We start from the raw sequence: 50,687 nt of genomic DNA on the forward strand, positions 1-50,687 counted from the left end.
AATATATTTATTACTTTTGGCCTTTAATTTTTTTAAGCATGCAAAAGATAATTTCTTATCCAATATCCGTAATCTACTATTTATGCTTCGGATTTTGTTTGGCAATTTTTCATCCTATTCAATGGATTTGCCTAAATATTTTTGGTTATCAGGCTCATAAAAAAAGCGTCGATTTTTTAAATTTTTTCCTTTTAAGATGTACGAATCTGGTGGGAACAACTTATAAAATACAAAACAGAGAGACAATTCCTACTGGAGTTCCGTTAATTTTTGTGTCTAATCACCAAAGTATGTATGATATCATAGCTATGATTTGGTACTTTAGACGTTTTCATTGTAAATTTGTAAGCAAGAAGGAGTTAGGTAGCGGAATTCCGAGTGTGTCATTTAATTTACGACATGGAGGTTCTGTATTAATTGACCGTAAAGATCCTAAACAAGCGATTCCGGCGATTAAAGGCTTGTCTGAATATATCGAAAAATATAATAGAGCTGCTGTTATTTTTCCTGAAGGAACACGAAGTAAAACAGGAAAACCCAAAGAATTTGCACAAAATGGGGTAAAAATTTTATGTAAATATGCGCCTTCAGCTTTTGTAGTACCAGTGAGTATAAACAATTCATGGAAAATGGTAAGATATGGTTTTTTCCCTGTTGGTTTAGGAAATCACCTTACCTTTACTGTACATAAGGCAATGGCTGTAAAAGAACATGATTTTGCCGAATTGATGGCATTGACGGAAAAGGCGGTTGTAGAAGGAGTAAATGAGTATAATAATAAATAGATTTTTGTAATTAGAGTTAATCTATACAGAAATCCCAAATCTAAAATAAGTAATGTCTATAAAAAACATTAGATTAGAAGTGATGCAGTTTTTGGAAAAAAACGTAGATAGCTTCGTTGAACAATATTTAATACCGGTGGAAAAAATTTGGCAGCCAACCGATTTTTTACCCAATTCACAAGGAGAAAACTTCTTTGAGGAGGTTAAGGAATTACGTGAAATTGCCAAAGAATTGCCATACGATTTCTGGGTAACCTTGGTTGGTGATACCATTACTGAAGAAGCTTTGCCAACTTATGAGTCATGGCTGATGGATGTAGAAGGTATCAATCAGATAGAAAATGGAGGAAATGGATGGTCGAAATGGATACGTCAATGGACAGGGGAGGAAAACCGTCACGGAGATTTACTAAATAAATACTTGTATTTGTCCGGTCGTGTGAACATGCGTGAAATCGAAATGACAACACAGCATTTGATCAATGACGGTTTTGATATCGGAACCGGATCTGATCCTTACAAAAACTTTGTATACACTAGTTTCCAGGAATTGGCAACTTATGTTTCTCACAATAGGGTAGCGCAAATGGCTAAGAAATTTGGGGATAATAAACTCTCTAAAATGTGCAAGATGATCGCAGGTGATGAAATGCGTCATCACCACGCATACAGCGAATTTGTAACCCGAATTTTTGCAGTTGATCCAAGTGAAATGATGCTGGCGTTTCAATATATGATGAAACAAAAAATCGTTATGCCTGCTCATTTTTTAAGAGAATCTGGTCAGAAGATAAGTACTGCTTTTGAGCAATTCTCAGATTCTGCACAACGTATAGGAGTTTACACTGCAAACGATTATATAGATATCATGCAAAAATTAATCGATAAATGGGAGATTGATAAAATTTCTAATTTGACAGACGAAGCTGAAAAAGCACGTGATTATCTGATGAAGCTACCAGGACGTATGGCAAGGATTTCTGAAAGAATAGTGATACCACAAGAATCTCATATTTTTAAATGGGTGGAACCAGCGAGACTTTAAAGTCACTGATTCATCAGTTTTTTAATTTGTGCTTACAAAGGCAATTAAGTTGCATTTAATAATGTCAATAGATAAATGTTGATTGTTGAGGTTTTTAAAACTTTGATAATCAACATTTTTTAATAAAATGAGGTTCATGAATAGTATCGATTTAATCAATAAAACAATTTCCTTCGTAAAAGAAACACTTAATGATGCCGAAGGCGGACATGACTGGTTTCATATTGAGCGCGTTTATAAAAATGCGATTTTGATTGCAAAAGATACCGATTGCGATTTGGTTGTGGTACAACTCGGAGCCTTACTTCATGATATTGCCGACAGTAAATTTTATAACGGAGATGAAACCATCGGACCAAAAACGGCATGTTTGTTTTTAGAGTCTGAACATGTTTCTGAAAAGATTATTCAACATGTTGTCAATATCATTGAAAACATCTCTTACAAAGGTGGAAATTTCGAAAAGAAGTTCTCTTCCATAGAATTGGATATTGTGCAGGATGCAGATCGGTTAGATGCAATAGGAGCAATAGGAGTGGCAAGAGCATTCAATTATGGAGGATTTAAAAACAGAAGTTTATACAATCCCGAAATAGCAGCTGTAACAAATATGACCAAAGAAGAATATAAAACAAATAATGCGCCAACTATAAATCATTTTTACGAAAAGCTATTGCTCTTAAAAGACAAAATGAATACCAAAACCGGAAAACAAATCGCTTCCGAAAGACATCAATTTATGGAAACATTTCTATCGCAGTTTTATGCGGAGTGGGAGGGAGTGAAGTAGTTTCTTATCCCACAGGTATTCCGCTAGATACACATAAAGCTTCAGGTATTTATTTACGTGAAGCTTTGTGTTTTTAGTTTTTATATCTCTGCCAAATTAATTTTTAGAACCTTTTTTAAGAACATCCACAATTCCCATCACCGCAATCTTTTTTCTTTTTAGATTTCCAAAAGAACTTTTTAACCAAAAAAACGACTGCAATAAATAATATTGTAAAGGCAATAATTTCTTGTATCATGTCTGTTTTATTTTAAAAGTTGATACGCTACAAGTGCTACAAAATAAGCTAAGCCACTCATTAAAAACAATTGCATTGCGGGCCATTTCCAGGAATTGGTTTCTTTTTTTGTAATGGCCAGTGTACTGGCGCACTGCATCGCAAAAGCATAAAACAGCAAAAGCGAAATTCCGGATGCGAAATTAAAAATTTTCTCACCCGTTTCGGGATTGACTTCCTTCTGCATTTTGCTTTTAATTGTTGTTTCATTATCACTGTCTCCAACGCTGTAAATAGTGGCAAGAGTTCCCACGAAAACTTCACGTGCGGCAAACGAACTAATAATGGCTATACCAATTTTCCAGTCATAACCTAAAGGAGAGATTGCGGGTTCAATAACTTTACCCATGATTCCGATGTAGGAATTCTCTAATTTTTGAGAAGCTACTTCATTCTCAAACTGAATTTTGTTTAGAGATTTGTTGGCAAACCTTTCTTTTACTATACTTTCAGCTTCATTAAAATCTTTTCCGGGTCCGAAGGAAGCCAAAAACCATAAAATAACGGATATTGCCAAAATAATTTTACCTGCACCAACAACAAAAGCTTTGGTTTTCTCCACAACATTGATTCCAACATTTTTGAAAAGAGGCATTTTATAACCCGGCATTTCGATTACGAAATAGGTTTTGGTATTCAATTTTAAAATCTTATTTAAAATATAAGCAGATAAAATCGCGGTTCCAAATCCCAACAAATACAATAGCATCAGGGATAATCCCTGCAAGTTTAAAATCCCTAAAACACGTTTATCCGGAATTACCAACGAAATAATAATGGCATAAACAGGAAGTCTTGCAGAACAAGTAGTGAAGGGCGTTACCAAAATGGTGATCAGACGCTCCTTCCAGTTTTCGATGTTTCTGGTCGCCATAATTGCAGGAATAGCGCAGGCAGTTCCTGAAATTAAAGGCACGACACTTTTTCCTGAAAGACCAAACTTTCGCATGATTTTATCCATCAGAAATACAACCCGGCTCATATAACCGCTTTCTTCCAAAATAGAAATAAACAGAAATAAAAACGCAATCTGCGGAATGAAAATCAAAATCCCGCCAATTCCAGGAATAATTCCCTGCGAAAGTAAATCTGTTAAAATACCACTCGGCAATTCTGAAGCTGTCCAAGTGCTTAAAGAAGCAAAAGTATTGTCGATAAAATCCATTGGAATGGTTGACCAGCTAAAAATCGATTGGAAAATGATAAACAAAATACCCAGAAAAATAAAGTAGCCCCAAAATTTGTGTGTTAAAACACGATCAATTTTAGCTCTGATATCTTTGGCCATTGAAGCATCAACCTGTAAGCCCTCTTTCAGTACATCATTTATAAACTGATATCTTTTAATGGTTTCTTTCTGCTGTAAACGTTTTAATTCTGAATGCGATTTGGTAAAAGTGCTTCGGATTTCATTTCGGTCTAAATTCAAAAAATTAACATCCTGCGTAATAACCAGCCACAATTTATATAATAATTGATTTGGAAAAGCCTTCTTTAAGTTTTCAAAATACTGAGGATCAATAACAGAAGCATTAAGGCAAGGCTCGTGTGGAATAGTTTTATAGGAAACGATTAACTCTTTTAATTGTTCTATTCCCAAACTTTTCCGGGAACTGACTAAAGCAATTTTAGTTTTCAATTTTTCCTCCAGATACGGAATATCTAAAGTAATGCCCTTGCTTTCCATTCGATCTGACATATTGATAACTAAAATTGTCGGAATTTCAAGGTCTTTTATTTGAGTATAAATCAGCAGATTTCGTTTGAGGTTTTCTACATCTGTCACTACGACCGCAACATCCGGATATAATTTGTCGTTTTTGTTCAGCAAAAGTTCAATTACAACACTTTCGTCTATCGAACTGGCATTCAGACTATAGGTTCCGGGTAAATCAAGAATGTTAGCTTTGATATTATGAGGTAATTTACAGAAACCAATTTTTTTCTCGACCGTAATTCCCGGATAATTCCCAACTTGCTGATTTAAACCCGTGAGCTGATTAAAAACAGAGGTTTTTCCAGTATTTGGATTTCCAATCAGGGCAACATTGATATTTTGGATGCTCATTATGAATTGGTTTTGATAAGTTCAACTTCAATTTCACGAGCCGTTTCAATACGAATGGCAACATGGGAGCCATTAATGTCTAAATACAAAGGGTCTCCAAAAGGTGCAATCTGCAGTAATTCAACTAAATTGCCCGGCAAACAACCCATTTCTAATAATTTTAAAGGAATAAGATCGATATCAAAATCTTTGATAATGGCTTTTTCGCCTTTCTTCAGAGTGTGGATTGTATTTCGCAAGCTTATTTAGATTGAGTTTAGATTGCAAAAGTAGGCAATAATTCCTTACTTCAAGGTAATAATCAATTTTGAATATACTAAATGTTTCTAAAAATGAGGGATTTTATTCATTACACAAGAAATCAATATCTTGTAAAAGGCGTTTGATGTCTTCCTTATCAGTTCCGTCATAAAATCCACGAACACGCCGCTTTTGGTCTATCAAAACAAAATTCTCAGTATGCACCATATCATACAATTGATCAGGACGACCTAGTTTTACAGCAAGATAAGATTTCCTTGCCATAGTGTAAATCTCTTTTTTATCACCGGTTACCAAATTCCATTTGCTATCCACAACACCATGTTTTATTGCATATGCTTTTAGAACAGGAATGCTGTCCACCTCAGGGAAAACGGTGTGGGAAAGCAACATCACCTTTGGATTATTTAAAATGGCTTTTTGCACATCACCCAGATTGGTGGTCATTTTTGGACAGATTGACCCACAAGTAGTGAAGAAGAAATCAGCTACATAAATTTTTCCTTCGTAATTTTTTTGGGTAATTGTATCGCCATTTTGATTTATAAAAGAGAAATCAGCAATTGTATGGTATTTGCTTTTGAACTGAACAGTGCTGTCAACCAATTCAGGGTTTACATCTGCGGGATTATAAATTGGCAATATTTTTTGAGGCTTTAAGGCAAAATAAAATAAAGATATAGTTATAGCAGAAAACACAATTAAAACGATAAAAAACTTTCGGTATTTATAAAGAAGCGCTTTCATAAAAATATTTTGAATGCAAAAATACGAAAACCACTTTTTTAAACTTGAAATCTTCCTGTTTTTAATCAAATATATTATAAACTTATATCCCTTAGTATTTTAAAGTTAAAAAAATCAGCTTCAGCTCAATTTAAACCCCAAAATTTAACATAACATTCAAAATAATAACAATAAGTTTGTATATATTCTATAAACTTAAATAAAAATGAAAAAAGTGCTTACTAAACCTACTTTTTATGCTTTTTCTGCAATGCTAACTTTTGCTGCAGTCCAAGCTCAAAACACTCCGCCAAAGGAACCTGGAATTAATATTTCTTATATGAAAAAAGAGATTAGTCCTAACGAAGATTTCTTCCGTTATGTAAATGGAACCTGGCTGGACAAAACTGAAATCCCAGGTGATCGAAATTCCTGGGGAAGTTTTAACGAATTACGTCAAAAAACAGACAATGATGCTTTGGCTATTTTAAAAGAAGCTTCTAAAGATCCAAAGTACAAATCAAATACAGATCAGGGAAAAGCAATCGCTTTATTTAATACTATTTTAGACACTATTGGAAGAAATAAAAGAGGTATTGCTCCGCTTAAGCCTTATTTAAAGAAAATCGATGCTATTAAAAATGTATCCGATTTACAAAAATTCCTTATCGAAATGCAGCCTCAGGGAGGTGCTGGTTTCTTTGGAGTATATGTTGGAGCTGATGCTAAAAACAGTAATAAAAATTCTGTTAGTTTAAGTCCGGGAAGTTTAGGATTATCTGATAAGGATTATTATAACGCAGATGACAAGGATTCTAAGGAAAAACGGGAGAAATACGAAGTTCATGTTGCCAGAATGCTGCAGTTTATTGGAGAATCTCCTGCAAAAGCAAAAGAAAGTGCCAAACAAATTTTAGCATTAGAAATTGAAATGTCAGCACCAAGACTAGATCGTGTTGAAAGAAGAGACCGCAGAAAACAATACAATCCAACAGCTGTTGCTGATTTAAAAAAGACTACACCTTCAATTCAATGGGACAACTATTTTGAAGGTATCGGAATCACAAAATTAGATACTGTAAATGTAGCGCAGCCACGTTATATGGAAGCACTTGAAAAAACCTTTGCAGCAAAGAAAGTAGAAGCATGGAAAGAATACTTAAAATGGTCTGCTTTAAACAGAGCATCTTCGACTTTGAGTACGGATATCGAAAGCGCAAATTTTGATTTCTACGGAAAGACATTAACTGGTGCTTTAAAGCAGCGTCCGCGTGAAGAGATGGCTTTACAGGTAATCAACGGTGCTACCGGAGAGGCTTTAGGAAAATTGTATGTAGAGAAATTATTTCCTGCTGAAGCAAAGGAAAAAGCGAAGAACATGATTGCTAATGTAATGCTGGCGTATCAAAACAGAATCAATGCATTGCCATGGATGTCTGCTGAGACAAAAACCAAAGCGATTGAGAAATTAAATAAACTAACGATCAAAATTGGATATCCTGATAAATGGAAAGACTATTCTGCCTTAGAACTTAAGAATGTTGGGGAAGGCGGAACTTATTTTGATAATATGAAAAACATATCAAAATGGTCTTATAAAAAAAATCTTGCGGATCTGGGAAAACCTGTTGATAAAACAGAATGGGGAATGTCACCGCAAACTGTAAATGCCTATTTCAATCCATCGTATAATGAAATTGTTTTCCCGGCAGCTATTTTACAGCCGCCTTTCTATAATTACCAAGCTGATGAAGCGGTTAATTATGGTGGAATCGGAGCGGTTATCGGTCACGAAATCTCACATGGTTTTGATGATTCAGGGGCGCGTTACAATGCTGATGGAAATCTTGTAGATTGGTGGACAGCTGATGACTTAAAACAATTTACTGCTCTTGGAGGTGATCTTGCAGCACAATATAGTGCTTTGGAACCATTACCTGGAATTCACGTTGATGGTAAATTTACCTTGGGAGAAAATATTGGTGATTTAGGCGGAATCAATGCTGCCTATGATGGTTTGCAATTGTATTTGAAATCTAATCCACATCCAGGATTAATTGATGGATTTACACCTGAACAGCGTTTCTTTATTTCCTGGGCAACGGTTTGGAGAACAAAATCAAGAGATGAGGCTATTAAAAGTCAGGTAAAAACAGATCCGCATTCACCGGGTGAATACAGAGCTTACGTGCCAATTCAGAACGTAGATGTATTTTATGATGCCTTTACTATTAAAAAAGGGGATAAAATGTATGTTGAACCAGAAAAGAGAGTTAAAATCTGGTAATTCATAAATACAAAAAACGGCGCTAATTTAGCGCCGTTTTTTTATTCATATGATATGATAATAGTTTATTTTAAATGACTGTAAATATAAGTTTCAACAGCTTTTAACTCTTCATCAGACATGGCTTGTGTTACCGGAAAATTTGTTTTCATTACGGCAAACTGACTCGGATCTACAATTGGTTCACCATTTCCTTTTAAAAAAGTAACTATATCTGCATTTTTATCTTTGTAGATTTTTGCAATTTCCTGAATACTTGGTCCAATAACTTTTTGATCAGGCTGATGGCAGGAAATGCAATTTCCCTTTCCTTCAAAAATTGATTTTCCTAATTCCTCGGGAGTTTGGACTGCAGAGGTAGCAGATTCTTCTGTTGAAATTTGAGAATTGTCGATGGTTGTTTTCTCTTCTTTTTTACAGGAAACAAAAGCAAGAACAGCAAAAGCAAGTATTATTTTTTTCATTATGGATATTATTTATTTAAAATTACGGCAGCTTCTTTTGCAAAATAAGTAGAGATAATACTGGCTCCAGCACGCTTAATGCAATAAAGTTGCTCTATCATTATTTTATCATGATCCAGCCATCCTTTTTGTGCTGCGGCCTTTACCATAGCGTACTCACCAGATACCTGATAGACTGCCACTGGTACATGAACGGCATTTTTTACCTCACGGACAATATCCAAATAGGCCATTCCGGGTTTTACCATTACAATATCTGCACCTTCTTCAACATCCAATAATGCTTCGCGAATTCCTTCAATTCGGTTGGCGTAATCCATTTGGTAGGTTTTTTTGTCTTTTGGGATATTTTGAGAATCTACAGGAGCAGAATCCAGAGCATCACGAAAAGGTCCATAAAATGCAGAAGCATATTTGGCACTGTAACTCATGATGCCCACATTATGATATCCGTTTTCTTCCAATGCTTTTCTAATAGCCAAAACGCGTCCGTCCATCATGTCGCTTGGTGCAACAAAATCAGCTCCAGCTTGTGCGTGACTAAGGCTCATTCGGGTTAAGGCATCAACAGTAGCATCATTGATCAATTGACCGTTTTCTATAATTCCGTCATGACCATAAATGGAGTACGGGTCTAAAGCAACATCCGGCATTACAATCATTTCCGGAACAGCGTCTTTGATGGCACGGATGGTTTGCTGCATCAATCCGTCTTTGTTCCAGGCTTCAATACCTTTATTGTCCTTCAGGTTATCACTTACTTTCACATAAATATTAACCGCTTTGATTCCTAAAGCCCAGGCTTCCTTTACTTCTTTTATCGTATTATCCAATGAATGGCGATAAATTCCGGGCATGGACGGAATGGCGACTTTGACATCTTTTCCTTCCGCCACAAACATAGGAAGCATAAAATCATTTGGACTTAAAGTAGTTTCACGAACTAAGGAACGAATTGATTCATTGGTTCGTAAACGGCGGTTTCTTTGTAGTGGGAACATAGTTGGTTTTTATAATTTTAAAAATAAATAGTAGTGGTCAAGAACCTGTATTCATTTTAATTGAATTAAATAAGTGCCGCAAAGTTAAAGAAAAATCGACTAAATAAAGAGTTTTCAAAGGGTTAGAATTCGTTAATATTATCTAAATTCGTAACGCTTTTTCAATTTTCTATTAAGAATCTTCTTATGGAATGATTTTTCAGAATTTAAAATTTAAATTTGCCTGATGAAGAAATTATTTGCCTTATGCTGCTGTTTGCTTTTAACAAGTTGTTTTGAGATAACAGAAAGAATCAAACACCACGACGATCAAAGCGGAGAGTATACACTAATGGTTGATTTTTCGAAGTCATGGCTTAAAACTAAATCCGCTATCTGGCTGGAAGAAGTGGATGGTGTGAAAATTCCGAACGAGCAGGAAATTACCCAGAAACTAAACGACTTTAAAACAAAAGTTTCTAAAATTGAAGGCATCTCGAATGTTGCTGCCAAAACAGATTTCGACAAATATATCTTCATTATTAAACTGGATTATAAAAATCTAAAAGTACTTAATGAAGTTGTCAATATTTTAAACAAGCAGAAAAACCAAGTACATTTCACTAGTGATTCCAAGAGTTTTGAAAGAGTGGCATCCTATCCAATACCTGAAAATCTGCTGAAAGATGAAAAGAAAAAAGAAGATCTGGAAAAAGCCAGTATAATTGCTATTTACACTTTTGACCGGGATATAGCTGTGACAACCAATCCGAATTGTAAAATATCAAAAAACAAAAAGACGGTTTTCCTGAAGCAAAGTATGTACAGCGTACTTAAAAAATCGTCGCTTATGAATAATGATATTCAATTGACTAATTGATTATAAGTATTTAATATCAAAAAATAATAAACAAATATTACATGAAACATTTTTTTACTTTTTTAATTCTTTTGACCTGCAGTCTGGCCTACAATCAGACCCTTTCTAACCAATACGATTATTTTGTTCAGTATAACGGCAGTCAGCTTTCTAAAAAAATCAATTTTGCTGATGTCCTTAATCATGCTGTTTTGAAAAAATACAAGGAAAATATGGATGTTCAGGAATTTGCCAATCTTTTTAAATTGGATCAGAAAGTGAGTGTTCATGGAAATTTCTCAGATAGTATCCCGTATTATCAGGTTACTATTCCGATAAAAAGCAAAGAGGATGTTAAGGCATTTTTAGTTAAGATGAATAACAGGAAAAATGATTCCGTTAAAAAATTCACTATTGAAGATTTTGGATCCTTTTCTCTATTTAATTCAGGAGATAAAAAGATGACGGCTGGATGGAATGACAGTTATTTGGTCATTTTTGGATTAACTAAAAGTTTTAATTATGCTCCGGTAATGGCACAGGATACTACTGCGATGGCAGGTGACCCTGAATCAATCTCAATGGATGCAACAGTTGAAGCTGCCAATGAGGAAAAAACTGATGAAACCTATGATTTAACAATTGAGGAACCGGTTGTAGATACTACTTATACGGATACTTATGATGCCAACTATGACTATGAAAGAGCAACATTTGACAGCATCCAAAATATCCAACAGAATAAATTCATCAAAATGCTTTTTGAAAACGGTTTTACTGCCCCTTCATCAGGTAAAATAAATAATACTGCCGATGTTTCTTCCTGGATAAATTACGGATCTGCAATGTCAAGTTTTAATACAGCTTATATGGCATTGACACAACTTATGAGTTATGATAAGTTTTTCCCGGCACAGAAAAAAATGGCTGAATTTGTTAAAGGCATCAATCTCGATTTTTTCTTTGATAATGATAATGCCCGTGTCGAAGAAACCATTGAATATTCAAAACCTATTGCTGATATTGTAAGTTTGATCAATACACGCAAAATCAATAAAAATATTTTTAATTATTTTCCGGCTGAAAAACCTTTGGGATATATGACGTATCATATCAATACCAAAGAAATGCTGAAACATTTTCCGACGCTGATGAATGAAATTTTCAGCACAACGGTTCTTTTTAAGGAAGATGTGAGTATAGCAACCGACCTAATTGCCACAATTATCGACGAAGAAGCTACAGCAACGCTTTTTGACGGTGATTTAAGCCTGTTTTTATATGATGTAAAGGACAACGAAGTGACATTGAAAACTTTTGAATATGATGAAAATTATGAGCAGAAAGAAGTAGAGAAAACAGTAAAAAAATCAATTCCGGTTTTCTCGATGATTTTTACCTCTACGCATCCTAACTTTGCTGATAAATTAATACAGTTGGGCGTTCGGAAAAAAGTATTGGTTCAAAAAGGAAACTATTATGAAATTATCGGAACCCAGAAATACGGGAATGTATTTATATTGAAAGATAAAGATGTAGTGGTTATAGGAAACAGTATCGATTATCTTTTCCCAAAGAACGATTCTTTCTCCAAAGAAATCAAAAAAGAACTGAAAAAGAATTATTTCGCTGCAAAAGTAAATATTGCCAAAACGGTATCAGCATACAGTAAATCAGATGAAGCCAAAACATCCGAAATTAAAACCCTAAACCGATTGTCAGAGCAGTTTAGTGATATTACACTTTATTCCGCTAAAAAATTAATCGACAATAAATTAAAATTTGAAATACAGCTAAATTCATCCAAACCTGATAGAAACATCATTTTGCAAACATTGGATTTGGTGCAGGAACTGGGTAAATAGATAAAATCTAAAAAATGAAAATCCCGAAGTTTTAAACTTTCGGGATTTTTTATATCTGCTGTTAGCAGTAGCTTTTTCTATAAAGATTTGTTATTCTCTCCAAAATTACTTCCAATTCAACATCTCTGTTAATAGTAAGATTCTCCTCGAGTTTAAATATTTTTAATAAAGAACTTAACGATTCCGTTTTCCATGTATCTTTTTCAATTCTTAATGCTTTTAAAAATTTTTCAATATTGTTAAATGTCAGTTTTTCGTTAATATGCTTTTTCAATTCTGAAATGAGTTCATTTGGCTCGCTTATATCAGTTGGCCAATCACTAATCGCTTCTAACAAACTTTTCGCAGCAGATTTTAAGCCATTTTCTATAGAGTTAGTTTCTAAAATATTAATTAATTCTTCAGTAGTTATCATTTTTCCTTTTCTGCTTTAAATTCGTAAGTTTCTGCTAACAATTTATTATGTGATTGAAGCTTCGTAAATCTCCTTAATTGTTTCACCAAGTGTTGCATTAAAATCATCATCACACTGGTCAAAGCTAAGATCTTCAGACAATGCTCTGGAGAAACTGGCGATCAATCCATGGTTTTGTGCCAGTTTCTGATTGGCCTCTTCTCTGGAATACCCGCCGGACAATGCCACAACACGCACAACATGCGGATCCGCCATTAATTCTTTGTAAAAGTCGTTTATTGTGGGAATAGACAATTTCAACATAACTTTAACCTCTGGATCTAATGCATTTAGTTGTTTGATGATTTCTTGTTTTAGAATTTCTTCTGATTTTTCTTTGTCGGCACTATAGATATCAACCTCAGGTTCAAGAATTGGGATAAGACCTTTTTCGAAGATTTGTAAACCAACTTCAAATTGCTGTTTTACTATTTTGCGAATTCCTGTGGTGTTGGCTTCTTTAATTACGGAACGCATTTTAGTGCCAAAAACGTTTCGTTCTACAGCTCGTGTCAACAATTCGTCTAAATTAGCAATAGGCTTCATCAGCTGAACACCATTTGCAGGATCGGCAAGTCCTTTGTCGACTTTTAAAAACGGAACTATGTTCTTCTTTTTCCATAAATAATCGGCAGTCCATTGCCCGTCAATTTTGCGGTCCATGGTGTTTTCAAACAAAATAGCGCCGAGAATATATTTACTGTCAAATACAGGGCTCTTAATAATCCGGGTTCTCATCTCATGTACAAGTATGTACATTTCTTCGTCATTGCTGAAACTGCTCTCCTGAACGCCATATAGCGATAATGCTTTTGGTGTACTTCCGCCACTTTGGTCTAACGCAGCGATAAAACCTTTTCCGGTTTGCATTCGATTTAATTGTTCTTTATTTATATGTCCCATAATAATGAAATTTAGTTTGCATAATCCTTGTTAATTTAAGCATTTTCGCCAACTTATTGGTTGTGAGGAGTAGATTTCTTAAAGTCCGATTTTGTCATTGACCTTATCATACACTTCTTTTACTTTTTTTGGAGGATCAAATCGATAGCCAATAGAAAATTTTAAAGTAACAATGTTATCGTCGAGTCGTGGATCAACATTTTCGTCCTGAGCAAAACTTACCGCATTAAGACTTGTAAAAGCAAAAAAACGATCTTTATTGTAAGCCAGTTTTAAATTAAAGTCGGCCTGATATAAAGCTGAGGTATCTCCGTCCATACTATTAATTCCGGCACCAACAGCGATTCCGGCACCAATTAAAACCCGATCACTAATTACAAAATTATAGAAATAGGAAGGAGCTAAAGTAAAGACATATATGTCTCCAGGAGAGGAGTCGGGAGTATTTAAGTCTAAGTTGGTGTAGTAAAATGAAAAAGTCGGAATAAAACTTCCTGAACTCCTGATCTGCCATTCGTTTTGATTAACCAATGTTTTAAAAGAGAATTTATCATTTAGAATGTAGGATGTAGATCCGCCAATTTTCGTAGTCCGCATATCAGGCAGTTGTGCAGTTACATTGTCGTCACTGATGTAAAATCCTTTTTGATTAATGAAAGTAAAGGACTGCATCCATTTTTTATAATAAAAACGGGTATTGAAATTAAAATTCCTGGAACGGGAATCGCCTTTGTTGCCGCTAAGGAATTTGGGGGCAAAACCAAAAGCAACATCAATGATTTTATAATTCAGATTAAAACCAATCTGTTCTCTTCGATTCGGAATAAGATTTACATATATTTTTGGATCCTGAACATCTGAAGCAATCTGAAAACTATTGGAAGTGTCTAAATAATAAGCACTGAAGGTGATTTTTTCGTTGTACGATTTAAAATAGGGATTTTGCAAAGAATTATTCTGGGCATAACAGCCAAAAATACCACCCAAAAACAATAAATAAATTAGTTTTAGATTCATCGTTCCATTATGTTATAAATCTTATAGCTAATTTAACGAATCTAAACCTATGAATCTAGAATAATTTGACTTGTATTTAAGGGTTAAAGCCAGTCGATTGGATTCTCCAATACATTTACTAATTTCTCTTCATCACTTCCCGCTTCTGCATGATGATCGTAAACCCATTGCACGTGCGGAGGAAGGCTCATTAAAATACTTTCAATCCTTCCGTTGGTTTTTAAACCAAATAAAGTGCCTTTGTCATGAACTAAATTAAACTCTACATAACGGCCACGACGGATTTCCTGCCAGTTTCTGTTTTCCGGAGTATATTCCAAGTTTTTTCTTCTTTCCACAATCGGTACATAAGCTTCAAGGAAACTGTTCCCAACTTCAGATACAAAATTAAACCAATTTTCCATTGACATTCCTTCATTTGCTTTGCAATAATCAAAGAACAAACCGCCAATTCCGCGGGCTTCATTTCGGTGTGCATTCCAAAAATAAGCGTCACATTGCTTTTTATATTTTGGATAAAACTCAGCATTGTGTTTGTTACAGGCAGTTTTACAGGTTTGGTGAAAGTGTCTGGCATCTTCTTCAAACAAATAATAAGGCGTCAAATCCTGCCCGCCGCCAAACCATTGTTCGATTACTTTTCCAGCCTCATCATACATTTCAAAATAACGCCAATTGGCATGAACAGTGGGAACCATTGGATTTTTAGGATGTAAAACCAAACTTAATCCACAGGCAAAAAAATCAGCTTCGCCAACGCTAAACATTTTTTGCATAGCTTCAGGTAATGTGCCGTGAACGGCTGAAATGTTGACACCTCCTTTTTCGAAAACAGAACCGTTTTCAATAACGCGTGTTCTTCCACCACCGCCTTCCGGGCGTTGCCAAAGATCCTCACGGAATCTTGTTGTTCCGTCAACAACTTCTAATCCAGCGCAAATCTGGTCTTGTAAATTTTGTATGTAGGCGTAGAATTTATCTTTCATGTTTATTGTATTCTGATTTAAGTAATCCGAAATATACAGTATTTTCTAATGTGCCGTCTCCATTTCTAAATTCGTCCCGTAAAATTCCTTCTTGTCTGAAGTTGTGTTTTAATGCAATTCGCTGGCTTGCTATATTAATTTCAGATGTGCAGATAAAGACCTTGTTCAGAATCAATTCATTGAAACAAAAGTCAAGTGCCGCAGAAACCATTTTTGATGTAATTCCTTTTCCCTGATAATCTTCATCAATAAAATATCCCAATTCACATTTAGAAATGCGGTAATCAATCGTTTTTACACATAAATAGCCAATTAAGGCATTGGTTTCTATATCTCTTGCGTAAAAATAAAAACCTTCATTATTTTTTTCTTTGTCAAGGCTGATTGCAAGAAAATCTTCTGCTTTTTTTAAAGAATCAGAATTGGCCAAAGTCACTGGAAACGTTTTTCCAATATGATTTCTATTCTTATCGATGAGGTTATAAAACTCTTCGGGAAGAATATTGTCAATTCGGTCTGTTTTCCAATCTGTAAAACTCATGTTCTATTTGTTTTTAACTGAAGCAATCTTGGTATTTATTCCAAACGAAAAAACTTTGCTTTCTTGCTGAATATAGTGGTAAATGGCAAGTGCTTTACCTAAAAAATCAATTTTTTTTTGCTGGGATAATCCAACTAAGATATCAGCAAATTGTTCCTGCTGATTCCAATCTAAGTGACATTGTTGTAACAGAATGATTAATTCTTCTTCCGGTATTTCAATTGTTCTTTCTAAGCTTAAGCCAAAACTTTTAAGCTGCTCGTCTATAAGACTCGTATCTTCGGCATTCCAAAATTTAGGAACAAAAATAAGTGCATGTAAAGTTCTTAGAGTATTCTCTATTCTGATACTTTCTTCATCTCTCAGACCTTTGTTGAGCATGATTTATTGTTTTTTATCAGAGTTAAATTTCTGACTATATGTTGTTCCGCTAAAGATTAAATTCTTTTCTTGAAAAGGATCATTATTTCTATTACCAATCTTTTTAATAATTCGGTAAATAAAATATAAAACCGGCAACGAATAATATATAAATCCCATACATATTGGGACATACGGTTTATCTATAAATAATCCGCTTGCTTTTACAGTATCAAAATATTTGGATTTTTCTAAAAACTCTTCTGTTAATCCTAATTTCGGAATTATCTCATTTCCGAAACATACGGCAAAAATTAGAAAGAAATACAACATTGCTTTTGCAGCAGACTTTCCTATTTGCACTGCCCGAACTTCCGGACTAACATCCGAAAAAGCAAATCTCATTCGGTTTAAAACCGTCAGCAAATAAATATAAAAAATATTTGTATTAATTACAGAATGGTTGAAACCATATGCAAACAATCCATACATAGGAAAAAATACAAAAAGCGATAGTTTTTTAGGCATAACTGCCATAAAAACTCCCGAGTGAACCATGATAAATTCAAAAGCCATTAAAATAGCTAAATCATTTATCATACTTACAGGATGTTGTTCCGGATGCATCCAAACCATCAAAAATACAGTCGCATAATACGCCTGAAATCCATATTCTACAAAAGAAAATGGCGAGTTTTTGGTCAAGTTTAGGTTTGCAAACATTTAGAGCATGGTTTTAAAGCTTTCAGATGCAGTCGCAGTGTTCAGACTTGAAATGAAATTGAAAACTGCGACTGAAAACTGAATACCATATTTAGTTCCCGTATTCCTTCACCGCATCAATAAACGCTTTTGCGTGATCTACGGGAATATTGGGTAAAATTCCGTGACCTAAATTTACGATATATTTGTCTTTTCCGAATTCGTCGATCATTTCGTGAACCATTTTTTTGATAGTTGGAATTGGAGAAAGCAATCTTGACGGATCAAAGTTTCCCTGAAGCGTAATGTTTCCGCCAGATAAATAACGAGCATTTCTGGCAGAACAAGTCCAGTCTACACCTAGAGCAGAAGCTCTGCTTTTACCCATTTCGCCTAATGCAAACCAGCATCCTTTTCCGAAAACAATAACCGGTGCGTGATCAGCCAAAGCCTCTACGATCTGGTTAATGTATTTCCAGGAGAATTCCTGATAATCAACCGGAGAAAGCATTCCTCCCCAGGAATCAAAAATCTGAACGGCATCAACACCTGCTTTTACTTTTTCTTTTAAGTATAAAATCGTGGTATCTGTAATTTTTTGTAGTAAAGTGTGCGCTGCAGCCGGATTAGAAAAACAGAATCCTTTTGCGGTATCAAAACTTTTAGAACCTTTTCCTTCAACAGCATAACAGAAAATTGTCCATGGTGAACCGGCGAAACCTATTAATGGTACTTCGTCATTCAGCATTTCTTTAGTCAGTTTAATAGCATCAAATACGTAGCCTAGTGCCTCATTTACATCTGGAACATACACTCTGTGAACGTCTTCCAAAGAACGAATCGGATTGGGTAAAAACGGACCGAAATTTTCTTTCATCAACACTTCAATTCCCATTGCCTGCGGTACAACTAAAATATCCGAGAATAAAATAGCCGCATCCGGTGCGATTCTTCGAATAGGCTGAACGGTAATTTCAGCAGCCAATTCCGGAGTCTGGCAACGGGTGAAGAAATCGTATTTATCACGCAAAGCGATGAATTCCGGTAAATATCTTCCGGCCTGACGCATCATCCATACTGGCGGGCGTTGAACAGTTTCTCCTTTTAATGCTTTTAAAAATAGGTCGTTTTTTAACATGTTTTTTATTTTAGGTGCAAAGTCACAAAGCGACAGAGTTGCAAAGTTTTTATTTATATTCGTTTATAGCATCTTCGATTACATCCTCAATTGTAGGCTGATCAGCAATTATGATGTTTTTAGTGATTTTATGTAAAGCTTCTGCTGTGGTTTCTCCAATGCAAAAGCACGTTTCTTTTTTGATTGTATTGTCATTTAGGTAACTCTCAACACCTGACGGACTGAAAAATAAAATTGCGTCAACAGCAGTTTTTATCTTTTGAGGTGTCAATGACGTATCATAAACCTGAATTTCATTCAATTTAATGTGAGCTTCTTTTAATGCGTTTGGTAATGTTTCCCTACGCAGATTACCACTGAAAAAGGTAAAGCTTTCGGTACGATAAATCAAAGTAATAATTTCAGCTAAATCTGATGCATAACCGGTATAAGCCACCACATTGAATCCATTTTCAGACAAAAGGATTTTTGTTTTTAGTCCAACGCAGAAAACATTTTTATTTTTTAGTTCTTCTGATTTTGGATTTGATAAAATGCTGTGAACCGCATTTTGACTGGTAAAAATTAGATTTTCGTTGAGGTCTTTTAATTCAAAAGGTTTATTTAGGGTCTGAATAAAATCAGCTTCAATAACTTCAATATTGGCATTTATAAGTGCCTGCTTTTGAGTTTTTGAAAGTATTTTTGTGGATAGTATTTGAATTGATTTTGCCATTATTTTTTTAAAGTTTCTTTGATGGATTGCATCAATTCGCTTCCGCCATCGTTCAGAATTTCCTGTGCAGCGTGAAAGCCTAATTTTTTCCATTCTTCAATAGGAACCGTTTTGTTGATTTCCAGTTTTTGTTTTCCGTCAATAGAAAGTAAAACACCTTGAAAATGCAACGTATCCTCGTCCTCATTATAAGTAACCAATGATCCAATTGGGGCAGTACAACCGCCTTCAAGAGTTCTTAAAAACTGACGTTCGATATACGTACAGATTTCAGTTTCGATATGGTTTAATTCAGATAAGGCATCCAGAGTGTAATTGTCATTTTCCATCGCCACAACAAGCATTGCTCCTTGTGCAGGTGCGGGAATCATCCAATCTAAATTGATGTAGTTTTCAGGTTTTAGGTTGATGCGCTCCAATCCTGCGGCGGCAAAAACGGCTCCATCCCAATTATTGTCTTGTAGTTTTTGCATGCGTGTGTTTACGTTTCCACGTAAATCAACAACTGTGTTATTTGGATATTTATTGAGCCACATCGCCTGACGACGCAAACTTCCGGTTGCAATTGTACTCGGATTGGTAAAATCAGGATTTCCTTTTTGAACCAAAATATCCAGAACATTGGCTCTTTCAAGAACTGCTGCCTGGACAATTCCTTTTGGTAAAGCCGTTGGAACATCTTTCATAGAATGAACAGCAATATCAACATCTCCATTAATCATGGCAATGTCAAGTGTTTTAGTAAAAATTCCGGTGATTCCCAGTTCGTATAACGGTTTGTCAAGAATGATATCCCCTTGCGATTTTACGGCAATAATTTCCGTTTGATGTCCTAAATCGTTTAACTTTTTTTCGACTGTATGAGCCTGCCAAAGTGCTAATTCGCTGTCGCGGGTTCCTATTCTAATAACTTTTTGAGCCATACTTTTTTTGGATCCTGGAAATAAGGAACATTTTTAAACTATTTAGGAAAGATTGATTTTATATTTTTCTTCGACTGGAGAAGGAATATTTTTTGGCGCAAGCTGCCCAATTTGAAATACTTTCTCAATAAACTCAATACTCTCATCTACTGAAGTATTTTCGTCTTTTAAGTGAGTGGCAAAATGATTGGTGATTTTTTGAATGATTCTTGAACTGATTAAGTCAGCCTGTTCTTCATCAAAATTGAGTGTTTTCTTTTTCTGAAAAGCAAGTTCGCTGGCAACAAGATCATTTAATTTTGCTTTTAAGGCATGAATAGTTGGCGCATATTTACGGCCGTTTATCCAGGTATTGAATTCTAATTTCAGATCTTCAATAATAGCTTCGGCAGCCGGAATATGTTGTTTTCTTCTTTCCAGCGTATCATCTGTGATTTGAGACAGATAATCCAAATGGATTAAGCTAACACCAGGTATTTGTTCTACATCCGGATTTACATTTCTTGGAATGGATAAATCCAGTATCAATAAAGGTTTCTTTAAATTCAGTAATGTTTTGTCGATAGTTGGGTTTTGTGCTCCCGTAGCTACAACCAAAACATCAGCTTGTTGTATTTCTTCCTGTAAGTTGGCGTAATCTTTTACAATAACATTTAGTTTTCCGGCCAAAATTTCGGCTTTGTTTTTTGTTCTGTTGATAAGGGTTATGTGACCGTTTTTAGTATGTTTTACTAAATTTTCACACGTATTTCGGCCTATTTTTCCTGTTCCGAATAATAGGATGTTTTTGTTTCCGATGTCTTCTACATTTCGGATAATATATTGAACTGATGCAAACGAAACGGATGTTGCACCAGAAGAAATTTCAGTATCTGTTTTGATTTTTTTACTCGCCTGAATAACGGAGTTTACTAAACGATCCAGGAATGTATTCACAAGACCTTCTAATTTACTATGATTAAAAGCAATTTTAATTTGGCTGATGATTTCAAAATCACCAAGGATCTGACTGTCTAAACCTGTTCCTACGCGAAACATGTGATTAATAGCTTCCTGATTTTTATAGATATAAGCAACTTCCTGAAATTCTTCTACGGAACCTTTGCTGTTTTCGCAAAGTAATTTGATTAACTCATAAGGATGGTTGGCAAAACCGTAAATTTCAGTCCTGTTACAAGTAGAAGTGACGATTAATGACTGTATTCCTTCAGCTTTAGCCTGAACCAACAAATCAGATTGTGCTTTAGCATCTAAACTAAACTTTCCTCTAATTGTAGCATCTGCTTTTTTATAACTTAAACCTAAAGCGTAAAAAGTGGTGGTTCTGGACATGTTAAATTTTTCCATATTATACTTTCCTTAAAAAGTTCAACAAAATTATTACTAACTAATTTATAAAAACAACGCTAGAGGTACTTTTTATATCGCTATGGAATAAATTGATTCAAATTGGCAATTCTAAATAGTGTTTACTGCCGTTTATAATGATATCAGCCATTCGATAACTGGTTATATATACTTATTCTAAATAATAACTTTGTTTTTGCTTTAAATGATATACGAAAAAATATCGCTATGGGTTCGGGGGAATGCTATGGAGATTTATAAATGATTCACTTTCATATTACTAATACAAATTATCACCTTAAAAAAGCATCATTTTAAATAAAAACGCTACCCGAAGGCAGCGTTTTTAATAACAGAATTATTTTTGAACTATCGGAGTTCTCAATGATTCTAATACAGCAACTACATCAGTATAAAGTTCTGTATTTGAAGCTACTCCATTTGCATTCGCAGCAGCACCAACATATCCTTCAAATTTTGTGTAATCTGCATTAGATGCTTTTGTTCCCATACGTGCATTAACAGCCGGATCATGAGCCGCAACCATATTCAAACCAGAATAAGTGTTTACTGCATTAGTTCCACCAGTGTTGAACGAAAAGAAATCTGTCAGATTATCTGATAATTTAGCAATGTTCGTAGATTGTGTAGTTCCGGTTTCAGCTAAAACCGGCGCAAAATGTGCTTGTAAGTTTCCAGCAGCGCCAGATTGCACATCAGCAACAATTAGACCGATAGTTGAGTTGACTACTTTACGGAAACTCAATCTTCCTGCCTCAATCATTTGTCCTGAATTATCCGGATCTGCAACCATTTTTGTTCCGCCTAATCTTTCATAAATAGAGGCTTTTACAGGCGGTGCCGGTGTGTCATCATCATTATTGCACGAAACCAAAGTTGCCGATGCAACAAGTAATACACTAAGTGTAATTTTAGAGAAATTTTTCATAATAAAAATATTAAAGGGTTAATTAAAAAATCGATTTACTTTCTGAGATAATTTATAGCTCATACTATTCTGATTTACAGGACAAACTTCTTTATTGGCCAAATTATCCGGCAAAATATAGCGTTGAGCGTCATATTGTCTTTTAGCCATTAATTGGTTGTATACCTTTTCAGAATTAGTGATTTTATTATTGTGGAAATAAACAACTACATTTCTTTTGACAATGATAGAGTCTGAGGTCAATCCTTTGATAGATCGTAAATCAGAACATATTTGTCTGGCCTGAAGAGAATCTATGTTTTCTTTAAAATCAATCCTGCTTACCTGTAGATTTGGACTTTCATAAACAGCCGGCTTGGCTGTAATAATGTGAAAAATAAAAATGGTAATAAATAACCCGGTAACTATTAGTAAAGCCCAAAGTCCTTTTTTTATTGTTTTGTTGATTTTCATATAGTTGATTTTTAAAATGATTGGATTTAAAAATTATATACGAATGCTTTTTTGGCTTGGTTTTATTTGAAAGGGCAAAAGGGTTAGTTTAGAATTATTTTAAATAACTCAAACGTTGTAGAGGGGATATAACAGGACTATATCAGAGTATTTTCTAAAATACCCTTGCTAAATTGAACCCAAAAAACACATCGCCTTTTGTCCAGTCACCGGTAGTTCTTCCAAGATATCCTGCTTCATCAATTCCTTGGGAACTGGTAAAATGCATTTGAAAAACGTGTCCTCCGGTTTCTAAATCAAAACCTATTGATAAGGGATTGTTATATAGTGAATTTGCAGATCTGTTGAGGTGTGCTGCATAATCGATATTTAGCGACCAGCGTTTCGCAAATTTATATCTTCCGCCAAAACCTACGGCATATTGTGAATTGCTTTGTTCCACATCTTCAACAAAATTTTGGTGAAAAAATGTTGGAACAACTTCTAAGGAAAGTCTTTCAGAAAGTTTTTTTGAAATTAATAACTGTGCTACATAAGTCAGCCTGCTTTTAAATTCAAGTTTTGGATACAGGCTTTCTTTTAATGTGTTATTAATAGACAAGCTATTAAATCCGGCCACAGTAAAAGGGAAACCGTCTTTAATTTGTGAAACTAAAGTATATTTTGTTGCAAAATCATAGGCGAATTCACTTCTGGCAGCACTTACATTGATTCCATTTGTTAATCCGTATATAAATTTTATTTGTGTATTGGCATTATCCAATCCGTAGAAACCTTCAAAACCATCTTGTACAGAACCAAAACGGTGCGCGACAACAAAATACAAATCGCCTTTTGCTGCCAGTTTTGTTGATTCCAGATTAACAATCTTCAGGGCTTTAAATGCAGAGGTAACTTTTTCATTTCGGACAGGAGTATCCATTCCGGACAATAAGTCTTCTTGGCAATAGGTCAGTAATGGAAATAAAAATAATAATAGAATGAGATTTTTCATGAGGTTGGTTTTAAAATGTTATTTGATTAGCGTACAACTGAAGATTGATCGATTTTGAATTCCTGCAATAAGTCATCGTATCCTAAAAACCTTCCTTTGATTTTTAGTATTTTACCTGATACAATGTCTTTTGGTAAACTGTCTTTGAATGTTGCAAATATTTTTTCACCAATAACGATTCCTTTACTTTCAGTGTCGATATTGGTAACCTGTGCGGTCAATTCAATGGTTTTGTCCTGATATTTTAGGAATGCCAGACTATCATTGGAAGTGAATTCTTTTTCGAGTCCGGAAACGGTTACAATATAATCCGCTGTTTCGGCATCAATATTCCTGTGTCCTTTATAAGTGTAGAAGTAAACCGAAATTCCAACTAGTAGTAAAAGAAGGATTGATAGAAGTATTTTTTTTTTCATAGCTGTTTTTTTAGTGCTTAAATTATCTACGTTAAAAAGTATCTATTGGATTTGAACAATAAAATAGGCGTTCCTCAAAATCTATATCATTCATTTCAACGTATATGCTTTAGAAATGCTTTTATACTTCGTTTTACTTTATAAAATCATTCACTCTTTATAAACTAAAAACCAATCGTTATGAATTTAAAAACCTTTTTCGCCGTTTTATCATTTGCTTCAGTTCTCGTGAGTTGTACCGATGATAACCCAAGTACTTTAATTGATACTCCGCCAATTACAGGTGTGGCTACATACAATCAGAATGTGAAATCTATTATTGATAATAACTGCATTGTATGTCATGCAACAGTTCCTAAAAATGGCGCACCTATGTCATTGGTTACGTATGACCAGGTAAAAAATGCGGTTTTAAATCGTGGGTTACTTACCCGCATATCTTTAGAAAATGGCAATAGCTCATTAATGCCTAATGGTGGGCCAAGATTGCCACAAGCAACAATAGATATTGTTAAAAAATGGAACGAAGATGGATTATTAGAACAATAATCTAACACAATATGAAAAAAACTTTACTAATACCCCTACTATTGTCTTCATTTTTTGTTTTTGCACAGGAAAAAGCAATAACGAAATCGGGAACAATAACTATTGAAGCTTCTGTACCTTCTTTTCAACCCGTCAGGGGAACCAATGCCAATGTAACTTTTGTCCTAAACGAAAGAACAGGAGAAATTGCAAGCCTCGCTTTGATGAAAGGCTTCGATTTTGAAATGGCTTTGATGGAAGAACATTTCAATGAAAATTATATGGAAACTAATGAATTTCCAAAAGCAGTTTTCAGAGGAAAAATAGAAAAATTTGACACAAACAGTCTGACTGGGGATTATCAGGATTATGTCATAAAAGGAAAATTAGAACTTCATGGTAAAACCAAGGATGTTACCGCTAATGCAAAAATTACCAAATCAGGTTCCCGAATCACGCTTCTCGCAGATTTTTCAGTAAATACAAGTGATTTTGATATCCCGATTCCATCACTTATTAAATATAAACTGGATAATAAAGTCAATATTGAAGTTATTGCTGTTTTTAAATAAATGCCGAGGATAAATACCTTATAATACACAAAGGGAACTTTAATATAAAAACAAAATCATGAAAAAAATCATACTCTTAATAATGCTATCTGTTTCTGCTGTTGGCTTTTCTCAGGAAAAAATGATCAGTAAAACAGGAAAGATAACTTTTGAAGCCTCTGTTCCTTCTTTTGAAGAAGTGATGGCAACCAACAGCAATGTTACTTTTGTTATGAATACCACTACAGGAGAAATTGCAAGTTTAGCCTTAATGAAAGGATTTCGGTTTAAAGTTGCTCTGATGGAAGAACATTTCAATGAAAATTATATGGAGAGTGACCAATATCCAAAGGCAATATTTAAAGGTAAAATAGAAGGATTTGATATAAACACCCTAACGACAAGTCCTAAAGATTTTGTTATCAAAGGTAAATTAGAACTTCACGGAAAATCAAAAGACATTTCCAATACAATAAGAATAAGCAAATCGGGATCAGGAATTAGTATTTTGTCTAATTTTGATGTAATAGCCAGTGATTTTAATATTGTAATTCCTTCACTCGTTAAAAGCAAGATTTCCAATACAATAAATGTTCAAATTGTCGCCATTTTAAAATAATATGCCAAAACAATAAAGATTTTATAAATTTAGGAGCAAGTAAAGGATAAACCATCAAAAAGATTTAATTTTGAAAGGCCAATTATTCGTTTTGTAAAAAACGGCAATAGTAACTAGAAAGTAAATCAAAAATGGAGGAAGAAATAAAAATTGAGGACGACTTTACGCTTATTCGTTTTCAAAACGACAGTTCAGAACCTTTTTTTGCACAACGTGAAGTAGGGAGCGGTTTGATACAATTTCATTTCGGACTAAAGGGCAATGCCAAATTTTTGTTCAATCAGGGCAATTATGCTCTAGAATTGAAAGAAGAAAAATCGCTGCTTTTATACAATCCACAAAAAGAATTGCCGCTAAATTTAGAACTCACCCCAAATTCGTGGGTAATATCCGTAATTGTATCGATCAAAAAATTTCATGCACTGTTTTCTGCAGAAGCGGATTATATTACTTTTTTAAGTGCTGATAATAAGGACAAAAAATATTATAACGAAGGAAATATAAGTCCGTCAATGGCAATTGTGCTGAGTCAGGTATTTCATTATAACCTGCATCCATCGATAAAAAATCTTTATTACAAAGGAAAAGGATATGAATTACTGAGTTTGTATTTTAACAGGACCGAAGATCCAAATGCAGAGCAGTGTCCGTTTTTAATTGATGAGGACAATGTTTTGAAAATTCGAAAAGCCAAAGAAATCATTATCGCCAATATGGCCGAACCTCCGGGATTGCAGGAACTGGCTGATGAAATTGGTTTGAATATCAAGAAACTTAAAATGGGTTTTAAACAAATTTACGGCGATACTGTTTATGGTTTTTTGTTTGATTACAAAATGGATTTCGCCAGAAAACTACTTGACAGCGGCTCCTATAATGTAAACGAAGTAGGATTGAAAATTGGCTACAGCACCGGAAGTCATTTTATTGCTGCATTCAAGAAAAAATTTGCTACGACACCAAAAAAATATCTGATGTCTATTAATACAAATGTGTAGTTTTTTCTTTGTTAAATTAAAAGAGTATGGAATATTTATACGATGATTATATTTTAGAATTATCTAAAAAATTTTCTTCAAGATTAGAAGATATTAAATCTGATTATAATTTTGATTTAGGAGATGAATTTGAAATTGCGATTTGTGAAATTTTACGTAATTTTTTACCAACTAAATATGGTATTTGTAGAGGTTTTGTCGTTAACAGTAAAGGACAAAAAGCTGGAGATGATATTATTATATATGACCAATTGGATTTTCCAACAATTAGAACAAATAAAAAAGACGATTATTCTAGAAAAGAAAATATTCCAATTGAAGCAGTTTATGCTTACATTGAAGCAAAACATACTTTAACTAAAGAAAGTTTTGAAAAAAGTGTATATCAAATCGGAGAAGTAAAAAAATTGTGTCAAACAAGAAAGAAAACTGATCTTTATCAAACAGATGCTTTAGTAGGAAATTATGTTGACCGAGGAAATATTTTGGAGCATCTGCCGAAATATAGAAATCCGATCTTAACTATAATTATGAGTAGGTATTCATCAAATATTGAAAATAAAAAATCAGAAAATGAATTAGAAACAAAAGAATTTTTAAATTCTTTTCATAATATATTTCCTTCTGATAGCTCTTGTCCTGAATTAGTCGTTTCTGGAAAAGATAATATTTTATCAGTTGGATATATAAATGAACAAGGTGAATCAATTGGGACACTTTTTTATCCTGACAATGGTTTTAAAGTTGGTTATGAAAATCTAATGACAAAAGATTTAGCTTTTGGTGTTTTTCTTTCACATTTAATGGCATCGCTGAATTGGGTTAGATTAGGAAGCATGCCTTGGATTGAGATTCTTAATCAAGCAAGGAGCAAGATCATAATTTAGTCATCAATTTTATATATCAAAACATAAATAAAAAATAACATTTATCATATTTCCACGAAGTTGATCAAACTACTTTTGACAAAAATTTAAACTAACAAATGCTTAAAGCCTAAAGCTTAAAGCCTAAAGCAAAAAAATAATGAAAGGCGTATTATTAGTAAACTTAGGATCTCCAGAAAGTCCAACACCAAAAGATGTAAAACCATACTTAGACGAATTTTTAATGGATAAGTACGTGATCGATGTCCCGTATTTGTTAAGGGCATTATTGGTTCGCGGCATTATTTTAAGAAAAAGACCGGAAGAATCTGCGCATGCTTATGCCAAAATATGGTGGGACGAAGGCTCTCCTTTGGTAGTTTTGTCTGAAAGAATGCAGAAAAAAGTACAGCCTTTGGTAAATGTACCAATTGCTTTGGCAATGCGTTACGGAAGCATGACCATCGAAAAAGGGCTTCAGGAATTGCATGATAAAGGAGTTACAGAAGTTTTGCTTTTTCCTTTGTATCCGCAATATGCGATGGCTTCGACCTTTACAATTTTAGTAAAAGCCGAAGAAATCCGTAAAAAGAAATTCCCAAACATGACTTTTACAGATGTTCCGGCATTTTACAACAAACCGGATTACATCAAAAATCTTGCAGATTCCATTCAGAAACATTTAGTTGGCTATGATTATGACCATTTGTTATTCTCGTATCACGGAATTCCGGAACGTCATATCCGCAAAACAGATATCACCAAATCGCATTGTAAAATTGACGGCTCCTGCTGCAACACGCCTTCGCCGGCGCACGCTTTTTGCTACCGTCACCAATGTTATGAAACAACAAAACAAGTCGTAAAACTATTAGGAATTCCTGAAGATAAATGCAGCCTGACTTTTCAATCCCGTTTAGCGGGAGACAAATGGTTAGAACCATACACCGATGTTGAAATTGATAAAATGCCAGGAAAAGGAATTAGAAATCTGGCAGTTGTAACACCGGCTTTCGTTTCAGATTGTTTGGAAACTCTGGAAGAAATCGCCATGCGTGCGAAAGAAGATTTTGAAAAAAACGGGGGAGAGAATTTCTTTGCAATCCCATGTTTAAATGATGATGATGAATGGTGTGAAACCGTTGGGAACTGGATTAATGATTGGGCGAAATAATTTTAAACATTGTATATAAATGATATTTGAAATTCCTTACAATGAAAAAACAACAAGATCACAAGCTAAATTACTTTTCGATTTACATTGGAAATCTTTGCTTAAGAAAAATAATGTAAATCTTTATATTGGTTTGATTCTTATTTTATTGGGGATTTCTATTGTTGTAGGTCAGGACAATTTGGGTTATATTTTTGTTGCAGGTGGAATTCATTATCTAATAAATTTTGTTAATTATCTGTTTTATTATAGAAAAACAAAAAAGAAATACTTTGATCTTATTGATGAGAATATTGCTGAATATCTCTTAAATGATGAAATGAATGTTTGGCAGCTTTTAGAAGATTGTTTTTGTTATACAGATTTTAAGTTAGACTTAAAAATAAAATGGAACGCTTTTAAAACCGTTAAAGTAATAGATGATATTATGATATTGGAAATCAGCAGTAATGTTGCTTCTAATTTTATACTTGAAAAACACGAAGTCGGTAATGAAAACTTCGAAAAGATTATAGCTTTTGTAGAAACAAAAATTAAAAGAGATGGAATACTATAACTACTTAAAATCATTACACATCATTTTCGTATTAACTTGGTTTGTGGGATTGTTTAATATAGTGCGCCTTTTTGTATACCAAATTGAAGCGAACGACAAACCATCACCTGAAAAGGAAATCCTGCAGGCGCAATTCAAAATAATGAGTTACCGGTTGTGGTATATTATTACCTGGCCATCAGCAATTCTGGCGAGTATTTTTGCTTTTTGGATGCTGTTTTTTACCGATTTGGGGAATGCGTGGCTCAAAATGCCATGGATGCATATTAAATTAGGTTTCGTTTTCCTTTTATATTTGTATCATCTAAAATGCCATCAGATTTTCAGACAATTACAAAACGATGAAGTAAAATATTCAGGCAATTATATGCGTTTGTTTAATGAAGGCGCCACAATTATCCTTTTTGCAGTAGTCTTTTTGGTTGTTCTAAAAAGTGCCTTTAATTGGATATTCGGCGTTGTTGGCATCATTTTATTCTCTGTTTTACTAATGCTGGGCTATAAATTTTATAAAAGAATAAGAGAAAAAAAGTAATTAGTAAAAAGTGATTAGTTATTAGCTTTTAAGATTTTACCAATCACTAATTACTATTCACTAATCACTATAATATGAAGAACTTCAAAATGTCAATGCTTTCACTACGGATCAGGATTTTCCTGTCGATGATCGTATTGATTGTTGTAGCCTCTTTTTTATTGGCTTCCATTTCAATCATTCAGTTTAAAAATGAAGCCAAAGAATACCATCAGGAACGTCTGGAACGTAAGGAAAATGCGGTAAAAGAGCACATTAATTATGTCCTCAATACAACAACTTACCCTTTGAAAACAGGTAATCTGGATTTGATTTTTAAAGATAAAATCCACGAGTTAGCCCAGATCCACAAAATCGAAATCAATATTTACAGCCTTAAGGGAAAACTATTAAAATCATCCAAAGAATCTTTTGCCGTTGATAAAGTAGCTCCGCCAATTCCGGAATATATTCTAAAATTAGTGCGTTCTTCTATCGAAAAACGATTTGTAGATATTAAAACCATCGACGGTATTAAAAACAGATCCTCTTATAGTTTGATTAAAGATGAGAAATTCAAACCATTGGGAATTTTAAATCTTCCTTATCTGGAAGATGATGGTTATTATGACAACGAATTAAATACTTTCCTTATTCGTTTAAGCCAGGTATATTCCTTTATGCTGATTGTGGCTTTTGCCCTGGCTTATTTCCTTTCGACTTACATCACAAAATCCTTAAAAACAATTTCCGACAGACTGGAAGAAACCAATTTAGATCAGAAAAACGAGAAAATTGTGTTGGAGGCGAACAGTAAGGAAGTCAATTTCCTGATCAAAGCTTATAACGGAATGGTCGATAAACTGGAAACCAGCGCCATCAAACTAGCCCAAAGCGAGCGTGAAGAGGCATGGCGTGAAATGGCAAAACAAGTGGCGCACGAAATTAAAAACCCGCTTACGCCGATGCGGTTAACCGTCCAGAGTTTTCAGCGAAAATTCGACCCCAATGACCCTGATGTCAAACAGAAAATGAACGATTACTCTGAAACGCTGATTCAGCAAATTGATACAATGACTGCTGTAGCTTCGGCATTTTCTAATTTTGCATCCATGCCCGCACAGCAAAATGAAACATTAAATGTTGTAGAAGTGGTGGAGCTGGCCCTGGATATTTTTAATGAAGAGTATATTTCTTTTCAAAGTGACGAAGAAGAAATCATTTCCAAAATGGACCGTACTCAGCTGATCCGCGTAATTACCAATCTCGTTAAAAATGCAACGCAGGCTATTCCGGAAAGCCAGTTTCATAAATCAATTATGGTTACGGTAAAACGCATTGATGATCATGTTGAAATTGCCGTAAGTGACAACGGAATCGGGATTCAAAAGTTGGATACTCGTAGAATTTTCGAACCAAAATTCACGACCAAAACAAGTGGAATGGGCCTTGGACTCGGAATTATAAAAAACATCATCGAAAATTACAAAGGAACAATTACCTTTGATTCAGCTTACGGAAAAGGAACCACATTCACGGTTTCCCTTCCAATTACGAATTCTTAAATCACCGTCATGAACTACGAAAATATTATAATTTCTATCGAAGAAAAAATAGGAACGGTAACCATAAACCGACCTGAAAAACTAAATGCCCTGAACAAGGCAACCATCAGCGATTTGAGTAAAGCAATCAAACTATTAGCGAAAAATGATGAGGTTCGCGTGATAGTTTTAACTGGAAGCGGGGAAAAAGCTTTTGTGGCCGGAGCCGATATTTCAGAATTTGCCAGTTATACGATTGCTGAAGGTGCTGAATTAGCAGCAGAAGGACAAGGAACGTTATTTGATTATATAGAAAATCTTAAAAAGCCGGTTATAGCAGCCATCAATGGCTTTGCATTAGGTGGCGGACTGGAATTGGCAATGGCGTGTCATTTCAGAATTGCTTCGGATAATGCCAAAATGGGATTGCCGGAAGTTTCTTTAGGATTGATTCCGGGTTACGGAGGAACACAGCGTTTACCACAATTAGTGGGTAAAGGACGTGCGATGGAAATGATCATGACTGCAGGAATGATTACTGCCGAAGAGGCAAAACAATACGGTTTAGTAAATCATGTAGTTGCACAAACAGAATTGATTAGTTTTACAATTCAAATTGCTCAAAAGATTATTAAAAATGCTCCTTTTGCCATTAATAAGGCCATTAAAGCGATCAATGCTAATTACACCGACGGTAAAAATGGTTTTGAAACCGAAATAAAATCATTCGGAAAATGTTTCGGAACACAGGATTTTAAAGAAGGAACAACTGCCTTTTTAGAAAAAAGAAAAGCTGAATTTACAGGGAAATAATAAAAAAACATCATGTCTTACGAACCTATATTCGCTCTTTTTTGCCAACGCGTAAAAGAAAGCATTCAAAGCGGCACTTTTGCCAAACTTACCTTAGCCAAAACCATTGGCGATACGGAAATTAAAAACATCTATTTCAGATTGGTTCTGAATGAAGATGATTCTTATTCTGTTTCATTGACAACCCGCTACAAAACCGAAGAAATTGAAAGTATCCACACTTTAGACGAAGCTTTATTACTTTTGGCAACGTATATCAAAAATCCGTTTTTGACTGCTCTGCTTTTTACTACCGACAATGATCTGACTTTCAAAGTCAACAAAAAAAATGCAGGCAGTATTATTGAGCAACCGCCAACTTTTAAAAATGCGTCGCCAGTAATGCTGGAAATGGTTGAGAAAGGAATTGTATGATATTGATTTTATTTAAAATTTAAAAACAGTATGGATACCGAGACAAAAGAAATACTATGGAAACAATTTGGAGGAACAATCGATATGCTGGAAAGTGCAATTGTTGTTTGTCCTGATCATTTTTGGGTCAAAAATAATTTTTGGTATGCTGTTTATCATGCTATATTCTATCTCGATTATTATTCCTCTAAAGAACCAGATTCATTTGTTCCGCCTGAACCTTTTACGTTATCGGAATTTGATCCAACAGGAATTTTGCCTGAAAGGGTTTATTCTAAGGAAGAAATTATTAGAATATCTTGAGTTCTCACGTAAAAAAAGCTTTTTCTTAATTGATGGTTTAACAGATGAAACTGCAAAACAAAGATTCATCAACGCATACAGAAATTATAGCATTTTCGAAATGATATTGTATAATATGAGGCACGTTCAGCATCATGTTGGTCAACTAAATTTGTTACTCAGACAAAACGCAGATGATGCTGGAAAATGGGTTTCACAAACAGATAAAAAATATTAAGAGAGGCAATTATTATCCTGTTGAATAAAAATATCCGCAAAGACATAAAGTTTCTGCGGATTTCTTTTATGTTGATATTCTAAAGCAGCTTTACAAACAGGTTAGAAGCAATTTTATTGGAAATCGACAATTCCCTTTTGTCAACTTTTATCCTTACGGATAAATCGAAAGATTCTTTAGATAGAAATTCGATTTTAGAACCTAAAGCGATTTCCTGCTTATCCAGATATTTCAGGAATTCGGAAGAAGTGTCTTTTACTCCCACACAAATACCGATTTGATTCTCAGATAATTCAGAAAGCAAGTGTTTTTCGATTTTGATGATTCTTCCATTCGCATCCGGAATAGGATCTCCATGAGGATCTTCCGTTGGATTTCCCAAAAAATCATCCAGACGATTGATTAGCTGTTCAGATTTGATGTGCTCCAGCTGTTCGGCAATATCATGCACTTCATCCCATGTAAAATGAAGTTTTTCTACTAAAAAAACTTCCCATAAACGATGTTTCCTAACAATCATTTTAGCGGATAGGATTCCATTTTCTGTTAAAGAAACGCCTTGGTATTTTTTATAATTCACCAAATCCTTTTCAGAAAGTTTTTTCAGCATATCCGTTACTGAGGAAGCTTTGGTTTCCATCATTTCCGCAATAGCGTTTGTGCTTACTTCAGCATCATTTGAAGCCGTAAGATGATATATGGCTTTAAGATAATTTTCTTCTGAAAAGGTCATTTGATATTAGATTTTAGACTGTTTATTTTGGACTTCAGACGAAAGAAACCTTTGTTCCTTTTTACCTTGAAAACTCGTCACTCTAAAAAGAGTCTATTTTTTTACAATCAGCAAAGGTATCGAAATTTTATGTCTCAGTTTGTCTACGGTTGTACCAAATAAAATATCTTTTAATCCAGTGTGGCCGTGCGTTCCCATTACTAAAATATCAAAATTTCCTGCATTGATAACCTTCGGAATCACGTTGTTGGGTTTTCCAAAACCAAGTTCTGTTGCAATTCGGAAGCCCTTCTGCGAAAGCATCTCTTTATATTCCAATAATAATTTTTCGTCAATAGTCGTTTCATGATCATCAACATGGCCTCCGTACATCAATGCTCCAACGGTTTCCACGACATGAATCAGAGTGTATTGTGCATCAATCCCGCCTAATTCGAAGGCATTGTTAAGTGCAGCTTCATCTGCTTTAGAAAAATCTACGGAAATAGCGATATTTTTCTTATTATAAGTTTCTTTTGGAATGTATTCCAGTTTTAAATGATGAGGGGAATGATTTTCAATCGATTTTGCTCTTGCTATAAAAGGTTTGAAGACGATATAAAGAAGCAATGCAAGAAAACCAAAAGCAAGAGGGACAACAGTCAGCCAAAGAATGATAGGATGACTGGCACTTTCAAGCCATGAAGTGATTTCATCATAAACCAATTTGGCATTCAGCGAGACAATGATCAAAGCGATGATCCAGGCAGCAAACTGAGTGGTTTTGGAAATATGAAAACCTTTCATTTTGGTTTTATCACTCACAAAATGTATCAGCGGAATAATAGCAAACCCTAATTGCAAGCTCAGAATCACCTGACTCAGAATCAATAATTTTCCGGTAACGCTTTCTCCATAAATCAAAATCACAATAACAGCCGGAACAATGGCGATTACACGGGTAATAATGCGTCGCACCCAAGGCTGTATTCGGAGATTCAGATAACCTTCCATCACAATCTGGCCCGCCAGCGTTCCTGTAATGGTGGAACTTTGTCCTGCAGCAATCAACGCAACAGCAAATAAGATGGGCGCCCATTTGGTTCCCAGTAAAGGTTCTAAAAACTGATGTGCATCCTGAATTTCGGCAACCTGAAACATACCGTTTCTGTAAAATGTGGCTGCAGCCAGAATTAAAATCGCGGCATTAACAAAAAACGCCAGATTAAGAGCAATAGTTGAATCGATAAAATTGTATTTCAGGGCCTGTTTGATCCCTGCCGGACTACGGTCAAACTTTCGTGTCTGAACCAATGAAGAATGTAAATATAAGTTGTGAGGCATTACCGTTGCGCCAATAATTCCGATAGCGATATACAAAGCAGCAGAACTTGGAATGGAAGGAATCAGTCCGTACATCACTTTGTCAAGTTCCGGTTCTGCAAAAATCATTTCGAAAACAAAAGAAAATCCAATGATAACAACCAAAACAATAATAAAAGCTTCCATTTTACGGATTCCTTTATTAATTAGGAAAAGCAATAAAAAAGTATCCAAAACGGTAATCAATACACCTTCAATAAGGGGAATGTCGAAAAGAAGATTGATTCCGATTGCCATTCCTAAAACCTCAGCCAGGTCACATGCTGCTATGGCAATTTCGGCTAAAAAATATAAAATGTAATTGATTCCTTTGGAGTAGGTTTCTCTCGATGCCTGTGCAAGATCGCGTTGAGTAACAATTCCGAGTCGGGCGCTTAAACTTTGCAGTAATAATGCCATTAAGTTACTCATCAGCAAAACCCAAAGCAGGGAATAACCAAACTGACTACCGCCGGCAATATCTGTAGCCCAGTTTCCGGGATCCATATAACCCACACTCACCAAATATGCGGGACCTAAAAAGGCTAATATTTTTCTGAATCCTGTTTTTTTATGCTCTGTAGCAACGGATTGGTTTACCTCATCTAAAGATCTTGTCATTGTAAAATCATATTATTTGAACAAATATATATAAAAATTGTATTTGTATAATAATTTTTTTAGGCAAGTCTAAATATTGGGATTTGAATTTATGCAATTTGGGCATAATCCTGACAACGTAAAGTTTATCTCTTTCACTTTATAATTATGGGGCATGATATAACTCGGTTTGACATTTTCGAGGCAGGTAATTTCATGACAGTTCTCACAACTGAAATGAGCATGGTTATGAATGTGTACACGCTGATGCGTATGATTGCATTTTGCATATTTTACAGTCCCGTCCTGATTCGAAATTTTATGGATGATGTCATCATTTACCAAACGATCTAATATTCTGTAAATGGTAACTCGATCACATAAACCTTCCGTTTGTTTTTGAATTTCTGCATGTGAAAGCGCAGTTTTAGATTGACCAAAAATCTCTAAAATGGCTGTTTTTGCTGTAGTATTACGAGATATCTTCATAGTTTTTGTTTTAAAAAATATTATTGCAATAATGTTGCATTTAAAATAATCTTGTATATTTGCAACAAAACTGCATTAAGCAAATATACAAGAAAATGAAGAAAACTATTGCTCCTTTATACGATATTTTAGGAATTTCCAACGCTACAATTTGCTTAGTACATTGTTTGATTTTTCCGCTTTTGGCAATCCTTCCATTAAGCTTAATTCACAATTCTTATATTGATTTTGTTTTTGCTTCAATAGGTCTTTTTGCAGTTTTCAAAATTATAAAAGAATCCAGTCTTTTGATATCAAGTATTCTTATTGTTTCGATGGTTCTTATTTGGATAAGTGTTTTGACAGAATTTTTTCTGGATGTTCATCTCAATTTAATTCTTATTGGTGGAATAGGAATGGTTATCGGTCATTTTTTGAATTACAAATCACATAAAAATAGAAATTATGATACAGCAAAAACATTTTGAGGTTATTATCGTTGGAGGAAGTTACAGCGGTCTTTCGGCAGCAATGAGTCTTGGCCGCTCTTTGAGAGAGGTTTTAGTTATGGATAGTGGTTTGCCTTGCAACAGACAAACACCACATTCGCATAATTTCATTACGCATGATGGAGAAACCCCCGCTGCCATTTCGGCAAAAGCCAAATTACAGGTTGTGTTTTATAAAACAGTTCAATTTTACAGCGGATTGGCAGTTGAAGCTGTTAAAATACAAAATGGATTTGAAATTAAAACAGAATCCGGAGATGTTTTTACTTCTAAGAAGATCTTATTTGCTACGGGAATAAAAGATTTAATTCCTGAAATCAAAGGTTTTGCTGAATGTTGGGGAATTTCAGTTTTACATTGCCCGTATTGTCACGGCTATGAAGTGAAAGGTGAAAAAACAGCTGTTTTAGCCAATGGCGATATGGGATTTGAATTTGTAAAAATGATTTCGAACTGGACAAAAGATTTGAGATTATTAACAAATGGTAAATCGACTTTAACTTCTGAACAAAAAGTAATACTTGAAAAACATGAAATTGAAATACTTGAAGACGAAATTGATTCATTCCTTCATGAAAATGGAACTATTCAGGAAATTGTTTTCAAAAATCAATCTAAAATTTCAATAAAAGCTATTTATTCAAGATTACCCTTTTTTCAGCATTGTTATTTACCGGAAGTTTTAGGCTGCGAATTGACGGAAATGGGTTTATTGAAAGTCGATATGATGCAAAGAACAACTATTCCTGGAATTTATGCCAGTGGCGATAGTATAATTCAGGCAAGATCGGTTGCAATGGCTATTTCTTCCGGATCTTTTGCGGGCGCTTCAATTAATAAGGAGCTTATCGACCAAGTATTTATTTAAGTTTTCAAGCACATTTTTTAGTTTGGGTCATTAAACCATAAGTTATTGAAGAAAATATAAGTCTAGCTCCGGAACTTAAATTTCTTATAAAAAGTTCCAACTTTCTACACTTAAAATACTCATTTGAAGTTTTTAGGCTCATAAATTTTGTTTATCGAATTTAATTTTTAGATTTGTCTAAAATTAATTTTAATAATAATGAAATATTTATTTTTGACAATTATGATATTTTCTGGAAAAATGCTGTATTCGCAAACTATTTCCGGAGAAGTAAATAGAAATAATGAATCACAGCTGATAAAAATTAGATTATTAGATACAGAATTTAAAACAGAAGCAGATAGTTTAGGCAATTACAAACTGGAAAATGTTCCGCAGGGAAATTATAAAATTCAGATAACCTCAATGGGATTCAAACCCATAATCCAAAAGATTTCAATTAAAGAAATTGAAAATCTGAATCTTGATTTTCAATTAAAAGATAATGATAATGAACTGAATGAGGTTGTTGTTTCCGGAACCTTAAAAGCTGTAAAACGTCTGGAAAGTGCTGTGCCGGTTGAGGTTTATTCGCCGGTTTTCTTTAAAAGAAATCCAACTCCGAGCATATACGAAGCACTGCAAAATATCAACGGAGTTCGGCCACAGCTCAATTGCGGCGTTTGCAATACTGGTGATATTCACATAAACGGATTGGAAGGACCGTATACTTTGGTTTTAATTGACGGAATGCCGATTGTGAGCAGTCTTTCAACAGTTTACGGATTATCCGGAATTCCGAATTCATTAGTGGAAAGAATCGAAATCGTAAAAGGTCCGGCTTCATCATTGTATGGAAGTGAAGCTGTTGGTGGTCTAATCAACATTATTACCAAAAACCCAACAAATGCCCCAATTTTTTCTGCGGATTATTTTACAACTTCTTATTTTGAAAGCAATCTCGATTTGGGGGTGAAGTTTAAGGCTGGCAAAAAAGCTACTTCAATTTTAGGAGTAAATTATTTCAATTACGATCAGCTCATCGATAAAGATCAAGATAATTTTACAGATGTAACGCTTTCAGAAAGAATTTCGGTTTTTAATAAATGGAATTTTCAGCGAAATAATAACAGATTGTTTACCATTGCAGCGCGCGGTATGTACGAAGATCGCTGGGGTGGAGATGTTCGTTGGGAAAAGAAATTCCGCGGAGGCGACGAAATTTACGGTGAAAGCATTTATACCAAACGTGGCGAATTGATAGGAACTTACCAATTGCCTTTTGAAGAAAAATTAATGCTTTCGTTTTCCGGAAACGTGCATTATCAGGACAGCCGTTACGGAACAACATCGTATATCGCCAATCAAAAAATAGGATTTTTGCAATTGACCTGGGATAAAAAGATTGGTAGAAATGATTTTCTGGCAGGAATTGCAATTCGCTACACATATTATGATGACAACACAGCTGCAACCAAAGAAGCAGAAAGTACGTGGCTGCCCGGAATTTTTGTTCAGGATGAAATTACCATTTCTCCAAAAAGTCAGGTTTTGTTGGGAGCGCGTTACGATTATAACTCCATTCATGGTTCGATTTTTACACCGAGATTGGCTTATCGTTTCAAAGCAAATGATAATAGCATTTTCAGATTGAACGCCGGAACTGGTTTCCGTGTTGTGAATCTTTTTACCGAAGATCACGCAGCACTTACAGGTTCTCGTGATGTTGTGATTGCGAATAATTTAAATCCGGAAAAATCCATAAATGCAAATCTGAATTATATTCAAAAAATAAATTTTACAAACGGCACTTTTATCGGAATTGAAACAACGGCTTTTTATACGGGGTTCAGTAATAAAATCATCTCCGATTATGAAACGGATCCGAATAAAATCATTTACGACAACATCAATGGTTACGCCATAAGTCAGGGAATCAGCACAAATGTTGATGTCAATTTTCCATCTGGATTAAAAATGATTGTCGGGGCGACTTTATTAGATAATAAAAATGTAGAAAACGGTATTTCAGAAAAGCCATTTTTAACGGAGAATTTCACTTCAACATGGAGTGTTTCCTATAAATTGAAATCCCTGAGTTTATTGGTAGATTACACAGGAAATGTTTACAGTCCGATGAAACTGCCTTTACTGAACGAATACGATCCCAGAAATCCGAAGTCACCGTGGTACAGCATTCAGAACATTCAGTTTACCTATTTTGGATACAAGAATTTTGAATTTTATGGAGGAATAAAAAATCTTTTGAATTTTACTCCAAAGCAAAATAATCCGTTTTTGATTTCGAGAGCGAATGACCCTTTCGATAAAAAGGTGCAATACGATTCGGCCGGAAAAGTATTGGTAACGCCTGATAATCCGTATGGTTTGACTTTTGATACGACTTATGTTTACGGACAAAACCAGACCTTTCGCGGGTTTTTCGGATTGCGATATAATTTTAAATAAATGTTTAAACACATAGATAAACATAGTTTTTTCTCTTTTTGATTAGGTTAAATAAATGACAAATCATTTACAGATAGCTATGTGTTTTTTAAATTAGTGAAACGCCTTTTTACGCTCTGAAATCTATGTTTCTATGTGTTTAAATAACTTTTTATTCAATTACAAGCTCCCAATAAATGAAAAAACTAATGATACTTATCTTCTTCTTCGGAATAATTTCAGCGGGATTCTGCCAGCTTCAAAACAGAACATTCGAAGAAATAGAAGCTTTACAACAAATCCAAAAGCGAAAAACAATCGTTTTCATCCATGCCGATTGGTGTCAGTTTTGCCAGAGAATGAAAAGTACCACTTTCAAAAATCAGGAAATTATTGAAAGTCTGAACTCTAATTTTTATTTTATTGATTTTAATACCGGTGAAAAAAGAGACATTTCTTTCAATAAGCAAACATTTAAGTACGAGCCAACAGGGAATAATGTCGGCGTTCATCAACTGGCTTTGCAACTCGGAACAATGAACAATCAAATCGTTTATCCGGTTTTATGCGTTTTGAATGATCAAAACGAAATCATTCTGCAGTATAACAGTTACCTCAGTCCAAAAGATTTTAAACTGCTTTTAGAAAAATTGAAAGAATAAATTTCCGTATTTTTGAGGATGAATTCTTCGCAAATCCAACACTTCGACTATATTTTTACCGGAACCGGTTTAGCCGCTTTGATGACCGTTTACAAAATGGTATTGTCCGGAAAGTTCACCGACAAATCTATTTTGCTTTTGGATGAAAATGCCAAGAAAACCAATGACAGAACGTGGTGTTTTTGGGCTAAGGAAGAAACATTATGGAATTCTGTTATTTCAAAAAAATGGGATTCGGCTTTGTTTGCCAATGAAAACTTTCGAAGAAATTTAGAGCTAGATCCGCATCAATACAATCAAATTCGGGGATTAGATTTTTATAATTTTGTTTTTGAGACACTTTCAAAACATCCCAACATTACTTTTCTAAACGAAAAAGTAACCGATATCAACGAACTCGAAACCCATGTTTTTGTGGGCACGGAAGCCAATCGATATACCTGTGATTATTTATTCAACAGCATTTACACAAAAGCGATAGTTCAAAATCAAACTAAATATCCCGTTTTGCAACAGCATTTCATAGGCTGGTTTATAAAAAGTAATAATGAAATCTTCAATCCGGAACAGGCCACTTTCATGGATTTTTCGGTAGAACAAAGAGGAAATACAAGATTTATGTATGTATTGCCAACTTCTAAAACAGAAGCTTTGGTAGAATATACCTTGTTTTCTGAAAATTTACTTTCAAAAGAAGAATACGAAAATGAGATTCAGATTTACGTAAGAAATCTGGGAGCTGATCAATATGAAATTACCGAAAAGGAGCAGGGCAGTATCCCAATGACCTGTTATCCATTTTGGAAAAAAAACACAAAAAGAGTTCTGAACATAGGAACTGCCGGCGGCTGGACAAAAGCAAGTACAGGTTATACGTTTAAAAATTCAGATAAAAAATCATCGAAATTGGTTGAATTTCTTCAAAATAAAAACCCAAAAATGGCTGCTTTTCACAAAATAAATAAATTTTGGTTTTACGATTTATTGCTTTTGGATATTTTGTATCGTCATAATGAACTGGGAAGTTCCATCTTTTCATCTTTATTCAAAAAAGGAAATCCGGCTTTAATTTTTAAATTTTTGGATGAAGAAACCAATTTCATTGAAGACGTTAAAGTTATTCTAAAGTGTCCTAAACTTCCGTTTTTAAAAGCGTTATTTAGAGTGATTTTTCTTTCAAAACAAACTTAACCAAAAACAAAGCCTTTGAAAAATATTACTTTAGGAATCAGTCTTTTTTTTACTCTTTTATCTTATGCTCAAGTATCAACAAATAAAGCACATGATGCCATTGTTGAAGAATTTTTAACCAATTGTGCTGAAAAACATAATTATGGATTTGAAATGTCTGAATGGCAAGAGTGTCTTGATCAGGGTTTAAAAAAAGACAGCACTGTAGCTTATCTGTGGCAACAAAAAGCGATGCCTTATTTTAAATGCAAAAAATACGAAGTTGGTATGCCCTATTTAAATAATGCCGTTTTGTATAATAAACAGGAATGGCTTCCATATCGTGGCTTTATGAAATGCATTTTTACAAAGAATTATAGTGAAGCGATTATAGATTTTGAAGAATGCATAAAACTATATGGAAACGGATACAGAATGGATCACACCTATAGTTTTTACATCGGACTTTGTTATCTACAATTAAATGAATATGAAAAAGCCGAAAAACTTTTTGATGATTATGTTGCCGATATTTACAAAAACAGACAGCAACTAGAGCATCCTACAGCCTATTTTTATCAGGGAATTGCCAAATATGAGTTGAAAAAGTGGGAGGAAGCAATAGCTGTTTTTGATAAAGCATTAAAAATTTATCCACAGTTTTCAGATGTAAAGTATTATAAGGCAATTTGTTGGCTCAAACAAGGAAAGTCCAGGGAAGAAGCTATAGCTTTGATTAGTATTGCAAAAGAAGATGCTGCCATGGGATATACTATTAATGAAGATAATACTGTTTACGAGACGTATCCGTATCAAAAAAAGTTTAGTAAATAAAAAACTAAGTATTTTCAGGTTTTATTGACTTTCGACTTATGACTTTCAAACTTTCGACTTTCATCAATCCAACTATAACAAAACTTTATACAACAAATTAAGTAGTTGCAACTAAACTTTGTAACTTTGCAAATCAAAAGTAAAATTTAAAAGATAAAAATATGTATCCAGAAGAAATGGTAAAACCAATGCAGGCTGAATTGACATCTGCAGGTTTTCAAGATTTACATAGTGCTGACGCTGTAGATAATGCTATCAAAGCCGAAGGTACCACTTTAGTAGTTGTAAACTCTGTTTGCGGTTGCGCTGCAAGAAACGCACGTCCGGGAGCAAAAATGAGTTTAGAAGGTAGTAAAAAACCAGATCACTTAATTACAGTTTTTGCAGGTGTTGACAAAGAAGCGGTTGATGCTGCAAGACAGCATATGTTTCCTTTTCCTCCATCATCGCCATCTATGGCTCTGTTCAAAAACGGAGAATTGGTTCACATGTTAGAGCGTCATCACATCGAAGGTCGCCCGGCTGAACTAATCGCTGAGAATTTACAGGATGCTTTTAACGAGTTCTGTTAATTAATTTCGAGATGAAATAAATACAAAGACTGTCTATTTTTAGGCAGTCTTTTTTATTAGAAGCTATTCCGGCTGTACGCTATATCTTTCGTGCCGAACCCTGGCACAAAAGGATGCCGCAACCATCCGGGCTAAAAATCAGAAATACTAAGAGCTTTAAGTTCTAACTTAGAAACTTAGTATCTCAGAACCTTTGTCGCTTTAAGCCTTTTCCCTAACTTTGCACCTTCAAAATAATTTCTAAACTTAAAACTGTTTATAGCATGCAACTGTACAACACTTTGAGCGCAGAAGAAAGAGCCATTATCATTGATGATGCCGGTAAACAGCGACTAACGCTGTCTTTCTATGCGTATGCCAAAATTCAAGATCCCAAAAAATTTCGCGATGATTTATTTATAGCCTGGAATGCACTCGATGCTTTAGGCCGAATTTACGTTGCCCACGAAGGTATAAATGCCCAAATGAGTATTCCTGAAGAAAATCTGGAAACTTTTAGAGCCACTCTTGAGGTTTACGATTTCATGAAAGGCATCCGTTTGAATGAAGCGGTAGAACATGACGATCACTCCTTTCTAAAACTTACCATTAAAGTTCGGGACAAAATTGTTGCTGACGGTCTTAACGACGCAACTTTTGATGTTACCAATATCGGCGTTCACCTGAAAGCGAAAGAGTTCAACGAAATCCTTGAAGATCCAAACACCATTGTAGTAGATTTTAGAAATCACTATGAAAGCGAAGTAGGGCATTTTAAAAATGCCATCACTCCGGATGTAGAAACTTTCAGAGAAAGTTTACCCATAATTAACGAGCAGCTTCAAAATCACAAAGAAGATAAAAACCTGGTTATGTATTGCACAGGCGGAATTCGTTGTGAAAAAGCCAGTGCGTATTTCAAACATCAGGGCTTTAAAAACGTGTTTCAGTTAGAAGGCGGAATCATCAATTACGCCAAACAGCTTGAAGAAGAAGGTTTGGAAAGCAAATTCATCGGAAAAAACTTTGTATTTGATAATCGTCTGGGTGAAAGAATCACTGAAGATATTATTTCGCAATGCCATCAATGCGGAAAACCCTGCGACAATCACACCAATTGCGAAAACGATGGCTGCCATTTGTTGTTTATTCAGTGTGATGAATGCAAATCGGCAATGGAAAACTGCTGTTCGACGGAATGTCTTGAAATTATTCACATGCCTTTGGTTGACCAGGTTCGTTTAAGAACCGGAAAACAAGTAGGGAACAAAGTTTTCAGAAAAGGAAAATCGGAGAATCTAAAATTCAAGCACTCAGGTGAATTATCAGATACAGCCTTGGCAGCATCCGAGAAATCAGTTGATATCCGACAAAAAGTAAAAGTCAAAAAAGTATTGCTTGGTAAAGCCGAACATTATTATGTAAAAGCGAAAGTAGGACAGTTTACTATAGAAAATCAAGAGTTGAAAGTTGGTGACACAATCTTAATCTCAGGACCAACTACCGGTGATCAGGAACTGGTTTTAGAAAAATTTATTGTTGACGGAGTAGAAACTGCAGCGGCAAAAATTGGAGATAAAGTTACTTTTGAAGTTCCTTTTCGCATTCGTTTGTCAGATAAATTGTATAAAATTGTAAATTAGCACCAACTTAAGCTAATTTATATGCCTCATTCTTTTAATAAATTATGGATTCATGCCATTTGGGCTACTAAAAATCGTCAGGAATTAATTGATTTTTCAGTAGAAAACAAGTGCATAATTATATCCGTGAGGAATTAATTGAGCTTGGATGTCCCGTTAGAATCATCAATGGAATGCCAGATCACATTCATGCTTTGTTTTTATTAAATCCAAAAAAATCAATGGCAGATGTAATAAAGCAAATAAAAGGAAGTTCCTCACATTCTATAAATGGAGAAAATCTTATCCTTGAAAAATTTGCCTGGCAAACTGGTTATGCAGCTTATTCTGTAAGTGAATCTCAATTAGAGATTGTTTATAATTACATAAAGAATCAGAAACAACATCACCTAAAGAAAACGGGTCAAAATGAATTTTATGAATTTATAAAATTACATGGTTTGAACAATTCTGATGATTGATGATTTGAAATTTATCGAAGGATATTTTACCAATGATATTGTTTCCCACGGTTAAAACCTTGGGCAATGAATAACACGAGATCATAACCAACGGTTTCAACCTTTGAAAATTGTAAACGAAACATCCAATATGTTTCCTACGGTTGAAACCGCGGGCTATATGCACGCATATCCATAACCAACGGTTTCAACCGTTGGGAAATTGCAAATGAAATACCGATAATATGTTTCCTACGGTTGAAACCGCGGGCTATATGCACGCATATCCATAACCAACGTTTTCAACCGTTGGAAAATTGGAAACGAAATACCGATAATATATTCCTCTGTCGGGATGACAATAAAACCCAAAAAATAATTTCTGATTTTGATAAAGAAATAAAAAAACTCAAATAAAGGTTATTTAGCATAACGAACGATTTCTACCGCTGTATACTAAATACCACATAACTCGCATATAACCCACGGTTAAAACCGCAGCTAGCAAACGCAATCCATAAACAACGGTTTCAACCGTTGGAGGTGATGATAAAAAAGTTGAAGTCTAAAACACCCAAACACCTATTTTGGATCAATCAAAATAGGTTTTTTTATTTAACAGGGCTTTAGTTTTAATCGATAAAAAGCAAACTAAAAAAAATACTATCTTTACCGTTCAAACGTTTATGAACTTAAGTTGCACTTTCGCAACACTACATATAGAATTATGGCATGTACAAGTTGTTCAACCTCTGATGGCGGTGCGCCAAAAGGTTGTAAAAATAATGGGACTTGCGGCACCGACAGCTGCAATAAATTAACGGTTTTTGACTGGCTTTCAAACATGAGTCCATCCAATGGTGAGGCGATTTTTGATTGTGTTGAGGTTCGTTTTAAAAACGGGCGTAAGGAATTTTACAGAAATACCGAGAAATTAACTTTAAGTATTGGCGATATTGTAGCAACTGTTGCTTCGCCGGGACACGATATTGGAATTGTGACTTTGACAGGCGAATTGGTAAAAATTCAAATGAAGAAAAAAGGTGTCAATCACCAAAGTAATGAAATTCCTAAAATTTATAGAAAAGCATCTCAAAAAGATATCGACATTTGGTCTGTAGCACGTGATCGTGAAGAACCTATGAAAGTTCGTGCGCGTGAATTAGCAATTTCCCATAAGCTGGAAATGAAAATTTCGGATATTGAATTTCAGGGAGACGGATCGAAAGCTACATTTTACTACACAGCAAATGACAGGGTCGATTTCCGACTTTTGATTAAGGATTTTGCAAAGGAGTTCAGTACGAGGGTCGAAATGAAACAAGTGGGTTTCCGTCAGGAAGCGGCTCGTTTAGGAGGAATCGGTTCTTGTGGTCGTGAACTTTGCTGTTCGACCTGGCTGACTGATTTTAGAAGTGTCAATACCTCGGCAGCACGTTACCAACAGCTTTCTTTGAATCCACAAAAATTAGCCGGACAATGCGGAAAATTAAAGTGTTGCTTAAATTATGAGCTTGACACCTACATGGATGCATTAAAGGATTTTCCGGATTATGATACAAAATTAGTTACGGAAAAAGGAGATGCAATCTGCCAGAAACAAGATATTTTCAAAGGATTGATGTGGTTTGCCTACACCAATAATTTTGCCAACTGGCATGTTTTAAAAATCGATCAGGTAAAGGAAATTATTGCCGAAAACAAATTAAAAAACAAAGTGTCTTCATTGGAAGATTTCGCAATAGAAATTATTACCGAACCTGAAAAAGATTTTAATAACGCAATGGGTCAGGAAAGTTTGACGCGTTTTGATCAGCCTAAAAAGAAGAAAAAGTCAAATCGTAAACGTAAACCGGGAGAAGCAGCTGCTGTTTCTAATGCGATTGTGCCAAATGCGAATAAAATACAGGCTAATAAACCTCAGGAAAATAATAAGCCGCAAGCAGGAAATCAAAATAAGCAGAACAAACCAAATCAGCCGAATAAACCAAACAATTCGAATGATAAAAAACCTGAGGAGCCAAGAAAACCTATAATTATTACTAAAAATGAAAATAAAAAATAGTGGAATCCTGCTTCTAGTGGCGATACTTCTTTTTTCGTGTGATAAAAAAAGGGTATTTGATGAGTACAAGTCTGTTGGAAGTGCCTGGCATAAGGACAGCATCATAACCTTCGATTTACCCGTTTTAGATTCTACAAAGCGTTACGATTTATTTGTTAATGTGAGAGATAACAATAATTATCCGTTCAATAACCTATTCTTAATTGTAGCGATAGAAATGCCAAACGGATTTACAAAGGTAGATACGCTGGAATATCAAATGGCGAATCCTGATGGAACGCTTTTAGGAAATGGTTTTTCAGATATTAAAGAAAGTAAATTGTACTTAAAAGAAGGCGTAAAATTTAGAGGAAAATATAAAGTACATATTAAACAAGCAGTTAGGGAATCAGGGAAAATTCCCGGTGTTCAGGAATTAGAAGGAATTACTGATGTAGGTTTTAGAATAGAACAAAAAGATTTGAAATAGTTATGGCTACTGAAAAAAACACTCAACCAAAAGTTACGAGAGATATTAAATACTACCAAAACAAATTTTGGAGAATTTTTGCCTATGCTTTATTAGGTATTTTAGGCTTCTTCTTATTTGCTTCCTGGGGGCTTTTCGGATCCATGCCTTCTTTTGAAGATTTAGAAAATCCCGATTCTAATCTGGCTACCGAAATTATCTCTTCAGATGGAGTGGTAATTGGGAAGTATTTTAAAACCAACAGATCACAGCTTAAATATTCTGATTTGCCAAAAAATCTTGTAGAAGCTTTAGTTGCAACGGAAGATGCCCGTTTTTATGAGCATTCAGGAATTGATGGGCGAGGAACGTTAAGAGCTGCTTTTTCATTAGGAACCAATGGTGGGGCAAGTACGTTAACCCAACAATTAGCGAAACAATTATTTCATGGTGAGGGATCTAAATTCTTGCCATTTAGAATTGTGCAAAAAGCAAAAGAATGGATTATTGCTATTCGTCTGGAAAGACAATATACGAAGAATGAAATTTTAGCAATGTACTGCAACGTCTATGATTTCGGTAATTATTCAGTTGGAGTAAGTTCTGCTGCACAGACCTATTTTTCTAAAGAACCAAAAGATCTAACCATAGATGAATCGGCAATTTTGGTGGGAATGTTCAAAAATTCCGGACTTTATAACCCTATTCGTAATCCTGAAGGAGTAAAAAATCGTCGTGATGTAGTGCTTTTTCAGATGGTAAAAGCAAAAATGATTACTGAGTCTGAAAAAGAAAGATTAAAAGCTTTACCAATTACCTTAAAATTTAAATTAGAAAGCCACCGTGAAGGAACAGCCACTTATTTCAGGGAGTTTCTTCGTGATTATATGAAAAAATGGGTAGCTGAAAATAAAAAACCGGACGGATCTGATTATGATATCTACAAAGATGGTTTGAGAATTTACACGACTATCGATTCAAGAATGCAGGGATATGCAGAAGAAGCTGTTTCTGAACACATGAAAAATTTACAGCAGCAGTTTTTTATTGAAATGAAAACCAATAAGAATGCACCTTTCGTAAATATTACCAAAGCAGAAACTGATCGAATCATGATGCAGGCCATGAAAAATTCAACTCGTTGGTCAATCATGAAAGATTTGGATAAAAGCGAAGATGAGATCATTGCTTCATTCAAGGAAAAAACGCAAATGCGCATCTTTACCTGGAAAGGCGAGCGTGATACCATAATGACTCCATTAGATTCTATTCGTTATTATAAGCACTTCTTACAGTCGGGTTTAATGGCAATGGAACCCCAAACAGGGAATATCAAGGCATGGGTTGGCGGAATCAACTATAAATACTTCCAATACGATCACGTTGGACAGGGAGCAAGACAAGTAGGATCTACTTTTAAACCTTTCGTTTACGCAACGGCTATTGAGCAATTAAATATGTCTCCATGTGATTCAATCTTAGATGGACCATTTATCATTCGCAAAGGGCGTCATCACGTAACTGAAGACTGGGAACCAAGAAACTCCAATAACAGTTACCGCGGAATGGTAACGTTAAAACAAGGTTTGGCAAATTCTATCAATACCGTTTCAGCAAAATTAATTGACAGAACCGGTCCGGAAGCTGTTGTAGAATTAACAAAAAAATTAGGTGTTAAAACAGAAATTCCGGTACAGCCATCAATCGCGCTTGGTGCCGTAGATATTACAGTTGAAGATATGGTTGCCGCTTACAGTACATTTGCCAACCAGGGAGTGTATGTAAAACCACAATTTTTAAGCCGGATAGAAAACAAAAGCGGTGAGGTGATTTACGAACCAATCCCGGAATCGCATGACGTTTTAAATAAAGATATTGCTTTCGCAGTAATAAAATTGCTTCAGGGAGTTACAGAAACCGGATCCGGAGCACGTTTACGTACGCAGGGTGGTGGAAGCGGTGATAATCGCTGGACAGGTTATCCGTACATGTTCAAGAATCCTATTGCAGGTAAAACGGGAACAACTCAAAACCAGTCTGATGGTTGGTTTATGGGGATGGTACCAAACTTAGTAACAGGTGTTTGGGTAGGCTGCGAAGACCGTTCGGCACGTTTCAAAAGTCTTACTTATGGTCAGGGAGCAACGGCTGCATTACCAGTTTGGGGTTATTTTATGAAAAAATGTTATGCTGATCCTACCTTGCAGGTTTCAAAAGCAGATTTCGAACGACCGGCCAATCTTTCCATAAAAGTAGATTGTTATACACGGCCTGCTGTTGTAAAAGATACTACACAAACGGAACAAAATACAGACGAATTCGAACTGTAGTTTAAGTTCTCTTTAAATAAAAAAACATCCTTTTGTAGCTTCTGAAATTCGGAAGGATGCAAAAGGATATTTTTTTAGAAGCTATTTCCCGCTATACGCTATATCTTTTGTGCCGAACCCCGGCACAAAAGGATATCGCTGCTATCCTACCGTGTGGACACATCTAAGAATAATTGCCATCCTTCCATTATTGCTG

Annotated in this window: 54 protein-coding genes; 30 read left to right on the forward strand and 24 right to left on the reverse strand. The window is 34.8% G+C overall.

The features are described 5' to 3' along the window. The first annotated feature begins 38 nt into the window (after positions 1-38). The 3 genes from ABI657_RS07640 to ABI657_RS07650 all read left to right on the forward strand — a co-directional run bounded on the left by ABI657_RS07640 (position 39) and on the right by ABI657_RS07650 (position 2,620). Positions 39-785: a lysophospholipid acyltransferase family protein gene (locus ABI657_RS07640; protein ID WP_348096651.1), complete on the forward strand. Its 747-nt coding sequence runs from the start codon at positions 39-41 to the stop codon at positions 783-785. 52 nt (positions 786-837) lie between these two features. Further along, on the forward strand, positions 838-1,830 hold the full coding sequence (locus ABI657_RS07645) for an acyl-ACP desaturase (RefSeq protein WP_348096652.1): 993 nt from the start codon (positions 838-840) through the stop codon (positions 1,828-1,830). Positions 1,831-1,966: 136 nt separating this feature from the next. Next, entirely contained in the window at positions 1,967-2,620 is a 654-nt protein-coding gene (locus tag ABI657_RS07650; protein ID WP_348096653.1) for an HD domain-containing protein, read from the forward strand. A 115-nt stretch (positions 2,621-2,735) separates the two neighbouring features. On the opposite strand, the gene ABI657_RS07655 is transcribed toward ABI657_RS07650, so the two are convergent. From ABI657_RS07655 to ABI657_RS07670, 4 genes are all read right to left on the reverse strand, one after another. Further along, positions 2,736-2,858 (reverse strand): FeoB-associated Cys-rich membrane protein, encoded by a 123-nt coding sequence (locus tag ABI657_RS07655; protein WP_348096654.1) that lies wholly within the window; start codon positions 2,856-2,858, stop codon positions 2,736-2,738. Positions 2,859-2,865: 7 nt separating this feature from the next. Next, complete coding sequence (gene feoB / locus ABI657_RS07660; RefSeq protein WP_348096655.1) at positions 2,866-4,965, reverse strand: ferrous iron transport protein B; 2,100 nt, start codon at positions 4,963-4,965, stop codon at positions 2,866-2,868. Continuing rightward, positions 4,965-5,204 (reverse strand): FeoA family protein, encoded by a 240-nt coding sequence (locus ABI657_RS07665; RefSeq protein WP_310282635.1) that lies wholly within the window; start codon positions 5,202-5,204, stop codon positions 4,965-4,967. Before ABI657_RS07665 ends, feoB begins: the two co-directional genes overlap by 1 nt. Positions 5,205-5,307: 103 nt before the next feature. After that, positions 5,308-5,973 carry an SCO family protein gene (locus tag ABI657_RS07670; protein ID WP_348096656.1) on the reverse strand — a complete coding sequence of 222 codons (666 nt, stop codon included), beginning with the start codon at positions 5,971-5,973 and terminating at the stop codon, positions 5,308-5,310. A gap of 205 nt (positions 5,974-6,178) precedes the next feature. On the opposite strand from ABI657_RS07670, the gene ABI657_RS07675 reads away from it, so the two are divergent. Further along, entirely contained in the window at positions 6,179-8,239 is a 2,061-nt protein-coding gene (locus ABI657_RS07675; protein WP_348096657.1) for a M13 family metallopeptidase, read from the forward strand. A 65-nt stretch (positions 8,240-8,304) separates the two neighbouring features. Here the strand turns inward: ABI657_RS07675 and ABI657_RS07680 are convergent, their stop codons facing one another. Next, on the reverse strand, positions 8,305-8,703 hold the full coding sequence (locus ABI657_RS07680) for a c-type cytochrome (RefSeq protein ID WP_348096658.1): 399 nt from the start codon (positions 8,701-8,703) through the stop codon (positions 8,305-8,307). 8 nt (positions 8,704-8,711) lie between these two features. Further along, positions 8,712-9,704 (reverse strand): porphobilinogen synthase, encoded by a 993-nt coding sequence (gene hemB / locus ABI657_RS07685; RefSeq protein WP_348096659.1) that lies wholly within the window; start codon positions 9,702-9,704, stop codon positions 8,712-8,714. A 226-nt stretch (positions 9,705-9,930) separates the two neighbouring features. On the opposite strand from hemB, the gene ABI657_RS07690 reads away from it, so the two are divergent. Then, positions 9,931-10,563: a hypothetical protein gene (locus tag ABI657_RS07690; protein ID WP_348096660.1), complete on the forward strand. Its 633-nt coding sequence runs from the start codon at positions 9,931-9,933 to the stop codon at positions 10,561-10,563. A gap of 41 nt (positions 10,564-10,604) precedes the next feature. Next, positions 10,605-12,407 (forward strand): hypothetical protein, encoded by a 1,803-nt coding sequence (locus tag ABI657_RS07695; protein WP_348096661.1) that lies wholly within the window; start codon positions 10,605-10,607, stop codon positions 12,405-12,407. Positions 12,408-12,468: 61 nt separating this feature from the next. Here the strand turns inward: ABI657_RS07695 and ABI657_RS07700 are convergent, their stop codons facing one another. From ABI657_RS07700 to ABI657_RS07770, 15 genes are all read right to left on the reverse strand, one after another. Further along, positions 12,469-12,822, reverse strand: coding sequence for a hypothetical protein (locus tag ABI657_RS07700; RefSeq protein ID WP_348096662.1), 354 nt, complete (start codon positions 12,820-12,822; stop codon positions 12,469-12,471). Positions 12,823-12,867: 45 nt separating this feature from the next. Further along, positions 12,868-13,755 (reverse strand): fructose bisphosphate aldolase, encoded by an 888-nt coding sequence (locus tag ABI657_RS07705; RefSeq protein WP_348096702.1) that lies wholly within the window; start codon positions 13,753-13,755, stop codon positions 12,868-12,870. An 87-nt stretch (positions 13,756-13,842) separates the two neighbouring features. Continuing rightward, the gene (locus ABI657_RS07710) at positions 13,843-14,781 is read right to left on the reverse strand and encodes a DUF4421 family protein (RefSeq protein ID WP_348096663.1); all 939 of its coding nucleotides are present in this window, start codon (positions 14,779-14,781) and stop codon (positions 13,843-13,845) included. 83 nt (positions 14,782-14,864) lie between these two features. Continuing rightward, positions 14,865-15,767, reverse strand: coding sequence for an oxygen-dependent coproporphyrinogen oxidase (hemF, locus tag ABI657_RS07715; protein WP_348096664.1), 903 nt, complete (start codon positions 15,765-15,767; stop codon positions 14,865-14,867). After that, positions 15,757-16,308 carry a GNAT family protein gene (locus ABI657_RS07720; protein WP_348096665.1) on the reverse strand — a complete coding sequence of 184 codons (552 nt, stop codon included), beginning with the start codon at positions 16,306-16,308 and terminating at the stop codon, positions 15,757-15,759. Before ABI657_RS07720 ends, hemF begins: the two co-directional genes overlap by 11 nt. A 3-nt stretch (positions 16,309-16,311) precedes the next feature. Further along, on the reverse strand, positions 16,312-16,689 hold the full coding sequence (locus tag ABI657_RS07725; RefSeq protein WP_348096666.1) for a hypothetical protein: 378 nt from the start codon (positions 16,687-16,689) through the stop codon (positions 16,312-16,314). Positions 16,690-16,692: 3 nt separating this feature from the next. Then, the gene (locus tag ABI657_RS07730; protein ID WP_348096667.1) at positions 16,693-17,391 is read right to left on the reverse strand and encodes a hypothetical protein; all 699 of its coding nucleotides are present in this window, start codon (positions 17,389-17,391) and stop codon (positions 16,693-16,695) included. A gap of 91 nt (positions 17,392-17,482) precedes the next feature. After that, complete coding sequence (hemE, locus tag ABI657_RS07735; RefSeq protein WP_348096668.1) at positions 17,483-18,508, reverse strand: uroporphyrinogen decarboxylase; 1,026 nt, start codon at positions 18,506-18,508, stop codon at positions 17,483-17,485. A gap of 49 nt (positions 18,509-18,557) precedes the next feature. Further along, the gene (locus tag ABI657_RS07740) at positions 18,558-19,223 is read right to left on the reverse strand and encodes a uroporphyrinogen-III synthase (RefSeq protein ID WP_348096669.1); all 666 of its coding nucleotides are present in this window, start codon (positions 19,221-19,223) and stop codon (positions 18,558-18,560) included. After that, positions 19,223-20,146 (reverse strand): hydroxymethylbilane synthase, encoded by a 924-nt coding sequence (gene hemC, locus ABI657_RS07745; protein ID WP_348096670.1) that lies wholly within the window; start codon positions 20,144-20,146, stop codon positions 19,223-19,225. The genes ABI657_RS07740 and hemC overlap by 1 nt, the downstream gene beginning before the upstream one ends. Before the next feature lie 42 nt (positions 20,147-20,188). Further along, positions 20,189-21,493 carry a glutamyl-tRNA reductase gene (gene hemA, locus ABI657_RS07750; RefSeq protein WP_348096671.1) on the reverse strand — a complete coding sequence of 435 codons (1,305 nt, stop codon included), beginning with the start codon at positions 21,491-21,493 and terminating at the stop codon, positions 20,189-20,191. A gap of 358 nt (positions 21,494-21,851) precedes the next feature. Beyond that, positions 21,852-22,442 carry a hypothetical protein gene (locus ABI657_RS07755; RefSeq protein ID WP_348096672.1) on the reverse strand — a complete coding sequence of 197 codons (591 nt, stop codon included), beginning with the start codon at positions 22,440-22,442 and terminating at the stop codon, positions 21,852-21,854. A gap of 18 nt (positions 22,443-22,460) precedes the next feature. Continuing rightward, positions 22,461-22,895 (reverse strand): hypothetical protein, encoded by a 435-nt coding sequence (locus ABI657_RS07760; RefSeq protein ID WP_348096673.1) that lies wholly within the window; start codon positions 22,893-22,895, stop codon positions 22,461-22,463. Positions 22,896-23,049: 154 nt separating this feature from the next. Beyond that, on the reverse strand, positions 23,050-23,889 hold the full coding sequence (locus tag ABI657_RS07765) for a DUF5777 family beta-barrel protein (protein ID WP_348096674.1): 840 nt from the start codon (positions 23,887-23,889) through the stop codon (positions 23,050-23,052). A 26-nt stretch (positions 23,890-23,915) separates the two neighbouring features. Further along, positions 23,916-24,305: a hypothetical protein gene (locus tag ABI657_RS07770; RefSeq protein WP_348096675.1), complete on the reverse strand. Its 390-nt coding sequence runs from the start codon at positions 24,303-24,305 to the stop codon at positions 23,916-23,918. Positions 24,306-24,485: 180 nt separating this feature from the next. On the opposite strand from ABI657_RS07770, the gene ABI657_RS07775 reads away from it, so the two are divergent. From ABI657_RS07775 to ABI657_RS07830, 12 genes are all read left to right on the forward strand, one after another. After that, positions 24,486-24,854, forward strand: a complete 369-nt coding sequence (locus ABI657_RS07775; protein WP_348096676.1) for a hypothetical protein — start codon at positions 24,486-24,488, stop codon at positions 24,852-24,854. 11 nt (positions 24,855-24,865) lie between these two features. Next, on the forward strand, positions 24,866-25,405 hold the full coding sequence (locus tag ABI657_RS07780; RefSeq protein ID WP_348096677.1) for a YceI family protein: 540 nt from the start codon (positions 24,866-24,868) through the stop codon (positions 25,403-25,405). 58 nt (positions 25,406-25,463) lie between these two features. Then, positions 25,464-26,003 carry a YceI family protein gene (locus ABI657_RS07785; RefSeq protein WP_348096678.1) on the forward strand — a complete coding sequence of 180 codons (540 nt, stop codon included), beginning with the start codon at positions 25,464-25,466 and terminating at the stop codon, positions 26,001-26,003. A 131-nt stretch (positions 26,004-26,134) separates the two neighbouring features. Next, positions 26,135-27,001 (forward strand): AraC family transcriptional regulator, encoded by an 867-nt coding sequence (locus tag ABI657_RS07790; protein WP_348096679.1) that lies wholly within the window; start codon positions 26,135-26,137, stop codon positions 26,999-27,001. A gap of 26 nt (positions 27,002-27,027) precedes the next feature. Further along, the gene (locus ABI657_RS07795) at positions 27,028-27,888 is read left to right on the forward strand and encodes a DUF6602 domain-containing protein (RefSeq protein WP_348096680.1); all 861 of its coding nucleotides are present in this window, start codon (positions 27,028-27,030) and stop codon (positions 27,886-27,888) included. Between the two features lie 139 nt (positions 27,889-28,027). Next, positions 28,028-29,041 carry a ferrochelatase gene (gene hemH, locus ABI657_RS07800; RefSeq protein WP_348096681.1) on the forward strand — a complete coding sequence of 338 codons (1,014 nt, stop codon included), beginning with the start codon at positions 28,028-28,030 and terminating at the stop codon, positions 29,039-29,041. Positions 29,042-29,060: 19 nt separating this feature from the next. Beyond that, entirely contained in the window at positions 29,061-29,597 is a 537-nt protein-coding gene (locus ABI657_RS07805; protein ID WP_348096682.1) for a hypothetical protein, read from the forward strand. Beyond that, complete coding sequence (locus ABI657_RS07810; RefSeq protein ID WP_348096683.1) at positions 29,584-30,132, forward strand: CopD family protein; 549 nt, start codon at positions 29,584-29,586, stop codon at positions 30,130-30,132. The genes ABI657_RS07805 and ABI657_RS07810 overlap by 14 nt, the downstream gene beginning before the upstream one ends. Before the next feature lie 128 nt (positions 30,133-30,260). Beyond that, positions 30,261-31,676, forward strand: a complete 1,416-nt coding sequence (locus ABI657_RS07815; protein ID WP_348096703.1) for a HAMP domain-containing sensor histidine kinase — start codon at positions 30,261-30,263, stop codon at positions 31,674-31,676. 9 nt (positions 31,677-31,685) lie between these two features. Continuing rightward, complete coding sequence (locus ABI657_RS07820; protein ID WP_348096684.1) at positions 31,686-32,468, forward strand: enoyl-CoA hydratase-related protein; 783 nt, start codon at positions 31,686-31,688, stop codon at positions 32,466-32,468. A 12-nt stretch (positions 32,469-32,480) separates the two neighbouring features. Next, positions 32,481-32,882 carry a hypothetical protein gene (locus tag ABI657_RS07825; RefSeq protein ID WP_348096685.1) on the forward strand — a complete coding sequence of 134 codons (402 nt, stop codon included), beginning with the start codon at positions 32,481-32,483 and terminating at the stop codon, positions 32,880-32,882. 30 nt (positions 32,883-32,912) lie between these two features. Next, positions 32,913-33,185, forward strand: coding sequence for a hypothetical protein (locus ABI657_RS07830; RefSeq protein ID WP_348096686.1), 273 nt, complete (start codon positions 32,913-32,915; stop codon positions 33,183-33,185). Positions 33,186-33,481: 296 nt separating this feature from the next. On the opposite strand, the gene ABI657_RS07835 is transcribed toward ABI657_RS07830, so the two are convergent. From ABI657_RS07835 to ABI657_RS07845, 3 genes are all read right to left on the reverse strand, one after another. Next, positions 33,482-34,135, reverse strand: coding sequence for a metal-dependent transcriptional regulator (locus ABI657_RS07835; RefSeq protein WP_348096687.1), 654 nt, complete (start codon positions 34,133-34,135; stop codon positions 33,482-33,484). A 93-nt stretch (positions 34,136-34,228) separates the two neighbouring features. Next, complete coding sequence (locus ABI657_RS07840) at positions 34,229-36,097, reverse strand: Nramp family divalent metal transporter (RefSeq protein ID WP_348096688.1); 1,869 nt, start codon at positions 36,095-36,097, stop codon at positions 34,229-34,231. A 69-nt stretch (positions 36,098-36,166) separates the two neighbouring features. Continuing rightward, positions 36,167-36,565: a transcriptional repressor gene (locus tag ABI657_RS07845; RefSeq protein ID WP_348096689.1), complete on the reverse strand. Its 399-nt coding sequence runs from the start codon at positions 36,563-36,565 to the stop codon at positions 36,167-36,169. Between the two features lie 95 nt (positions 36,566-36,660). On the opposite strand from ABI657_RS07845, the gene ABI657_RS07850 reads away from it, so the two are divergent. From ABI657_RS07850 to ABI657_RS07905, 12 genes are all read left to right on the forward strand, one after another. Next, positions 36,661-37,032, forward strand: coding sequence for a MerC domain-containing protein (locus ABI657_RS07850; protein ID WP_348096690.1), 372 nt, complete (start codon positions 36,661-36,663; stop codon positions 37,030-37,032). Continuing rightward, complete coding sequence (locus ABI657_RS07855) at positions 37,010-37,921, forward strand: NAD(P)/FAD-dependent oxidoreductase (RefSeq protein ID WP_348096691.1); 912 nt, start codon at positions 37,010-37,012, stop codon at positions 37,919-37,921. The genes ABI657_RS07850 and ABI657_RS07855 overlap by 23 nt, the downstream gene beginning before the upstream one ends. Before the next feature lie 198 nt (positions 37,922-38,119). Beyond that, on the forward strand, positions 38,120-40,369 hold the full coding sequence (locus ABI657_RS07860; protein ID WP_348096692.1) for a TonB-dependent receptor: 2,250 nt from the start codon (positions 38,120-38,122) through the stop codon (positions 40,367-40,369). Between the two features lie 176 nt (positions 40,370-40,545). Further along, positions 40,546-41,010: a thioredoxin family protein gene (locus ABI657_RS07865; RefSeq protein WP_348096693.1), complete on the forward strand. Its 465-nt coding sequence runs from the start codon at positions 40,546-40,548 to the stop codon at positions 41,008-41,010. Positions 41,011-41,028: 18 nt separating this feature from the next. Then, entirely contained in the window at positions 41,029-42,201 is a 1,173-nt protein-coding gene (locus ABI657_RS07870; RefSeq protein WP_348096694.1) for a lycopene cyclase family protein, read from the forward strand. A gap of 15 nt (positions 42,202-42,216) precedes the next feature. Continuing rightward, positions 42,217-43,014, forward strand: coding sequence for a tetratricopeptide repeat protein (locus tag ABI657_RS07875; protein WP_348096695.1), 798 nt, complete (start codon positions 42,217-42,219; stop codon positions 43,012-43,014). Between the two features lie 161 nt (positions 43,015-43,175). After that, positions 43,176-43,586 (forward strand): BrxA/BrxB family bacilliredoxin, encoded by a 411-nt coding sequence (locus ABI657_RS07880; protein WP_348096696.1) that lies wholly within the window; start codon positions 43,176-43,178, stop codon positions 43,584-43,586. Between the two features lie 263 nt (positions 43,587-43,849). Then, positions 43,850-45,208: a rhodanese-related sulfurtransferase gene (locus tag ABI657_RS07885; RefSeq protein WP_348096697.1), complete on the forward strand. Its 1,359-nt coding sequence runs from the start codon at positions 43,850-43,852 to the stop codon at positions 45,206-45,208. A 110-nt stretch (positions 45,209-45,318) separates the two neighbouring features. Next, complete coding sequence (locus ABI657_RS07890; RefSeq protein WP_348096698.1) at positions 45,319-45,669, forward strand: transposase; 351 nt, start codon at positions 45,319-45,321, stop codon at positions 45,667-45,669. A gap of 706 nt (positions 45,670-46,375) precedes the next feature. Beyond that, the gene (gene ricT / locus ABI657_RS07895; protein ID WP_348096699.1) at positions 46,376-47,713 is read left to right on the forward strand and encodes a regulatory iron-sulfur-containing complex subunit RicT; all 1,338 of its coding nucleotides are present in this window, start codon (positions 46,376-46,378) and stop codon (positions 47,711-47,713) included. Beyond that, entirely contained in the window at positions 47,697-48,182 is a 486-nt protein-coding gene (locus ABI657_RS07900) for a gliding motility lipoprotein GldH (protein ID WP_348096700.1), read from the forward strand. Before ricT ends, ABI657_RS07900 begins: the two co-directional genes overlap by 17 nt. 2 nt (positions 48,183-48,184) lie before the next feature. Next, the gene (locus ABI657_RS07905; RefSeq protein WP_348096701.1) at positions 48,185-50,491 is read left to right on the forward strand and encodes a transglycosylase domain-containing protein; all 2,307 of its coding nucleotides are present in this window, start codon (positions 48,185-48,187) and stop codon (positions 50,489-50,491) included. The last annotated feature ends 196 nt before the right edge of the window (positions 50,492-50,687 follow it).

The sequence above is a fragment of the Flavobacterium sp. genome, assembly GCF_039930565.1.
Lineage (GTDB): Bacteria > Bacteroidota > Bacteroidia > Flavobacteriales > Flavobacteriaceae > Flavobacterium.

What these genes read in the sequence shown, in the direction of transcription:
- ABI657_RS07720 (WP_348096665.1), bottom strand. Translation starts at nt 16,308, where the DNA reads ATGAGTTTTACAGATTGGAAAACAGACCGAATTGACAATATTCTTCCC.
- ABI657_RS07775 (WP_348096676.1), top strand. Translation starts at nt 24,486, where the DNA reads ATGAATTTAAAAACCTTTTTCGCCGTTTTATCATTTGCTTCAGTTCTC.
- ABI657_RS07675 (WP_348096657.1), top strand. Translation starts at nt 6,179, where the DNA reads ATGAAAAAAGTGCTTACTAAACCTACTTTTTATGCTTTTTCTGCAATG.
- ABI657_RS07710 (WP_348096663.1), bottom strand. Translation starts at nt 14,781, where the DNA reads ATGAATCTAAAACTAATTTATTTATTGTTTTTGGGTGGTATTTTTGGC.
- ABI657_RS07880 (WP_348096696.1), top strand. Translation starts at nt 43,176, where the DNA reads ATGTATCCAGAAGAAATGGTAAAACCAATGCAGGCTGAATTGACATCT.
- ABI657_RS07795 (WP_348096680.1), top strand. Translation starts at nt 27,028, where the DNA reads ATGGAATATTTATACGATGATTATATTTTAGAATTATCTAAAAAATTT.
- hemH (WP_348096681.1), top strand. Translation starts at nt 28,028, where the DNA reads ATGAAAGGCGTATTATTAGTAAACTTAGGATCTCCAGAAAGTCCAACA.
- ABI657_RS07700 (WP_348096662.1), bottom strand. Translation starts at nt 12,822, where the DNA reads ATGATAACTACTGAAGAATTAATTAATATTTTAGAAACTAACTCTATA.
- ABI657_RS07765 (WP_348096674.1), bottom strand. Translation starts at nt 23,889, where the DNA reads ATGAAAAATCTCATTCTATTATTATTTTTATTTCCATTACTGACCTAT.
- ABI657_RS07650 (WP_348096653.1), top strand. Translation starts at nt 1,967, where the DNA reads ATGAATAGTATCGATTTAATCAATAAAACAATTTCCTTCGTAAAAGAA.
- ABI657_RS07830 (WP_348096686.1), top strand. Translation starts at nt 32,913, where the DNA reads ATGGATACCGAGACAAAAGAAATACTATGGAAACAATTTGGAGGAACA.
- feoB (WP_348096655.1), bottom strand. Translation starts at nt 4,965, where the DNA reads ATGAGCATCCAAAATATCAATGTTGCCCTGATTGGAAATCCAAATACT.
- ABI657_RS07845 (WP_348096689.1), bottom strand. Translation starts at nt 36,565, where the DNA reads ATGAAGATATCTCGTAATACTACAGCAAAAACAGCCATTTTAGAGATT.
- ABI657_RS07680 (WP_348096658.1), bottom strand. Translation starts at nt 8,703, where the DNA reads ATGAAAAAAATAATACTTGCTTTTGCTGTTCTTGCTTTTGTTTCCTGT.
- ABI657_RS07820 (WP_348096684.1), top strand. Translation starts at nt 31,686, where the DNA reads ATGAACTACGAAAATATTATAATTTCTATCGAAGAAAAAATAGGAACG.
- ABI657_RS07780 (WP_348096677.1), top strand. Translation starts at nt 24,866, where the DNA reads ATGAAAAAAACTTTACTAATACCCCTACTATTGTCTTCATTTTTTGTT.
- hemC (WP_348096670.1), bottom strand. Translation starts at nt 20,146, where the DNA reads ATGGCTCAAAAAGTTATTAGAATAGGAACCCGCGACAGCGAATTAGCA.
- ABI657_RS07785 (WP_348096678.1), top strand. Translation starts at nt 25,464, where the DNA reads ATGAAAAAAATCATACTCTTAATAATGCTATCTGTTTCTGCTGTTGGC.
- ABI657_RS07815 (WP_348096703.1), top strand. Translation starts at nt 30,261, where the DNA reads ATGATCGTATTGATTGTTGTAGCCTCTTTTTTATTGGCTTCCATTTCA.
- ABI657_RS07670 (WP_348096656.1), bottom strand. Translation starts at nt 5,973, where the DNA reads ATGAAAGCGCTTCTTTATAAATACCGAAAGTTTTTTATCGTTTTAATT.
- ABI657_RS07885 (WP_348096697.1), top strand. Translation starts at nt 43,850, where the DNA reads ATGCAACTGTACAACACTTTGAGCGCAGAAGAAAGAGCCATTATCATT.
- ABI657_RS07825 (WP_348096685.1), top strand. Translation starts at nt 32,481, where the DNA reads ATGTCTTACGAACCTATATTCGCTCTTTTTTGCCAACGCGTAAAAGAA.
- ABI657_RS07760 (WP_348096673.1), bottom strand. Translation starts at nt 22,895, where the DNA reads ATGAAAATCAACAAAACAATAAAAAAAGGACTTTGGGCTTTACTAATA.
- ABI657_RS07840 (WP_348096688.1), bottom strand. Translation starts at nt 36,097, where the DNA reads ATGACAAGATCTTTAGATGAGGTAAACCAATCCGTTGCTACAGAGCAT.
- hemA (WP_348096671.1), bottom strand. Translation starts at nt 21,493, where the DNA reads ATGGAAAAATTTAACATGTCCAGAACCACCACTTTTTACGCTTTAGGT.
- ABI657_RS07790 (WP_348096679.1), top strand. Translation starts at nt 26,135, where the DNA reads ATGGAGGAAGAAATAAAAATTGAGGACGACTTTACGCTTATTCGTTTT.
- ABI657_RS07850 (WP_348096690.1), top strand. Translation starts at nt 36,661, where the DNA reads ATGAAGAAAACTATTGCTCCTTTATACGATATTTTAGGAATTTCCAAC.
- ABI657_RS07725 (WP_348096666.1), bottom strand. Translation starts at nt 16,689, where the DNA reads ATGCTCAACAAAGGTCTGAGAGATGAAGAAAGTATCAGAATAGAGAAT.
- ABI657_RS07640 (WP_348096651.1), top strand. Translation starts at nt 39, where the DNA reads ATGCAAAAGATAATTTCTTATCCAATATCCGTAATCTACTATTTATGC.
- ABI657_RS07740 (WP_348096669.1), bottom strand. Translation starts at nt 19,223, where the DNA reads ATGGCAAAATCAATTCAAATACTATCCACAAAAATACTTTCAAAAACT.
- hemF (WP_348096664.1), bottom strand. Translation starts at nt 15,767, where the DNA reads ATGAAAGATAAATTCTACGCCTACATACAAAATTTACAAGACCAGATT.
- ABI657_RS07695 (WP_348096661.1), top strand. Translation starts at nt 10,605, where the DNA reads ATGAAACATTTTTTTACTTTTTTAATTCTTTTGACCTGCAGTCTGGCC.
- ABI657_RS07690 (WP_348096660.1), top strand. Translation starts at nt 9,931, where the DNA reads ATGAAGAAATTATTTGCCTTATGCTGCTGTTTGCTTTTAACAAGTTGT.
- ABI657_RS07900 (WP_348096700.1), top strand. Translation starts at nt 47,697, where the DNA reads ATGAAAATAAAAAATAGTGGAATCCTGCTTCTAGTGGCGATACTTCTT.
- ABI657_RS07655 (WP_348096654.1), bottom strand. Translation starts at nt 2,858, where the DNA reads ATGATACAAGAAATTATTGCCTTTACAATATTATTTATTGCAGTCGTT.
- ABI657_RS07755 (WP_348096672.1), bottom strand. Translation starts at nt 22,442, where the DNA reads ATGAAAAATTTCTCTAAAATTACACTTAGTGTATTACTTGTTGCATCG.
- ABI657_RS07805 (WP_348096682.1), top strand. Translation starts at nt 29,061, where the DNA reads ATGATATTTGAAATTCCTTACAATGAAAAAACAACAAGATCACAAGCT.
- ABI657_RS07865 (WP_348096693.1), top strand. Translation starts at nt 40,546, where the DNA reads ATGAAAAAACTAATGATACTTATCTTCTTCTTCGGAATAATTTCAGCG.
- ABI657_RS07860 (WP_348096692.1), top strand. Translation starts at nt 38,120, where the DNA reads ATGAAATATTTATTTTTGACAATTATGATATTTTCTGGAAAAATGCTG.
- hemB (WP_348096659.1), bottom strand. Translation starts at nt 9,704, where the DNA reads ATGTTCCCACTACAAAGAAACCGCCGTTTACGAACCAATGAATCAATT.
- ricT (WP_348096699.1), top strand. Translation starts at nt 46,376, where the DNA reads ATGGCATGTACAAGTTGTTCAACCTCTGATGGCGGTGCGCCAAAAGGT.
- ABI657_RS07870 (WP_348096694.1), top strand. Translation starts at nt 41,029, where the DNA reads ATGAATTCTTCGCAAATCCAACACTTCGACTATATTTTTACCGGAACC.
- ABI657_RS07645 (WP_348096652.1), top strand. Translation starts at nt 838, where the DNA reads ATGTCTATAAAAAACATTAGATTAGAAGTGATGCAGTTTTTGGAAAAA.
- ABI657_RS07905 (WP_348096701.1), top strand. Translation starts at nt 48,185, where the DNA reads ATGGCTACTGAAAAAAACACTCAACCAAAAGTTACGAGAGATATTAAA.
- hemE (WP_348096668.1), bottom strand. Translation starts at nt 18,508, where the DNA reads ATGTTAAAAAACGACCTATTTTTAAAAGCATTAAAAGGAGAAACTGTT.
- ABI657_RS07810 (WP_348096683.1), top strand. Translation starts at nt 29,584, where the DNA reads ATGGAATACTATAACTACTTAAAATCATTACACATCATTTTCGTATTA.
- ABI657_RS07770 (WP_348096675.1), bottom strand. Translation starts at nt 24,305, where the DNA reads ATGAAAAAAAAAATACTTCTATCAATCCTTCTTTTACTACTAGTTGGA.
- ABI657_RS07835 (WP_348096687.1), bottom strand. Translation starts at nt 34,135, where the DNA reads ATGACCTTTTCAGAAGAAAATTATCTTAAAGCCATATATCATCTTACG.
- ABI657_RS07855 (WP_348096691.1), top strand. Translation starts at nt 37,010, where the DNA reads ATGATACAGCAAAAACATTTTGAGGTTATTATCGTTGGAGGAAGTTAC.
- ABI657_RS07730 (WP_348096667.1), bottom strand. Translation starts at nt 17,391, where the DNA reads ATGTTTGCAAACCTAAACTTGACCAAAAACTCGCCATTTTCTTTTGTA.